Genomic DNA, 57671 nt, shown 5'->3' with positions numbered 1-57671 from the left:
CTGGCGGCATTCAAGGTGCCTGCGCTGGTTATCGCAGGTGGCGTGCCAACCGAGGATATGGACCCCAACCTGGAATCCGCCAACCTGGTCAAGCGCCTGCCAAAAGCCACGACGCAGTACGTGGAAATCAGCGACGCCACGCACTTCAGCTTTATGTCGATCTGCAAACCGGGCGCAATCGCGTTGATTGAGGAACGCTCGCCGGGCGATGGCATGATTTGCCGCGATGGCGAGGGTGGTCGGCCACGGGCGGTGATTCAGCAGCAGGTGGTGGGGTTGATTACGGGGTTTCTGGGCAGGCTGAGTACGCAGGATCAGAAAACCACCGACCGCTGACATATCGACATTGCCACGATCTTCCCGCGCTTGAGCACCCTCAACCGCGCGGGCAGATCAAGAATCACATCCATCAGCGGCTGTGCGTCGTCGATGCGTACATGACGAAAGATCAAATCCATAACTGCGACCTCAATATCGCTGCCGTGGCCCGAGCGCCTTGCAGCGCCGGGCCGTTACTCAGCTGATCAGAACGGTTTGGTCGGCAGGTACTTGCCATCCAGGGTGATCACGGCGCGGGAGCCACCGTCCGGGTCTTCAACCTTTTTGACGTCCAGCTTGAAGTTGATCGCGCTGATGATGCCGTCGCCAAACTTCTCGTGGACCAGCGCCTTGAGCGTGGTGCCATAGACCTGAATCATTTCGTAGAAACGGTAGATAGTCGGGTCGGTCGGGATGCCGTTGCCGATGCTGCCGCGCACCGGGATGGTTTGCAGCAGGAGCACGGCATCCGCATCCAGGCCCAGGGTGTCGGCAACGGCTTGAGCGGCACTGGCCGGCAGTGGGTGCTGGCCGAGCAAGGCGGCGGTAACAAAGGCCTCGTGCAGGCCGGTGCCTTCGGCGATCTGCGCGAACGACAGGTCTTTGCGGGCTTTAGCCAAGAGGATGACGTCGGTCAGGGCAAGGCGAGTGGTCTGGCTGATTTGCGACTGGATCATGGGGTTATCTCCGTGGGTAAAAAGGAAGGTGTTAGTAGGAAACGGCGCGCGCAGTCGGGTTGTCGGCAAGGGCGACGAACTGGCCGGTACGGCCATCGAAGGCCTGGATGCAGCCACTTTCGATGTCGTAGACCCAGCCGTGCAGCGTTACGCGTTTTTCTTCGAGGGCCAGGCGCACTGAAGGGTGCGTCTGGATATTGGCCAATTGCGCGATGACGTTTTCGCGCACCATGGAGGCGACTTTGGCGTGCTGGTCGACATGCTGGCGGGCCTCGTTGACCACCCGGCCGGAGTCGGCGTAGCGCAACCAGCCGGCCACGGCGGGCATGTGGTCCAGGCATTTGCAGGTGGCGATGGCGGTCATGGCGCCGCAATCGGAATGGCCGCAGATCACGATGTCGCTGACTTGCAAGGCGGCGACGGCGTACTCCACCGAGGCCGACACACCGCCCGGCTCGGGGCCGTAGGACGGCACGATATTGCCGGCATTGCGGATCACGAACAGGTCGCCCGGCTCGCGCTGCGTGACCAACTCTGGTACCAGGCGGCTGTCGGAGCAGGAGATGAACAGCGCCCGCGGGCTCTGCTGGTTGGCCAGGTCTTTGAACAGGCCGGCACGCTCGGGGAAGGCATTACGTTGAAACTTCAGGAAACCGTCGATGATGTCTTGCATGGGTGACTCCTTTGGTTCGCGATGCGATGAAGCAAAGGTTACGCAGCCACTTAAATAAGGTAAAAGTCTCATATACGATCAAGCACATCAGATAATCTTATGAGTACAAGCATGCTGGCGCGCCATATTCATTACTTCCTTGCTGTCGCAGAGCATCAGGGCTTTACCAAGGCGGCGACGGCCCTGCATGTCTCGCAGCCAGCGCTGTCGCAGCAAGTGCGGCAGTTGGAGGAAAGCCTCGGCGCGCAGTTGTTTGATCGCTCAGGGCGCAAGACGCGTCTGACCGACGCGGGTGAGGTTTACCTGCGCTATGCGTTACGGGCGGCGCAGGAACTGCAGGAAGGCCAGCGTGCGATCCATGACGTGGGCGATTTGAGCCGTGGGACGCTGAGGATTGCCGTCACGCCCACCTTCACCACCTACCTGGTGGGGCCACTGGTGGAAGCCTTCCACCGCCGCTACCCAAACATCACGTTGAACGTGCGCGAAGTCGCCCAGGAGCAGATGGAGAACCAGTTGCTGGCTGACGAGCTGGATGTGGGCATTGCCTTTGATCAAGCGCACGCACCCGACATCGACAGCTACCCGCTGCTGGTGGAAACCCTGGCGTTGGTGGTCGGCAGCCAACACCCGTTGGCGGGCGAGGCTGCCATTGGGCTGCAGGCGCTCAATAGCGAATCGCTGATCTTGCTCAGCAAGGAGTTCGCCACCCGCGAGCAGATCGACCGCTACTGCAACCAACACGGCATCCGCCCACGCGTGGTGATGGAGGCCAATGTGATTGGCGCATTGATCGAGGTGGTGCGCCAGACCACGCTGTCGACGCTACTGCCGGCCGCGATTGCACGGGCGCATCCCGAGTTGGTAGCCATTGAACTGGGGCCGCAACGGTTGCAGCGCACGGCGGTGTTGATGCAGCGCAAAGGTGTGTACCAGAGTGCGGCGGCGCGGGCGTTTATCGAGGTGGCCAAAGAGGTAGCGGTAGCACTGGGAGAAGGGAGCTGACGTGCCGAATCGTCGCACCGCTGCGATGCTACAGGCTGAACGGGCTGTTGTGGCGAGCGGGCTTGCCCCGCGTTGGGCTGCGCAGCGGCCCCAGTAATGCCGCCGCGTTCTTTCTGAAAAAAGCAGCGCCTGATTTCAGGGCTGCTTCGCAGCCCAACGCGGGGCAAGCCCGCTCGCCACAGGGGAATGTGGATACCTTCAATAGCTGTGTAGACACCGATGGCTATCGCAGGCAAGCCAGCTCCCACATTTAATCGGCGGCGCGTTCAGTGAATCCGATAAGCACACCGCCGCGCGCCCAACTGAATATGCTCCACGCGCTCGACCTTGGCCTGTAGCACCTGCTCGAACACCTGCAATTCTGCGCGGCAAAACCCTTGGCACGCAGTAGCCGCTGCGCAGATCGGGCAGTGGTTCTCTACCAGGATCAGGGCACCGTCCGGCTGCTCGCTGCACTGGGCCATATAACCTTCACGCGTGCGCAGTGCCGCCAGTTTCTCGACCCGCGCTTTGAGGCCGCTGACGCCCTGCATCTCACGTTCATAAAGGGCCTGGGTCTGGCGCTCGCGCACGTCAATCAAACGCTCAATAGCCTCTTCACCAAAGGTCTCGCGCACGGTCTGCAACAGTTGCACGGTGAGTTCGGAATGGGTATCGGGAAAGCGCGCGTGCCCCGTCGCCGTGAGCTGCCAAACCTGGGTCGGGCGCCCTACCCCACGCACCTCGGAGCGCGCCTCGACCAATCCACTGGCCGCCAGCTTCACCAACTGCTGGCGTGCCGCTTCACCGGTGGTGCCGAGGAACTCGCCAGCATCACTGGCCAACTGTGGCCCACGGGTTTTGAGCAGGTGCAGCAAACGCTCCGCCGGCGACACCGGAGAATATTCCAAGTCATTTCTTGACAAAATAAACAGCCTCGTCGCAATATTCAAAGCAATTGCTTGGCAAATTAACCCAAGCCGGACAGCGGCACAAGGAATCGTCGATGCACACCCAAGACAGCAGCTGGAGCGAGTTGCTCCGGGGCAAGAATGCCCCCCGTTCCATCGCCCTCTCCGGCGGCATTGCGCTGTATGCCACCAACACCTATATCGCCACGACCATTCTACCGTCGGTGGTCGCCGAAATCGGCGGTCTGGCCCTGTATGCGTGGAGCACCACCCTGTACGTGGTGGCCTCGATCATCGGCTCAGCCCTCACCTCCAAGCTGCTGCAACGTACAGGACCTCGACTGGCATACACCCTCGCCACGCTGATCTTTATGGTTGGCGTGCTGATCTGCGCCTTGGCGCCAAACATGCCGGTGATGCTGGTCGGGCGTTTGATTCAGGGGTTGGGCGGCGGCATGTTGCTGGCCTTGTGTTACTCGATGATCCAGCTGGTGTTCGAAGAGCGCTTATGGCCGCGGGCGATGGCACTGGTATCGGGCATGTGGGGCGTCGCTACGCTGGTCGGCCCGGCGGTCGGTGGCGTGTTCGCCGAGATGGATGCCTGGCGTTTCGCCTTTGGCGCCATGGTGCCGATAAGCCTTGCCTATATGGTGCTCACCCACCGGGCGCTACCGCCACGCGACGCCACGGCGAGCACGCCGACCCGCTTGCCGGTACCGCAACTGGTGTTGTTGGCCGCCGCCGTGCTGGCCGTGTGCGCAGGCAGCGTGTCGGCGCTGCCGAGCTGGAACCTGCTGGGCATCGCAGTGTGCGCCGTGCTGGTCTATGCACTGGTCCGCCACGAATCCACCGCGACCATACGGCTGCTGCCCAAGGACGCACTGAAGTTCGACGCCCCGCTGTGCGCGCTGTATGCAACCACTTGCCTGCTGGTGATCGGCATGAGCAGCGAGATTTTCATGCCGTATTTCCTGCAACACCTGCATGGCCAATCACCGTTGGTTGCCGGCTACATGGCGGCGCTGATGGCGGCCGGCTGGACCGTGTCGGAAATCCTCAGCTCCGGCTGGAGCGGCCGCAGCGCACAGCGCGCGATCCTCGCGGGGCCGCTGTTTATCGTGGCCGGGCTGGTGCTGTTGGCCATCACCACGCCGGTGGAAAGTCTGGGTGAATGGGCGAGGCTGGCGCCGATCTGCCTGGGGCTGTTCCTGGTCGGCTTCGGCATCGGCCTGGGCTGGCCGCACCTGCTCACGCGCATCCTGCAAGTGGCGTCGGAGCAGGACAAGGACACGGCCGCCGCGTCGATCACCACCTTGCAGCTGTTCGCCATGGCCCTTGGCGCGGCATTGGCCGGGGTAATTTCCAACGTGGCGGGTATCAACGACGCAACCGGCAATGCCGGCATCGCTAACGCGGCACTCTGGTTGTTTGCCCTGTTTACCCTGGCGCCGGTGCTGGCCTGGGTAATGGCGCGACGCGCGACGCGGGTGAAGGTTGCAGCGGCGCAATTGACCCCGTCCTGACCACCGCCTACGCGCTACGCTTGGCGATCCAGCGCCGATACTGCCGCGTGCGCAAAGCGTTGCCCAGTTGTTGCTCGATCAAGGCGCGTAACGGTGATACGCCCGTATCAGGCTGCTTGCGCTGGCTGAGTTTGCGCAGTTGGAACTTGACCAGCGCCATATTGGCCAAGGAGGCGAAGGCTTTGTTTTTCCAGGTGATCGGCGGCAGCTCTGGCGCGGTGTCTTTGCCTTCAAGCCACGCACGCGGCAGTTGCGGGTCAATCGCCAACGCGGTGCCGATGCCCACCATGTCCACGCCGCCGTGCACCACGCTTTCAGCCACCGGACGTCGACGGATCCCGCCGGTGACCATCACCGGCATCCTGGCGACTGTCTGGATGTCATGGGCAAACTCAACGAAATAAGCCTCACGCGCCAGGGTGCGGCCGTCCCGCGCGTCCCCCTGCATGGCGGGCGCTTCGTAACTGCCACCGGACAATTCCACCAGGTCCACACCCAGGTCGTTGAGCCATTCAACCACCTGCTTGGCGTCATCGGCGGTAAACCCGCCGCGCTGGAAATCGGCGGAGTTGAGCTTGACCGCCACCGCAAATTCCCTGCTAACCACCGCGCGTACTGCCCTGACGATATCGAGCAACAGCCGCGCGCGGTTTTCCAGGGCGCCGCCCCACGCGTCTGTGCGTTGATTGCTCAACGGCGAGAGGAACTGACTCAACAAATAACCATGGGCTGCGTGGATTTCCACACCGGTAAAGCCGGCTTGTTCGCCCAAGCTTGCGGTGCGCGCAAACCGCTGGATAACCTCGGCAATCATCTCGGCGGTCATCGCCTGGGGCCGGCTGAAGTGTTTGGATAACGTGCCCAGGTCCATGGCAACCGCAGACGGTGCCCAGGTCTGTTGCCCCAGGTTGGCCTGCATCTGTCGGCCAGGATGATTGATCTGCAACCAGAATTGCGCGCCACCTGCGCGCCCCACTTGCGCCCAGCGCTTAAACTTGGCCAGTTGCTGCTCATCCTGCAACACCACGCCGCCGGGGCCGGTCATGGCGCGGCCGTCAACCATCACGTTGCCGGTGATGATCAGGCCCGCACCGCCGTCGGCCCAGGCCTGGTAGAGACGCAGCAGCTCGGCGGAAGGCGCCTGGTCGGCGTCCGCCATGTTCTCTTCCATGGCGGCTTTGGCGATGCGGTTGTTGATGGTCGAACCGTTGGGTAACAACAGGGGGTCGAACAGATTCATGGAGCAGTCCTCAGTTGGCGTGGGACCACCATAAGATTAAAGCCAACTTTAAGGTCAATGGCTTTTTTCAGGTCAGTGCACGGCTTTCTCGCGCTCATCCTGCAGGCGGTTGAGCAACAACTGCGCATTGTCCGCACACGCCACGCCCTCAGGCTTGCCTTCGATGCCGTCAATCACCCGCAGCAACTGGGCCTTATTCTGCGCCAAGCGTTGCTGCAGCAGCTCGATTTCCTCGACCTTGCGCTTGAGCCCACCGAGCAACGCCTCGTGCTGCCAGCCGCCGGCATTCATCGGCAGCAATTGGCGGATTTCTTCCAGGGAAAACCCTGCCGCCTGTGCGCCCGTGATCAGTTGCAACATCCCCGCTGCCTCCGGCGCATAGTCCCGATAACCGTTGGCCTTGCGCGTGACCGATTTGATCAGCCCGCTCGCTTCGTAGAAACGGATGCGCGATGGCGCCAACCCGCTGAGTTTCGCCAGTTCGCCTATTCTCATGTTCCACTCCGCGCGCGCATTGACCTTGAGGCGGACTGTAAACCTCAAGTGATCCGGCAGCCAAGCGTGGCCTGACAAGGGAGTGCACTGTGGTACCCCCCTTCATGGTGGCTTAGTGCGCGTTAAGGAGCTCTCTTCGAACGATCTCTGCGCCTGCGCTCAATGCATTCAACTTGCCCCTTGCAACGTGGCGAGGCAGAGGTGCCATGCCGCAATTGGTGCATGGGTAAAGCTTGTCGGCATCGACAAACTGAAGGGCTTTGCGCAGGGTATCGGCCACTTCCTCGGGCGTTTCAATCGCGTGGTTTGCCACATCAATGGCCCCGACCATGACTTTTTTACCGCGAATCAACTCAATCAGTTCCATGGGGACATGGGAGTTGTGACATTCCAGCGAAATGATATCGATACTGGACTTCTGTAGCTTGGGGAAGGCTTCTTCATATTGCCGCCACTCCGACCCCAGGGTCTTTTTCCAATCGGTGTTGGCCTTGATGCCATAGCCATAACAGATATGCACCGCCGTTTCGCATTTGAGGCCTTCAATGGCCCGCTCCAGGGTGGCGACGCCCCAGTCATTTACCTCATCAAAGAACACGTTAAAGGCCGGTTCATCAAACTGGATAATGTCGACGCCCGCCGCTTCCAGTTCCCGGGCTTCTTCGTTGAGGATCCTGGCGAATTCCCACGCGAGTTTTTCGCGGCTTTTATAGTGGTTGTCATACAGCGTATCGATCATGGTCATGGGGCCTGGCAGCGCCCATTTGATCGGCTGGGTGGTTTGCTGGCGCAAGAACCTGGCGTCTTCGACAAACACCGGCTTTTGGCGCGCAACGGCACCTACAACCGTCGGCACGCTCGCGTCATAGCGATCACGAATCCTGACGGTTTCACGCTTCTCGAAATCAACGCCGCTCAGGTGTTCGATAAACGTGGTGACAAAGTGTTGGCGGGTTTGCTCGCCATCACTGACGATATCAATCCCGGCGTTTTGCTGTTCCTGTAATGCCAGGCGCAAGGCATCTTGCTTGCCCTCAATTAATTCGTCACCTTGCAACTTCCAGGGTGACCACAGCGTTTCGGGCTCAGCAAGCCAGGCCGGTTTTGGCAAGCTGCCAGCTGTAGAAGTGGGTAATAACTTTTTCATGACAGGCACAACCTTGTAAGTTTGATGAGTCAAGCGGCGTATTGCGCGGACCACTGTTCAAGCACAGCGTGATAGGGCTTGATGAAATTTTCCTCAACAAACCTGCCCTGCTCAATCGCCAGCCGACCACGTTCTTCTCGATCATAAACAATGCGTGTTAATGAATAATCCTGATGCTTCAAACTGGGTTGGTAGCGTTTTCCGGCGACAGAATTAGCATTGTAAATTTCAGGCCGGTAAATCTTTTGAAAGGTGTCCATCGTGCTAATGGTGCTGATAAGTTCAAGCGTCGTGTAATCACTCAGCACGTCGCCGAAAAAATAAAATGCCAAGGGCGCAACACTGTTGGGCGGCATAAAATAGCGCACCTTCAAGCCCATCTTCTTGAAGTACTCATCGGTCAGCGAATACTCATCCTGCTGGTATTCAACGCCCAATACCGGGTGCTGGTTTTCAGTTCGCTGATAGGTCTTGGTATTCGAAACGCTCAAGCAGATGACAGGCAACTTCTTAAAGTGCTGCCTGTACGCCGCTGAATTCACAAAGCACTTGAACAGCTTGCCATGCAAGTCGCCAAAATTATCGGGCGTGCTGAATTCAGCCTGGCCTCTGTTGTGGCCCAACAACACCACGCTAAAGTCATAGTCGCGTACATATGAAGAAAAATTATTGCCGACGATGCCCTCAAGGCGCTCATTGGTTTTACGGTCCACAATCGTGGTTTTCAACACTTCAATCAGCGGAATGGCCTGCCCATTGCCTTCAACACCGATCTGCATTTGAGCCGAAACAATCTCGAGTTCGAGCGCATACCGATCACCGCTGGCGTTATCCCAATGGGCCAAGGCATTGAAGCGGTTATTAATCATCGTCAAGGTATTGCGCAAGTTTTCCTGACGACGCTCGCCCCTGGCCAAATTAGCAAAGTTAGTGGTGGTGCGCGTGTTTTCGGAGGGGCGATAGTGCTCGTCAAAACAAACACTCTTAATCGTAAATTCAAACGCGTTATCCATGACCACCTGACACCTTAAAAGTTGAGACAGACTTGAGTTCACTGCTTGCCTTTTAGCAACACGCCGACGTTTGACTCAAGTCTTTACAGTTTCAATAATTAAGGTGGAGTTTATGCTGGCTATAGAGCAAGAGATAATGAAACGATTTCACTAAACCTTTAGCCCTGTTCATGATGGGTTGCCTCAAACCCAATGGGACGAGCCGTGGGCTGTTCAGCCCGAGACGCGCGCAAATAAGATCGCCTTGAGTGATACTGCCAGGCTCTCTTCCCACTCTGTTTTGCGCAGCTCAAAGGACCATGGATAAACCCAAAGACGCCGGCTTTGCCTATCAGACGGTCTACCGCTACCTCGTCGAGTTGATCGACGCCAGCCCGTCGTCAGGCGAACGCAAACTGCCGTCCCTGCGCCAATTGGCCGAGCGCCTTGGCGTATCGGTGTCGACCACCAAGTACGCCTACGCCTTGCTTGAGGATGAAGGGCGGATCTACGCGCGGCCCAAACAGGGTTATTTCACGAGGGCCATGCCTGCACGGGTAACAACTGAAACCAACCTGCTCGACCAGGTGTTTGCCAATGCCCGCCAGCCGGGAATGCTTGCCTTGAGCAGCGATGCACCGGCGATGCTGTTGTCGCTGGAAAACCCGCTGCTGATGCTCGAACGTGAACTGACTCGCCAGCACCCACGCTCGCTGGCGCCGCTTTACTTACCCTTCGGTGAGCCCGAGTTGCGCGCCGCGTTGGCCGAGCGTTACACCCAATCCGCCCACCGCTACTGGCAGGCCGACCAGGCGTATATCGGCGCGGACTTGCACAGCGTGCTGGATGCGGCACTTAATGCCCTGGACCTGTGCGGCACCGTGGCGCTGGTGGAGTCACCGTGTTCGTGGGCGATTTTGCGCCAGTTGCAAGCGGCTAAGATTCGCGTGATCGAAATGCCGCTCGACGCCCACGGGCGTTTCGACCTGGCGGTGCTGGAAGGCGTGCTGATGCGTGAGCCGATTCGCCTGGCGGTGCTGTCGTCGACGGTGAATATCCCCCAGGGCGGCGTGATGCCGGCACAGGACAAGCAGCAGATCTGCCGCTGGCTGGCGGCGCGGGATATCTGGCTGTTCGAAAACGACACTTACGGCGAGTTGTATTTCGAAGCGCCGCCGCCGCGTTATCGCGACTTCGCCGACCTGCAGAAGCTGCTGGTGTTTTCGACCTTCGATAAAGTCATCGGCTCGGAAGCGCCGTATGGTTATGTGGTGTGCCACGGGCACGCGCCGCAATTGCAGCGGGTGTTTCTGGAGCGTGGGTTTCGCCTGTCACCGATCCGGCAAAAGGCGATCGCCAAGCTGCTCACCTCCAAGCGTATCGACGCGCATTTAAAAGCGCTGCGGGCGCTGCTGCTGGAGCGCATGACCGGCATGAAAGCCTTGCTGGAGGAGCATTGGCAGGTGATCGCGCCCCAAGGCGGCGCCAGCTTCTGGCTGCAAGCACCGCATGCGGTGGATATGCGTCAGGTATTTGAGCGCCTGCTGGCCCAACGCATCGTCATCGCCCCTGGCGAGCTGTTCAGCCAGCATGGCGCCTGGCCGCAACACCTGCGCCTGAGCTACACCCTCGACTGGAGCAAGGATATCGCCCAGGCCGTGAAGCGATTGGCCGAGGCGATCGATCAAAGCCCGTAGCAATGCCGCGCTTCAGGGAAACGGCCATGGCGCACATCGTCGGCAAACCGCTCGCAGGCATCGCGAATCACCGCGCCTACATCTGCGTACTGTTTGACGAAGCGCGGCAGGTGTTCGCCGCCCAGGCCCAACAGGTCTTCGGTCACCAACACTTGGCCATCGCAGGCCGGTGAAGCGCCAATGCCGATGGTGGGCATCTTTGAATCCACGGTGATCTGCCGCGCGACGCCTTCGGCCACACCTTCGAGCAACAGGCTGAAGGCGCCCGCCTCCAGGTTGGCACGGGCATCTGCGGCAATCACTGCAGCAGTTTCGGCGGTAAGCCCTTGTGCCTTGAAGCCGCCCATCACGTTGACGAACTGCGGCATCAGCCCCACATGGGCCATCACCGGAATGCCGCGCGCCACCAGAAACTCGACGGTGCCCGCCAACGCCACGTTGGCCTCCAGCTTCAGCGCATCGCAACCAGTGCGCGCCAGCACTTGGGCGCAGTTGCGAAACGCTTGCTCGTTGGATTCCTGATAACTGCCAAAGGGCATGTCGGCAATCACGCAGGCCAGGCGCGTGCTGTCGACCACGGCGCGGGTGTGGCCGATGATTTCTTCCAGCTGCATGCTCAAGGTCGAGGCCCGGCCGTAGCCGACCATCGCCGTGGAATCACCCACCAGAATGAAGTCGACCAGCGGGTCGATCAGCTTGGCGATGGCGCTGGAGTACGCGGTGAGGGAGACGATTTTCTGCTGGCCCTTCATGGCGACCAGTTGCGGGACGGTGAGGCGTTTGGTGCGGGTGTGGAGGCTCATCGGTGTTTTCCGTTTGTGCTGAATTCACGGCCCGATTATTGGTAAAACCCCAGGGTGTTCAATGCACAGATTGACGCTAAAAAGCGACCCATGTTTTTAACCTGATATCATCCGGGCCTTCACCCATCAGGCACCGACACATGAACCGCCAGAAAAAACTCAAGCAGCTCTTCAAGGCTAAAGCCAAGAAGGCCAGCGCCAAACTGGCGCCGAAAAGCAAAGACAAGTACATCAGCAAGGCAGACCGCGCCAAACTCGAAGCCGAGGCCGATCAAGCCTCAACCAGCGGCGCCGACACGCCCGCTTGAAGGCGTCCCCACCTCATATTTGCTCCAGATACGCCGCAGGTGCCGGGCTGACCCAAAGCCTGCGCGCTCGGCGACGGTTTCCATGTCCAGGCTCGACGCCATGAGCAGTTCACGGGCCACGGTGATACGCAGCGTGTGCAGGTAATCCAGCGGGCTGATGCCAACGTGTTCGTGGAACAGCCGCGCCAGGTGTCGGCTGCTGGTGCACGCCAGTTCGGCCATGCGTGTGACGGTCCAGGCTTCACAGGGCGCCGCGGTGATGGCGTCCTGCACTCGGTGCACGGCCGGGTGCAGGTGGTTGCGACCGGTGATCCAGGCTGAGAGCTGCGGGTCGGCGCCGCTGCGACGCATGTACACCACCATGTCGCGCGCCACACTGCAGGCCAGGCGTGGCCCGGCCAGCTCGGCGAGCAGGTGCAGCATCAGGTCGATGCCCGCCGTGACACCGGCGCTGCAACTGACCGGGCCGTCCGTGACATACAGCCGGTTTTCCAGCACGCGGGCCTTGGGCGCCAGGGCCTGCAATGCCTCGCACAGCGCGTGGTGGGTGGTGCACTGGCGGCCATCGAGCAACCCCGCGCGGGCGGCACTTAATGCGCCGGCGCACACGCAAACCAGCCGCTGGCCCGACGCTGCAAACACGCTTTGCAGCCATTGGGTCAAAGTGTCGCTGGCCGACTCGAACGCCTGTTGCTGCGCCTTGCTAACCTTTGACGTGGAGCCGACCAACACCACCAGCGTGCCGGGCGCCAGGCTTGGCGGCAGGGGCGCCAAGCCGGCCAGCGGCAAGCCAATCGAGGTTTGCAGGGACGGCACCGGGCTGACGTACTGCAAGTCGAAGTCGAGAGCCGCAGGGTCCTCGCTCTGCGCGGCCAGGCGCAGCACCTCGGCGGGGCCGGCCAAGTCCAGCATCAGCACATTGGGCAGCAGCACGAACAGCACCGGCACGCTCACGGGTTCAACGCTCCAGCGCCTGGGCGACGGTGACGATGCGCGCAAAGCGCTCCTCCAGCACCAGTTCGGTACGCTCACGAATCTCGGCGGCGCTGTACTCGCGGCCACTGCGTGCGTGAGTCATCGGGAAGGTCAGGGTCGCCTCGCTGACAAAATCCACCGCAAAACCGCTGTCCGACGCCTGCCGGGTGGTGGTTTCGCAGCACTGTTCGGTGCGGATGCCACTGATGATCAGCGCGCTCACGCCCATCTCCGTAAGCCGTGCAGCCAACGGCGTGCCGGCGAAAGCACTGTGAAAGCGCTTGTGGATGATCAGGTCGGGGTTGATCGACAACTCGCTCAAGGTTTTGACATTGCCCGATGCCATCGAAAAGTGCCCTTGGTCTTCAACATGGAAGACTTGTATCACCGGGATGCCCTGTTGAACACACCCATCAATCAGCGCTTGCTGTTTTTCCAGGAACAACGGCAGGTCATTTTCGGACCAGTAAGCAGAATGACGGAACGAATGCTGCACATCGATAACGATAAGGGCTTTGCGGCTCATGACGGGTCCTTGTGGCTTGCATCACAGTGGTTGATGCAAGCCATGGTAAGCACACGCGCCGATGAGCGACAGGCAGGTGCCGGACCACTTGAGGACCGATTCGGACATACCGGCTCAGCGGCGCAAATCACCCTGGGACGTTTGCGCACGGTGAGCAATTACTTGGCGAACAGCTGGCTCATGTCCTTGAACGCCTTGAACTCCAGGGCGTTGCCGCACGGGTCGAACAGGAACATGGTGGCCTGCTCGCCTACCTCACCCTTGAAGCGGATGTAGGGTTCGATCACAAACTGGGTTTCCCGCGCGCGCAGCCGATCGGCCAAGGCTTCCCACTGGTCCCACTGCAGGATGATGCCGAAATGCGGCACCGGCACAGCGTGGCCGTCCACCGCGTTGGAGTGCACCGAATCCTGGGATTGCGTCTTGGGGTGCTCGTGAATCACCAGTTGGTGGCCGTAGAAATCGAAGTCGACCCATTGCGCACTGGAGCGACCTTCCGAAAGGCCAAACACATCGCCGTAGAAGTGACGCGCGGCGGCCAGGTCGTAGACGGGAATCGCTAGGTGAAAGGGAGAAAGGCTCACGGTGGCTACCTGCAGGTTCTGTTTGGTTAGAACCCGATTCTTCACCAGAAAGCCCCACGGATAAAGCGGATATCCTTCACCCTGAGCCTCAATAATTTCGATGCTCGCGCCCTACTTCGGCGCACCCAGCACTTCGATGACGCACGCCCTGAATAATTCGAAGAGCGGCAATTGGCGCTGGGTGTACTTGGTCAGCAGCACGATTTCACGGTAGAACGTGAGCTTGTCCAATCGCAAAACCCGCACGTCACTGCCGTGTTCCAGCCACAGGCCGGCCAGGGGCACCAGCGACACGCCGAGGCCGCTGCGTACCATCTTGACGATGGCGTCCAGCTCGTCGAGTTCCAGCGCTTGCCGGGTCTGGATCTTGTGTTCCTTGAGAAACTGCGTGACCTGGCGCCCGCCGAACGAGCCACGGTCATACCGCACGAAGGGTTGCTCGCGCAGGATCTGCAGCGGGTCGTCGCCCTGCACGTCCTTGGCGGTAATCAGCACAAAGGGTTCGCGGGCGATCACTTCGATATTCAGGTCCTTGGGCAGGTTGAACGGCGGGTGGATCATGATCGCCAGGTCCAGCTCACCGGCATCCACCTGGCTGAGCAGGTTGAGCGAAACGCCGGGCACCAGGCTGACCTCGATAAACGGCGCGCGGCGTTTAAGCGCGACCAGCGCCTGGGGCAGGAGGCCGGTTTGCACACTGCCGATGGCGCCGATGCGCAGCGAACCCTGAAAGTTGTTGGCGCTGTCGGGCGCGCCCATGCGCGAGAAAATATCGAGGATCTCCTCCGCCAGCGGCACCGCGCGCTGCCCGGCCGCATTGAGCGTGGCGGAGCGACCGGTGCGGTCGAACAGCTTGACGCCCAGGGCGTCCTCGAGGTGTTTGATCTGCGCACTCACCGCCGATTGCGTCAGCCCCACCTGCTGCCCGGCGGCGGCGAAAGTGCCACGGCGGGCGGCGCTTACGAAGGTTCTCAGTTCTCTGATCATGGGCCTGCCTTATAGGTCGTTGGGGTTCAGCAACCGCTCAAGGCCACCTGCGGTCGCTCGCCTGCGAAGAAGAACGGCCGCAGGCGCACACCGACGCTGTTACCGATAAACGCTGCCACCAACCACACCCAGCCATGCAGGCTGCCGGAGGCGATGCCGCTGAAGTACGCGCCGATGTTGCAGCCGTAAGCCAGGCGCGAGCCATAGCCCAGCAGCAAACCACCGATCACTGCGGCCACCAGCGAGCGTGCCGGGATTTTCAGGCTTGGGGCAAAACGCCCGGCCAGGCCCGCGGCCAACAGCGCGCCGAGGACGATGCCGATGTCCATCACGCTGGTGATGTCTTCCCACACGGGCGCTGCCAGGGCTTTGGCATTGCCCGGCATTTGCCAGAACGCCCAACTGGCCACGTCCACACCCAAACCGCTGGCCACTTTGGCGCCCCACAGCGCGAACGCCGAGGTAATGCCCCATGGCCGCCCGGCCAGCGCCAGCGTCGCATAGTTAAGCAGCGCCAAACCGATTGCACCCCACACCAACGGCCAAGGCCCGCGCAGGAAGCGGCGCAGGCCGATGTGCTCGCTGCTCACGCCGGGTTCAAGCTGGCCGTGACGGCCCTTCTCCAAACGCACGGTGACCAGCGCGATGACCGCGAACACGGCCAGGCTCAGAATCATGGCCGGCAACACGCCGAAGCTCTTGACGATGGACACCGCCGGGAACGCCGGCAACGCGAACCACCAATCCACATGGTGCGTGGCAATCAACGAACCGCAGATAAAAAACAGCAGCGTCACCAGCATGCGCGCATTGCCGCCGCCCACGGTGAACAGCGTGCCGGACGCGCACCCGCCGCCCAACTGCATGCCGATACCAAAGATAAACGCCCCGAACACCACCGATACGCCAGCCGGTGCTACCAGCCCGACCACCGGCTGCCCGAACAACGTGCCCGCGCCCAATGCCGGGAAGAACAGCAACACCGCCACCGCCAGCATGACCATCTGTGCGCGCAAACCGGCGCCGCGTCGATCATTGATAAATACGCGCCAGGCCGACGTGAATCCGAAAGCGGCGTGGTACAGGGTCAAGCCCAATGCGGCGCCGACCACCAGCAACAGCACCTGGCGCGAGCCGACGCTGTTTTGCAGGAATACGGCACCGGCCACCAGGATGATAAAAGCCGCCAACGGCGCGATGGGCTTGCGCGCGGGGGTCAGGGAAAGGGAGGTGCTCATGGGCTTTCTCGGATTTGATCGGGGGGGAAGATTGGCGGTGAGTATAAACCCTGACAGGGTCGGCCTTTGCAGGAATTCAGACGGCCAGGCAATGCCTGCGAAGGTGGCAACGTTTAGTTTCGCCGGGTGTATTGCTTGAACAAAAAACCTACAGTAACCTCCGCCAAGGCAGCCACCAATGGGTGGCAGGAATGGATTCTGGCCCGCTGTCCGGTGGGCTCTGACAAGGAAGTTAAAGCATGCACACGGCTATCAGTCCGACCATCTATACGCTCGGCCCCGAGGGTACCAATTGCGCCACCGCCGCGCAGTGGTGGCTTGATTCTCGTGAAGCGCGCAATGGCACGCAGCGAATTGTTCTGCATGAGACGCTTGAGCAAGCCTTTGATGAGTTGTCCGGAAAACAGGACGGCTATCTTTTAAGCTGCGCCGCGTACCCCGATTTGCATACGCTGATTTTTACCCGCCTGGGCGATATGGAGCTGTGCGACAGCTTCATCATGCCGACCCACTCCATGGTGCTTGCCAGCCGTACCAGCGCCGACCAGATAAAGAGTGTGGCAACCCATCCCGCGCCCCAATCCCTGGTGGCAAGCCACTACCGCAAAGTGTTTGCCAACAGCAATGCCGATGCCGCCGTGCTGTGCAGCACTGGCCAGGCAGATGCGTGCGTGACCACCGTGGTCGCGGCAGACCTGCATGAGCTGAACATCATTGAGGATTTCGGCCAGGTGCCGATGGCCTTTTTGGTCCATTCGCTGAAGCGAGCCGACCATGCAAAAGCCTGAGCCGCTGTCGACCCTGGTCAATATCGTCGACGAAGTGCGTGCCCGCCAGGAACTGGATGGCAGCATCAAGGCGCCGAACGTGGCCGACCATGCCCTCATCAACCGCTTGATCACCGAGCTCGACCGGCACGCCGCAATCATCGACGGGCTATCTGCGCCGCTGTTGACGGCGACCCTGGAAGACCTGGGCAACTGGCTGAAGAATGGCCTGGATCAACGGCCTCTATTCGATAAAACTCTCGCCAGTTTCAACACCCCTGCGCCCGGCGACGCCTTGTTTCTACTGGCCCCCATGCGCGCGACCAACGGCCCTGACCCCGAAGGCTTTCGGCTGGAGCTGGTCACCGGCTACCGCAGTGAAACCCCTTACCTGGCAAAGGCCGCGCAGTACACCGAGCAGTACGTGGCACCGTTTCAATGCATCAAGCTGGGAGCGGCCTCGAAGGGGTTCCTGCAAGGCAATTGCATAGTGCTGTTTCCAGAGTCCGTGGCGACGGCAGCCAAGGTCGATAAACAAACCTTCGCGCTGTTCTTCTTCAGCAAGTTTCTGCGTATCTACAACGAACAGACACTCGTCGAGGCAGACCGCTTGTTCGGGCGCCAAAGCCCGTTCCTGTTCGGCCAATTGAGCAGCCGCCAGATGTCTGAGCCAGACATGTACGACGCGCGTTGCCTGTGGGGTTATTACCACGACTATGCGCACCACACCGGGCCACGCCCATTGGACAAAAACCTGTACATAAAGCTGAACTGGTTTACCGGCCTGCTGGAAGAGACCAAGTGTGACCTGATTACGGTGCGCCTGGTGCTGGAACACCGTCCGGACTTTTGGCGTGAAATCGCCGAGTTCATTCTGCTCGAGCGCATGTTCCGCTACCCCAAGGGCTCGGACCAACACATGACGTTCGATGCCGGCACCGGGATTTTGCTCTTTGAGATGCTGATCAATGCCAAGGCATTGGTCGAAACCGAGCACGGCCACCTCAGCTTTGACAGCGAGCGTCTTGACCAAAAGCTTGTGTCGATGATTGCCGATATCGAGGCCCTCGAAGCACTCGACGACGAGGCCTACCTGGCGGGTGCCAAAGCCTATGTTCAGCAACATCTGGGCACACCGCAAACCCCACTGGCACGTTTCAATTTCCCGGCCACGCACTACGCACGCCGCGTGCTGGCCGAGTGCCCCCAATGAATGCATTGAAGGTCCGTCTGCTGCTGTTCACCGTGGCCATTCTCGCGTTGTTCTCGATCAGTTGGCTGCTCTCGAAAAACCTGCTCGGTAGCATTTCGGTGATGCATGCCGTTGGGCTCAGGCTGTGGGCCACAACCGCCGCCTTATGGTTGATCGTGGCGTTCGGCACGCGACCGCCGCTGGCATCCAAGCCCCTGCTCGCCAGGATGCCGGGGTTTTTCATCCTGTCGATCCTGGGGTTCTCGCTCTATTTTGTCTGCAGCTTCGGCGCCTTGAAAACGCTGAAAGCCAGCGACCTGACGATGGTCCTGGCGACGATTCCGGGCATTACCTACCTGCTGGGTCTGCTGACACGCAGCCTGGGGTTTTCCTGGCTCAAACTGGCGGGTGTGGTGATCGTCAGTGTCGCGGCGCTGGCGTTCAATACCCACACCGGCGACGTTGGCGCAGTCAGCCCGTCTGGCATTGCGCTGGCCCTGGTCGCGGCGCTTTCCTACGCCGTTTATGGCCTGCTGTCCAAGCGCTACCTCAAGGATTTGCCACTGATCAACTCGCTGGCCTGGGTCACGCTGATCGCCGCGGCGTGCTTTGTGCCGCTGTTCATTCTCGACCCCGCGCCCTTGTTGCGCCTGAACCTTGAGGATGCGCTCAAAGTGCTGATCCTGGGGGCTGCCTGCTCGGCGCCGGTGTATGTGTTGTACCAGAAGGTTTTGGCCGAGGGCGGCGTGCTGTATGCCAATGCGATTGGCTTGCTGGCACCGTTCGCCGTGGTCACCGGTGAGTGGTTGATCGGCTCCGGCACGACGTTGGGTGCAGTAAAAATCGTCGCGATGATTGCGGTCATGGTGGGGATCACCCTGTTATTCATGGATGCATCAGGCGTCTCGGGCTGGACGTTCAAGCGTCGCCCCCCAAACCAACCGGTTAGTGAGGAAATAAAATGAAAAAGCTGGCGTTGGTTTGCCACCGCAGTGCCAAGTTGTCCTTTGTATTTGAGGCCGCAGAAGCGGCAGGTATTGAACTGGTACTGATTTACGACACGACCGAGAGCGCCCCCGCGCACTTGCCGGCAGTCACGTCGACCTGGCAGCTGCCGGTTTTCGACGAGCCGCAGGTGGCGTTGGAAGCGTTCGCGGCCGGCGTGCAAGAGAGAGGGATTGGCGGGGTGATGACGGTTCGCGAAGAAGCGATCATCTGGACGTCACTGGCGGCGCAAAAAATCGGTACACCTGGCATCGATCCCCATGTGGCCGCGCTGGCCCGCAACAAGTACCTGATGCGCCAGGCCTTTGCCGAGGCAGGCTTGAGGTCGCCGGGCTTTTGCTACATCGATAACCCGCACGACCTGTCGCAAACCCGCGCCCTGGGGCTGCCACTGGTGATCAAGCCGCTCTCCGGCTGGTCGAGCACCGGTGTGATGCTGGCCAAAACGGCCGAAGAGCTTCCCGCCCTGGTCAACGCGGTCTGGGAGGTCCAGAGCAAGGACCTGGCTCGTTTCTATGACCAGGACAAAGCCGCAGGCCTGGTTGTTGAACAGTATTTGCCGGGTAAAGAATTCGTTGTGGAGTGCTTTGTCGATATCGAAGGGGTGCATGTCCTGGCAGTGGGCGACAAGGGCCAACCCGAAGGGCCCTGGTTTGAAGAAACGATCTACCGCCAACGTCGAGATATCGACGACCCCTTGATCATGGCCCTGTGTGAGACCGCGCGCGCCGGGGTCAAGGCACTGGGCATTACCATGGGAGCCGCCCATGTGGAGCTGCGCCTGGATGCCAACCAGCAAGCGTATGTGATTGAAATCGGCGCACGCATAGGGGGCTCGGGGGTCTCGCACTTTGTGGTGGAACAGAGCACCGGCGTGTCGTTCGCCGCACTGTGCATGAAGGCCGCCCTGGGTTTGCCCACCCCGGCACTGCCCGATGTGCTGCCGGCCGCCAGAGTGGCAGCAAACTACATCATTCCTCTGCGCGGCGATGGCCGTTTCAACTGTTTCAGCGGGCTGGAAAAGGTCGCGGAGCACCCTGAAACCGCCCGGATCGTGACTTTTTTCGAGGCAGGGCATCTTTCACCACCACCTCCCGCGTTTGGCGGCTACCCAGGGTTCATCTTCTCGGTACATGCCTCGGATGAGGCGGCGAGCGCTTACCACCAATGGCTTGATGCTTCCTTGAGCATCAACTGGAACCAATAAATACCACCCGTAGCCGGGTTCGGGAGTCGTGATATGGAACATCCGCAACTGGATTGGAATAACCTGGGTTTCAGCTACAGGAAAACCGACCTTCGTTACATCGCACATTGGCGTGACGGTCAGTGGCAGGAAGGTGCACTGACCGAAGATAACCAGCTGCATATCAGCGAAGGCTCAACCGCGTTGCATTATGGCCAGCAGTGTTTTGAGGGGATGAAGGCCTACCGTTGCAAGGATGGTTCGATCAACCTGTTTCGCCCCGATCAGAATGCTGCCCGTATGCAGCGCAGTTGCTCACGGCTGCTGATGCCGCCCGTCTCGACCGCGCAATTCATTGATGCCTGCAAGCAGGTGATCAAGGCCAACGAACGCTTCCTGCCGCCCTACGGAACAGGCAGCTCGCTGTATCTACGACCTTTCGTCATCGGTGTGGGCGATAACATCGGTGTGCGTACCGCGCCGGAGTTTATCTTCTGCGTGTTTTGCATCCCGGTCGGCGCGTTGTTCAAAGGCGTGTTGCAACCGAGCAACTTCATCATTTCGGACTACGACCGCGCCGCCCCCAATGGCACCGGCGCCGCCAAGGTCGGCGGAAACTACGCGGCCAGCCTGCTACCCGGTACCGAGGCACGGCAGGCGGGTTTTGCCGACTGCATTTACCTCGACCCGCTGACCCATAAAAAAATAGAAGAAGTCGGCTCGGCGAATTTCTTTGCCATCACCCATGACAACACCTTTGTGACGCCGCGTTCACCTTCAGTATTGCCTGGCATCACCCGCGCCTCGTTGATCGAGCTTGCGCAAAGCCGTCTGGGGCTCAAGGCGGTGGAAGAGGATGTGTATATCGACAACCTGGCGGCTTACAAGGAAGCCGGCGCATGCGGCACCGCAGCGGTTATCACACCGATTGGCGGTATCCGCTACAACGATCACCTGCATGTATTCCACAGTGAACATGAAGCCGGCCCGATGACCCAACGTTTGTTCAATGAGTTGACGGGCATCCAGAACGGCGACGTTGAAGCGCCGGCAGGCTGGATCGAAAAAGTCTAAAGCTCTGAGGCGCTCGCTGTGCCGACACCCCGTGGGTGTCAGTACAGCGGGCCGATCAAGCGTCAGTCAGACCGGCCGAAAGGGCTCATGTCCGCCCCACTGAACCGGTAACCGGCAAGTTGCCAAGCAACTTGAGCCCGGTGCTTTTCACAAAGGTGTCGTAGTCCATCGGCTTCTGGATACGGGTTTCGGCGTTGGGCAGCACATAGGCCCAGGCACGTTTGGACGAAGCGTCGTACACCAGCTTGAACAGGCGTGTCGGCACCCACACCTTGTTGTCGCCGATGGTGCTGTAGCCGGCATCAAACAACGGGCCGGTGAACACAAACACATTACCGCCTGCACGTACCGCGAACTTGCGCACGTCGGCCTCAACCTTGCTCCAGATCTTGCGGTTATTGGTGGGGTCTTGCGGCACCATGTTCGACAAGGCGAAGGACTGCGCCATGGCATTTGCACTTGGCGCATCGGCGGCTGGGGACTGGTGGCCGCGGTCCACCGCCGGGTGCTGGCTGCGGTAGTCGCTCAGCTCGGCGCGGGCGCCTTTGGGAATGCGCGGATCGGGATAAAACTGGTTGGTGCGCTCTTCACCCTTGGCGTCTTTCAACTGTGCGGCGTTCAAACGCTCGACCACCACCAAAGGCGTCTTGCTGGTTTGCGAGTAGAGCACCGCAAAGTGATCCGAACACAGCGCCATGGGTTTCATCGAGGCGGGTACGGTGGCCGTGTTGATCGGTGTGGCGCCAGGAAACAGGTCCGCGCAGCCGTCGAAGGAGAGCTGTTTTTCTTGACGGGAATAGAGACCAAGGGCCGCGCTTTGGCTGATGGAGCTTGAGCGCGAAGTGTGTTCATGGGCCGGTGGTTTGATCAGGTCCAGCAGGCTGCGGGCCTGCGCGCCGGGCGAGAGCAGAACACACGCCGACAGGCCGACTGCAATAATGCGTAAGTGCATGTTTTATATCTTAAAGTGAGGAGCCTAATGGACCCTCACTTTAAACTTTAGTGCGACGCCTGACGGATCGAATTCCAGGCCGCCTGAGCCAGGCTCCCCACCTCGTTAAAGCACGCCAGCGCTTCACGCAGGATGCTGCGCCTGCCGGGGAAGCCACTTGCCGAACGGGCAGGCGGCACCATGACCGTGAAGCTCGCTTAGCGCCTAGTGCCCCGCCACCGCTGGCCCATCGGCTGACCGCCGTCCCGGTTTGAAGCCATGGGCATGCGCCGCGCAGGCAATCACCAACGCCACCAGCAGCAACAGCGCCATTGCCCATGGAAATGAGGCGGCGCCCCACGTCTCCAGCAACACGCCACCGACCACGCCGCTGGCCGCAATGGCGCTGTTCCACGCCACCACGTTCAGCGACAGCGCCACGTCCGCGCCCTCTCCAGCGGCATCGGCCAATGCGGTTTGCAGCAGTGTCGCGGCGCCACCAAAACTCAGGCCCCACACGGCCACGCCGAGGTAGATCACCTGCGGCACGCTACCCAAAAAGCCGAACACCAGGGTTACCGCCGCAAACGTCACCAGGCTTGCCAGCACGGTCTTGCGCAACAGCGGTTCGACCAGTTTGGCCGTCAACCAGATCCCCAGCAGCGCGGCAATGCCGAACACCAGCAAGACTAAATCCACACGTTCAGCCAAGCCTGCACGCGCCACAAACGGGGCAATGTAGGTGTACAGAATGTTGTGTGCCAGCATCCAACTGATCACCACCGCCAGCACCGGCCGCACGCCGGGCGTGGTCAGCACTTGGCCCAGGGACAGCCGCTGGTGCGCAGGCTGCGGTGGATAGTCCGGGACTTTCACCAGCACCCACACGATCAGCAGCAGCGTCAGCGCCGACATCAGGCCGAACGTCGTACGCCAGCCCACCAGGCCGCCCAGCCAAGTGCCCAGCGGCACACCCAGCGACAACGCAATCGGCGTACCCACCATGGCCAGTGCCAGCGCCCGGCCCTGTTGATGCGGCGCAACCATGCGCCGGGCATAACCGGCCAGCAGGCTCCACGCCAGCCCCGCCGCCACGCCGGCAAAGAACCGCGCCACCAGGGTTACGCCGTACTGGGACGACAGCGCGGTGATGGAGTTAAACAGCAGAAAGCCGACGATGGTCAGCAGCAACACGTTGCGCCGCCGCCAGCCACGGGTGGCAATGGTCAGGGGAATCACCGCCAGCACCGAACCCAGCGCGTAGGCCGTGACCATCTGCCCGGCCATCGACGGCGAAATCGCCAGGCTGTCGCTGATCAGCGGCAACAGCCCGGCGGGCAGGGTTTCGGTGACGATGCAGATAAAGCCGGTCATGGCCAGGGCGAGCAAGGCGCCAATGGGCAGCCGGTCGGATGCCGCGGATAGGCTGAGTGAGGGTGTCACGGGAGACTCCTTGAGATGACTTAGATACTGATCGATATAAATGTTGCGTGCACACACAGCTCGTTGTCAACGACTTATGTATCGACTAGTATTTATCTCGCTTACCCAGAGGATTCCCCACATGGCACAAATGGGCCGCCCGCGTAATTTCGACCGAGACCAGGCCGTGGAACAGGCCATGCACCTGTTTTGGCAGCACGGTTACGACGCCACCTCCCTCGCCCAGCTCAAGGCCGGGTTGGGTGGCGGTATCTCCGCGCCGAGTTTTTACGCCGCATTCGGCTCCAAAGAAGCGCTGTTCGATGAATGCGTGCAGCGTTATCTGGCCACCTACGCCCAGATCACCGAGTGCTTGTGGGACGAGGCTTTGCCACCCCGCACGGCCATCGAAACCGCGCTGCGCCAGTCGGCGCGCATGCAGTGTGAAGACGGGCACCCCAAAGGCTGCATGGTGGCGCTGGGCGTGATGAGCGCACCCAGCCCGGAGAACGCGCGGGTCGCGGACGCGCTGACGCAATCGCGCGTGCGCACCCGGGCCGGGATTGTAGCCTGCATTGAGCGCGGGATACGTCTTGGGCAATTGCCGGGCACCACGCAGGCAGCGTCGATGGCGACGGTATTTGACAGTTTCTTGCAGGGCGTTTCGATTCTGGCGCGCGATAACGTGCCGCATGTGGCTATCGACGCGGCGATCACTCAACTCCTGCTGACATGGGATGTTGCAGCCTCAACCGTCGCACCGCGCACCCACTTCAATCACGCCTGAACCGGCCCGTTATCGGCCCAGCCGATGCACACCCGCGAATTATCGATTTGAGCCTTTGTTGAAGCGCCCCGACTATGGGGCCACTTCCAACAACAAAAACAAAGGACTCGCCATGACTGCCCGATTTCACAACCCAGTAGACACGCGTTTCGGCTGCGGCAGCCTGCTCGAGCTTGCCGACATCACCCAGGGCCAGACCGTGGCGCTGGTGACCTTTCCCGAAGCGCGTGGGCTGGGCCTGGTGGAACGCATCCAGGACCTGCTCGGCGACCGCCTGGTGTACCTCATCGAAGACGTGCAGCCCAACCCCGACGTGGCGCAACTGCGCGATACCTATGAACGTTTCTGGCAGGTAGCCGGCGACTGTGATGCGGTGATTGCCGTGGGCGGCGGCAGCGCCATCGACACGGCCAAAGCGCTGATTGTGGGCACCGAGTCCGGCCGTTTCGATGAGTTGCTGGCGTTGCTGGCCACGGGCAAACCCTTTGTGCCTGCGCGCAGCAAAATCCTGATTGCCGCGCCCACCACGGCGGGAACCGGCAGTGAAGTCACGCCTTGGGCCACCATTTGGGACTCGGCGAGCCTGAAAAAGTACTCGCTGCACCTGGCGTGTACCTGGCCGAAGGTGGCGATCATCGACCCACAATTGATGCTCACCGTGCCCGCCGGCGTCACCGTCTCCACCGGGCTGGACGCCTTGTCCCATGCGTTGGAAGCGGTATGGAACATCAATGCCAACCCCATCTCGGACACGTTCGCCATTTCGGCCATCGAAGACATCCTCGAATGCCTGCCGTTGCTGCGGCGTGACCTGGCCAATCAGGAACTGCGCTCGCGCATGGCGTTGGCGGCCCTTAAAGCCGGGTTGGCGTTCTCCAACACCAAGACCGCCCTCGCCCATTCCATCTCCTACGAAATGACCCTGCACCACGGCCTGCCGCATGGCATTGCCTGCTCGTTCACGCTGCCGCTGGTGCTGGGCCTGGCCTGGGGTCGCAACGCAGCGCGTGACCGAACCCTTCAGCGGATTTTCGGCAGCGACTTGCAGCACGCCCAACACAGGCTGCGCGACTTTCTGCACAGCCTTGAGGTGAAGACGGAGTTTGCCGACTACGGTGTAACAGCCTCCCAGGCCGAAGCCATGATCAACTTCGCCCTGCAGGGCGCACGCGGCAAAAACTTCATCGGTGCCCACGCCGCCTGAAGCCAGCCGTTTACCCCTGTAGCGACGATTTCCTGCCGCACCCTCGCAAGAGTGCGCCCACCGACACCACTCGGTGGGAACCAACAATAAAAAGGAAAAGATCATGAACCGTGCCCAAGCCTTGCCTGGCCTTACCGTGAAAACCGCCTCGTTTCGAGTCGCCCAATGGCGAATGCTGCTGGCAGCGATGTTCTGCTACCTGTTTTTCTACACTGGCCGGCAAACCTTCGGTTTTGCCATCCCCGGCATCCAGGCCGAGTTCGGCTTGACCAAGGAAACCCTCGGCTGGGCCTCTGCGGCCATGCTGTGGGCCTACGCTATCGGCCAGGCCATCAACGGCAACCTTGCCGATAAGTTTGGCGGGCGGCGCATCATGACACTCGGCGCGGTGCTGTCGTGCGCCGCCAACTGGGTGACCAGCTTTGCCGGCGGTTTTGCCAGCCTGATCCTGCCCTGGGGTCTCAATGGCTATTTTCAGGCCTTGGGCTGGGCGCCCGGCAGCCGGCTGATCTCCAACTGGTGGAGCGCGGGCGAGCGCGGCAAGGTCTACGGCTTTTATGTCTTCGCCGCCGGTTGCGCCTCGATCCTGTCCTACGTCACATCGATTATCGTGCTTGAAGTGCTGCAACTGGAATGGCGCTGGATCTTCCGCTTGCCGGTGCTGCTGATGCTCGCTGGCGGCATCATCTTTTACCTGGTGGCCCGCGAACGCCCACAGGACATGGGTTTCGAAGCCCTTGCCGATACCGGCGTGGCCAATGCCGAAGACAAGAACCATGAGGTGGCGCACGGCGCCGTCGAAAGCTCGTTACAGCGCTACAAGGCGGTGCTGAAAAATGCCCGCCTGATCATCGCAGCCGTGTCCCTGGGGTTTCAGAACGCTGCGCGCTACGGCTTGATCGTGTGGGTGCCGGTGCACTTCCTGGGCGCCAACTGGAAAAGCGGCGACAGCCTGGTCGACCCCAAGTGGATCACCGTTGCCTTGCCCGTTGGCATGGCCATCGGCGCCTTGAGCAATGGCTGGGTGTCGGACAAGCTGTTCGGCTCAAAACGCTACCTGGCGATCATGCTGTACATGGTCCTCGGTGCCGCCACCAGCCTGTGGATGTGGAGCCTGCCGCCGCATAGCGCCATCGGCCTGGTCGCGTTGTTTCTGTGTGGCTTTTTCGTCTATGGCCCGGCGTCGAGTTTCTGGGCTCTGTGCCCGGACCTGGTCGGCGCCAAGCGCGCCGGGACCGCGACCGGTGTGATGAATTTCTCGTCCTACCTGTTTGCCGGGCTGGCGGAACCGCTGATCGGCAGTATGCTCGACAGTACCGGCAATACGTCGCTGATCTTTCTGGTGGTGACGACTGCCTGCCTGAGCAGCGCGGTGGTCGCACTGTTCATCAGACGCTGAGCCAGCCACAGGACCTTTGCATGTACCAGTACCACAAGTGGCTGCGCTCCTTTCATGCGGTGGCGAAGACCGGCAGTTTCACCCTTGCCGCCGAGTTCCTGAGTGTTGGGCAGCCGACCGTCAGCGAACAGGTGAATGCCCTGGAAAGGAAGTTCTCCGTTGAGTTGTTCCACCGGCGCGGGCGTTTTGTCGAAATGAGCGCCGCGGGCCACCAGCTGTATGCGATCACCCAGGGCCTGTTCGGGCAAGAGGATGAAGCCGTGCAATTGCTGCAGAGTTTCAAGCAACGCAAGCTCGGCATGTTACGCCTGGGGGCGGTGTCGCCGCCGATTGCGATGAACCTGACGTACGAGCTGATGCAACGTCACCCGGATATCGAGCTGGAAACCTCCTTCTCACCCGAAAAGGAAACCCTGGACCGGCTGTTCAATTTTGATATCGATGTGGCGATCCTGGCGCTGTCCGAATTCGACCAGCGCTTCGACACGCAGCTTTACCACCGTTACCCGATCATTGCCGTGGTGCGCAACGACCATCCCTGGGCCAGCCAGAAGGAGGTGCATGTGGAGCAGATCAGTCAGGAGAAATGGGTGATGCGTGAAAAAAGCTCGCGCACCCGCCAACTGGTGGAGGAAAGCTGCACACGCCTGGGTGTCTCGCTTAATTGTGTGATGCAACTCAACAGCCGCGAAGCCATCGTGCATGCGATCGCCAAGGGTATCGGTATCGGTTTTGTATCGGCGGTCGAATACGCCGAAACGCCCGGTACGACCCCGATTACCTTTGTAAATCACCCGTTTTCCATCGACTACCACCTGTGTTGCCTGGGCATCCGACGCAATCGACCCATGATCGCCGAACTGTTCGACTCAAGCCCCACACCGACCACCTGAATACCCCACACGCTTGACCCTTGAACTGGCCGCCTACCTCTCGCACGCGAAAGGGACGGCCTCCCTGTACCCGCAACTGGAGATTGACCATGCATTACCAACAACCCAAGCAACTGCAAGCTGTCGTCCTCGACTGGGCAGGCACCGTGGTGGATTTCGGCTCGTTTGCCCCCACCCAGATTTTCGTCGAAGCCTTTGCCGAGTTTGGCGTGGCGGTGTCACTGGAGGAGGCGCGCGGCCCCATGGGCATGGGCAAGTGGGACCACATCCGTACGCTGTGCAACCAGCCGCAAATTGCCGAACGCTACCGCGCCGTGTTTGATCGCCTGCCGACCGATGAGGACGTCACCGCGCTGTATGAACGCTTCATGCCCCTGCAAATCGAAAAGATTGCACTGCATTCGGCGGTGATCCCCGGCGCCCTGGAAGCCATTGCAGCCCTGCGCAGCAAAGGCCTCAAAATCGGCTCGTGCTCGGGCTACCCGGCAGTGGTCATGGCCAAAGTCGTGGAGCTGGCCCGCCAGAACGGCTACGTCGCCGACCACGTGGTGGCCACCGATGAAGTGCCCAACGGCCGCCCGTACCCGGCGCAGGCGTTGGCCAATGTGATCGCGCTGGGCATCAGCGACGTCGCGGCGTGCGTCAAGGTCGATGACACCTGGCCGGGTATTCTCGAAGGGCGCAGCGCCGGCATGTGGACGGTGGCACTCACATGCTCCGGCAATGCCCTGGGCCTGACCTACGAGCAGTTCAAGGCGCTGCCGGCGCAGAAACTTGCCGAAGAACGTACACGCATCGGCCAGCTGTTCGAAGGCGCCCGCCCGCATTACCTGATCGACACCATCGTCGATCTGGCGGCGGTGGTTGAAGACATCAACGCCCGCCTGGCACGCGGGGAAACACCCCAAGGCGTCTGACCGGTTCGGGGCACGCCTGCTGTTAAAGCGTGCCCCATTCGTCCCGACATGCCAGCAAAAAGTCCACAAACGCCCGCACCCGATGCGGTACATAGCGCCCATGGGGATACAGCAAGGTGAAGGGCCGTGAACGCCCGCCAAACGGCTTCAGCACTTCAACCAGGCTGCCGTCGGCCAATTCACGCTCAACGATAAACTTGTAGGTCTGAAACAACCCCGCGCCGTGTTTGGCCAGGGTTACGCCGCCCAGCACATCATGGGCAATGCTGTAACCGGCCTCTCCGGCAAACTCCTGCTCCTGGCCTTGCAGCTGGAACAGCCAGGGGATGCGCCGGCCGTTGCTGGGTAATTCAAATTGAATGCACTCATGCAATGGCAGATCGTCCAGCGTCTGCGGCGTACCGGCGCGCTGCAAGTATGCTGGTGCGGCGACAACCACCAGCTCGGCATCTTCCAGCAGCCGCGCGATCAGCGACGAATCCGGCTGGGCGCGCACGCGAATGGCCAGGTCATAACCTTCGGCAACGAAGTCGATATTGCGGTTGCTGATGTGGATATCCACAGTGACTTGCGGGTACTGCGCACGGAACCTGGGCAGCAGCGGCAGCAAGCGGTGATGCGCGTAGGTGGTCGGCACACTGATGCGCAAGCGCCCGGACGGCACCGCCTGCGCGCCCATCACCTGTTGCTGGGCCTCCACCAGTTGCGTCAGCGCCTGGCGGCACTGCTCGTAAAATGTGCGGCCGCTGTCGGTGAGGCGAATGCTGCGCGTGGTGCGCACAAACAAGCGCGAGCCCAGGCGTTCTTCCAGGCGCGAAATACTGCGGCTGACGGCGGCCGGGGTAACGCCCGCAGCCTGCGCAGCAGCGGTAAAACTGCCGGCTTCGGCAGCGAGGCAGAACAGTTCGATGCTGCCCAGCTGCAAATCTTCGAAATGGCGTTTCATGATTGATTACATCGGCTCACTATCCGACGTCATTCTTACCAGCCTCTTGGCCTTTAATACAGCGCGCCGGGCGAGAATGAGTCATCGGCCTTCCTTGTGTCCGGCAGGTTAACGCACGATGGCGGCGGCACTGAATGCGTGGATCTTGTCGACGATCTGGCGTGATGCCGTCCGGATTGCCGTGGTGGTATTGCCGGCAATGTGCGGCGTCAATTGCGCATTGGCAATAGCGGTCAATGGCGAGTCGAAGCGGTCTTTCTCCAGGGCAAAGGTATCGATGGCCACCGCTTTGATATGCCTGGGAAACTCGCCCATGAAGGCGGCCAACTGGTGTTCGTCGACGATCCCGCCGCGCGCGGTATTGATGAGGATTGAGCCCTGGCGCATCTGCCGGAACTCGGCGGTGCCGAACAAGCCTCGGGTCTGCGGGGTGAGCGGTACGTGGATCGAGACGATGTCCGCCTCGGCCAATAACGGTTCAAGACCCGCCCGTCGTTCAAGCCCAAGGCTGCGCGCCACCGCTTCGGTAAAGCGTTCGGACCCGGTGGCGATCACCTTGATGCCCAGCGCCGCAGCCTTGCGCGCCACCTGCCGGGCAATGCTGCCGGTGCCCACCAGCCCAAGCGTCAGTTCGGCGTATTCGCAGGCAGGTGCCAAGGTGCCTTTTGCCCAATGGCCGTTGTGCGTTTCGGCGTTGTAGTCATCCAGGTCGCGCGACAGATACAGCGCCTGGGCCACGACGTATTCGGCAACAGCGGCCGCGTTGGAACCCGGCGTATTGAGGATCGCCACGCCACACTGCTCGCACGCCAGCCGGTCAATATGATTGACCCCTGCGCCAGCCTGGGCAACGGCGCGCAGTGGCGTGGCCAACGCCGGCGAGGTGGCAGCGTGGATCAGGCCGGCGCCCAAGGGGATGTTCAGGCGCGTCTTGAACACGCTGTAGCCGCCGGCCTGACTCACGGCGGCAATAAAGCCAGGCTCGTCATGGCAGTTGATCTCGGCATAGTGAATGCGCGTGCCGTAGTGCTGCCGAATGCGCTCTTTGTCCGCGAAATAATACAGGTTGAGGGTGACACCCAGACCCAGCTCAAGAAAGCGATCGACTTCCTCAAACAGTAACGGCGGCCCGGGGGCATCCAGTATCAGGGTGGTAAATGCCATACAGTTGATTCTCCTGGAGGGTAGCGCCTGCCGATACCCAGGTTGCCCTGGGGATAGGGGTTAATTGATCGTTCCCACGCTCCGCGTGGGAATGCCGCCCCGGACGCTCTGCGTCCAGCGCTTGAAGGCGTGACGCGGAGCGTCACCGGATGCATTCCCACGCAGAGCGTGGGAACGATCACTGTGAAAAAAGCCAACACGGTGCTGATCACGCGCCACTATACCTTCACCAAGCCGGACGCCCTGTGCACCCCGCAAGATTTCGCGGCGATGAAGCCGGCGATTGAAGGCATGGTCAATGATTTGAAAAGCCAGATCATTGTGCAGGCGATGTAACCTCCTGAGAGCTAGGAACGGGCGCTGCCTGCCAGTGGGCGAGCGTGAACGACGAACACCGTCACTTGTGGCGAGCAGGCTTGCCACGGTGAAGGTTTTCAGCCTTGACTGATGGGCGTTGCCTGGCCCTTAGAACTTCGCCTGCACGCCCACCCGCAACGTACGCCCTGGCGCCGGCATGAAGCTTTGCGCCAACGGGTCCAGGTAGTAGCGGTCGGTGACGTTCTGCAGCGATACGTTCAGGCTCGCGTCCTCCTGCAACTTGTAGTTGAGGAACAGATCCACCAGGGCTACTTCGCGGTAGTTCAGTTGCGGCGTGGTGGCGCCGGTCTGCCAAGGCTTGTCGGCGGTGACGGTGGGACCACTGGTGTAGGTAATACGTGTGCCGAGTGTGAGGCTTTGGTCAAAGAAGCGCAGGCCGGTGGTCAGGTTGCCGGCAAGCCGGGGTGGGTTCTGGGTGTTGGTGTAGGAACCCATGAAGCTGCCCGGCGTGCAGTCCGGGGTGTCGGCGGTTTTCTGGTAGCTGTTGCTGGTAGCACGCAGTGTGGCGGCGAAGGCCGCGTCGCAGGTTTCGGTTTTCAAGTAGTAGGTGGACGACAGGTCGGCGAACACGCGCCCGGCATCGTAGCGGGCTTGCAGTTCCAGCCCGCTGGTCTTGTAGCTGTCGGTGTTGCTGAAACGCATCTGGCCCCAGGTGCCTGGGCTTGGGTCGTAGTAGCGGGTGATGTAGTTCTTGATGGTGTTGTTGAAGTAAGCGAGCTTGATCGCCGCCGCGTCATCCTCGACCAACAGCCCTTTGCGCAAGGTGCTGGCGCCGACCTCCCAGTTGCTTGAGCGCTCGGGTTTCAAGCCCTTGCCGGGCAGGGTTTGCAGCACGCCCTGGCTGGTTTCAAACAACGAGGGCATGCGAAACCCCTGGGTGTAGGAGGCATACACAAAGGTGTCCGGCAGCACTTCGATATTGATGCCCAGCGCCGGCGAAAATGCCCCGCCGCTGTTGCTGGCCTTGCCGGAATAGTCATAGCCGCTCACCACGTCACCGACCTGGGACGGATAAACCGTCGAATCGATCACGCCAAAGTCGTTGTAGCGCACGCCTTCGAAGGGGAAGTTGGTGTTCTGGAACACGATGCCGTTGTTCAGCCGCGGATCGGTGGCATTCGTGTACTCGCCGTTCAGGTCCGGGAACCACATCATGTTGCCGGAATTGTTGCCGTTGTAGACGCGCAGGTAGCGCAGGTCACGCTCCTCGCGTCGCGCGGTGGCATTGGCAATATGGTCTTTGCTGCGGTAGTGGGTATAACGGCCGCCGCCCCATAAGGTCAGGCGGTCCACCGGTTTGTATTCGAGTTTGCCATTGAAGCTGTATTCCTGCCGCGAGCCTTCGCGCAGCATGCGGTTGGCGTTGATATCGTGCTGGGTGGTGGCGACGCCTTTTTGCGGGCGCAGTTCTTCGAGCTGGAACGAGCTGCCGAGGTCGAGCTTCAGATCGCCGTAGTCGGTCGCCCAGCGTGAGGTGTTGGCCAGCCCGCCGCCGATGCGCTGGTTTGCCTGGCGGCTCCAGGCGCGGTCGGAGCGATAAGCCTGGGACGCAGGTGCGGCCACCGAGGTGAGCTGGCTGGTTTGGGCGTCGGTGATCCACAGGTCGGCGGTCAGGTCCACCAGCGGGTTGCCCGAGGGCAGGTAGTTGTAGCGAGCGGTGTAGGTGTCGATCCTGGTATGGCCCAGCGGGTACTGATAGATGCCGCCGGTGCCGAAACGGAAGATATCCGACGGCATGATCTCGCCAATGCGCCCGTCATAACGACGATAGCCGAGGTCGAAGGTATGGCCGTCCGCCGGGCGCAGGGTGGTCTTGAGCAGGAACGATTCGGTCTTCGCCGAGGAGTTGAGCACTTCTTCGCCGGCGTTGTAGGTAGTGGCGACGCTGGTGTCTTCATCGCCCCAACGGTTGTAGGTGCGGTAGCGGTCCTGGCCTTTTTTACCGGCAAAATAATTGCCCTGATTGCGCTTGGCGTAGGCCGCCACCACGTCGAAAAACTCATGGGTGTAGGCAAACGCGGCGCTGCCGGCTTCGGCCTGCGAGCCGAACAGCCCGCCGCGGCTCTGGTGCGGCTCAGCATACAGGTCCTGGGTTTTGGAGTGCGGGTCGCGGGAAGCCGGGGCGACGCCGTTGTTCCAAACATCGCCCTTGAGGCGCAGGCCGATGTTCTGGCCGTCCTTGAGGATGTCGCCAACGCCCAGCGTGCGCATTTTTACCGTGCCGCCAATGGCGCTGGAGGTCAGGCTGGGGCCTTTGTCGATGGTGATGTCGCTGATCAAGTCCGGGTCGATATAACTGCGCTGCTGAGTACCGGCATAGCCGCGATACACATCCAGCGCCTGCTGCGAGCCGTCCACCGTGACAGCCACTCGGCTCTGGCCCTGGATGCCACGAATGTTCACATCCAGCCCGCCGCCATTGCGGCTGTCGCCCACCTGCACACCGGGCTGGCCCTTTAGCACATCACCCACCGACACCGCGCCAAAACGTTGCATGTCTTCGCCGGAGATATACACCGACGAACGCGGCGCGCGGTAGACCTCCTCTTCGTCGAGATTTTCGCCCGTCACTTTTTGCGTCGGCAGCTGCACGGCCTCCTGGCGCAGGCGCAACACATAGCCGCCATCGGCCTGGCGCTGATAGTCCAGGCCGGTGCCCGAGAGCACCTGGGCCAGGCCGTTCTCGGTGTTGAATTCGCCCTGCAGCCCCTGGCTTTTCCTGCCCGCCGTGAGCAGCGAACTGCCCGCCATGCTGATCCCGGCTTCGGCACCAAAGCGCGACAGCACCTGGTCCAGCGGCCCGGCGCTGATGCTGTACGGGCGTTCACCGACGGCCAATACCAGCTCACCGCACAACGGTTGCAGGCCGAGAAACAACAAGCTGAACGTATGACGACGCAAGACACTAACGGGGGAAATCATGCAAGGCTCCTAGGGATCGAAACCCACCTGTGCCGGCGGGTAATACCTAAAGGCCAAGCCAGATCGAAAAAACTATCGCGTCGACGAAAAAAAACTTCACGCCGGCACCACCGTCACCCAATAACGGCTTCTTCGCTCGATGCGCACCGGCAAGGTCTTGGCCACCAGGGCCAGTGCCGCATCGGTGTCGTCCAGCTGGAAACTGCCGGTGATGCGCAGCGCCGCCACCGCTTCACTGCAACGCAGCAAGCCTGGGCGATAGCGCGAGAGTTCGGCGAGCAATTGATCCAGGCGCATGCGTTCGGCGGGCAGGATGCCGTGCATCCAGGCCTGGGCCAGCAACAAGTCAACCGGGCTTGGGCGCCCTATCGCGTAGTCTTCAACGCTTATCTGCCAGCCAGCCTGCAACGGCACGGGCGTCGGTTGATGCCGCGCACTCACTTGCACCCGCCCGCGCAAAACCGTCACCTGCGTGCCCTGATGATCGTGGCGCACCAACAGGTTGGCGCCCTGGCTATAAAGCCGCGCGTTCGGGGTTTGCAGTTGCAACGAAGCAGACCCCGCTGGCGTATCAAGTGCCAGCTCGCCCTCGACCAACTGCACGCTGCGTTGGCCTGCGCTCACGTCCAGGTTGACCGCACTGGCGGTGTTCAGCCACAGCGAACTGCCGTCCGCCAGGGTCCAGTGTCGGCGTTCGCCAGTGCGGGTGCGATAACTCGCCAGCGCCGCGCGTACACGCGTGGAGTCCGCACCTTGCCAGGCAATGCCGCCGAGCAGCCCCAGCGCCAACAGGCACTTGAGCACCTGACGACGGCGCTGAGGATCGGCACCGGCCGCCTGCAATGCCCGGCGTGCGGTGGCGTCGGCCAACACATTGGCGCCTGGTTGCAACAACAGCGGCAAGCTGCTGACCCGCTGCCAGGCGTACTCATGCGCGGGGTCGGCCTGGCGCCATTGCTGCAAAGCCTGATGGTCGGCGGCATTCATCAAGCCGGACTGTAAGCGCACCAGCCAATCGATGGCACTGTCGCGCACCTGCGGGTCAACCGCCACACTGCTCATTCAAACCGGCTCGCATAGCAGACACTGAATGCCTTACCCATGGCGCGCTGCACCTGGGCCACCGTCAGGCTTAATTGTTTGGCGATCTGCGGATAGGTCAGGCCATCGAGCTGCGACAAGAAGAAAATCTGCCGCACCCGCCCCGACAAACCGACCAGCAGCGAATCCAGCTGCAACAGCGTTTCGATCATCAGATGCCGCTCTTCCGGCGAAGGCTCCTCGGCCACCGACCGCGCCGCCAGCGCTTCCAGATAAGCCCGCTCGATGGCTTGGCGACGCCAACGGTTGATCAGCAAGCCGTTGGCGATGGTGGCCAGAAATGCCATGGGCTGGCGTAATTCACGCACGTCCTCTTGGGAGCGCAGCACGCGGATAAAGGTGTCATGTGCGAGGTCTTCGGCATCGGCCGTATGCCCCAGCCGCCGATGCAACCAGCCTCGGAGCCAGCTGTGGTGATTGGCGTACAGCTGGGCGACGGGCGAGGGGGTGCTGTCGTGCTGCATTTCAGATCCGCATTAATGATAATGCTTCTCATCTTAGGGGTGAGGGGATGGCTTGTATAGAGGGATAAGTTGCGACGATCAGCCAAATTTCAGACAAAAAAAACCTGCATCTCTGCAGGCTTTTCTCTATCTGGTTCCACGACCTGGGCTCGAACCAGGGAACCTCGGCTTGGCTTGTTTTGGATTTACTTACCATGCGGCATGACGATTCGACGGTGTCGACTTTCCGGAACGCCTCATCTTTTCAACTGTCGCTTTGGACGCTGCGTACTTATCAGCATATTTTTCCGGAGTGCGCCTGTGAAGCTCAGCCAAAATCGACACCAGACTTTCATGACTCGCCAAGTCTGCAGGTTCTATTTCAATAGCATCTTCATAGCACTGCAAGGCGCCTTCAAGATCCCCCACCTTCACCAACATTGCACCGAGCTCAAGATACGTATCGACAAATGACGGTTCAGCTTCAATGGCGGCCTGATAATACTTAAATGCGTCGACATAATTAGACGCCCGCTCATTGGATACACCTGCCAGAAAAAGATAACGAGCAATGACTTGGCCAGGGGCCAATTGGGTAGCCACTTCATAATGTTTTATGGCGTGGGCGAAGTCACGCTGGTAGAAACATATATCGCCCAAACATTCAGCACGTGCCGACTCTGACAGTGAGTGCGAGCGCTCCTTGTAATAGTCAACAGCCTTTTCGCCAAGTCCGCTTGAAAGGTATCGAATCAGCTGTCTCTTTATATTTCTAAAATCAGATTCGCTCACACCTACTCTCCAACCACTTCTGCGGGCCGTCTTGTTATCCAAACCGTGCTCACAGGCGCGCCTGACTAGCGCCTAAAGATGATTGATTTGGCGAAGCCCGCATACTTATAAAACCAACTCAACGCAAACAAAATCGAGAATGGCATTCCCAACCATACAAATACCACATCAAATTCCACCTCAAACCCTGCGGAAATAAACAGGACTGGCAACAATGCCAGCAGGCAGCCTATGGAAAGCATTACGACTAAAATACCCGCCGCCATTATCGCCGAAGACATCAACTTACTTACCGTCACCCTTAGCCTCCTCGTAAAAGCCGTAGCCCTTATAACCCACTCCGCCGACATACACACCCAGCGCAGTACCAAATGGCGTTTTCGTACCTAACAGCGGAATGATAAAATTATTATCCATCTTCGGAACCAAAACCCCGAAGATCGAACCCTTCCTCAACCCATCCGAAGCCCCCATCACGAGAGGGACTTTCCCAAAGCCAGCACCGGCGGAAAGTAACGTATCCGCCCCTTGGTAGACCAATGGACCATAGCCACCTGGAATCAAGTCAAACGCCGACTTAACAGGGTTGCCCGCGAAAGATGAATGTAGTGGTCTAATGAAACCGGACACCCATTTAGGCGAGAATGCTCGCTAGATCGAGGTGTCAGATGACCAAACAACGCCGCTCCTTTACTCCTGAATTCAAGCGCGAGGCTGCCGACCTTGTGCTCAAACAAAACTACAGCTACATCGAAGCCAGCCGTTCACTCGGCATTGGTGAATCGGCATTGCGCCGCTGGGTTGACCAGATTCAGAAAGAACATAAAGGCGTTACCCCGCAGAGCAAGGCACTGACTCCGGAACAGCAAAAAATTCAGGAGCTGGAAGCCCGGATTGCTCGGCTTGAGCGAGAGAAATCAATACTAAAAAAGGCTACTGCGCTCTTGATGTCGGAAGATCACGAGCGTTCGCGCTGATTGACCAGTTGAGCGCCCATGAGCCGGTTGATTGGCTGTGCAAGGTGTTTGACGTCACTCGCTCGTGTTACTACGCCCAGCGCCTGCGGCGCCGCACGCCGGATGTTGAACGGCTTCGATTGCGTAGTCGCGTCAGTGAGCTGTTCTCGCAAAGTCGCAGCTCTGCGGGCAGTCGCAGCATCCTGTCGCTGATGCGTGAAGACGGTGAGCAACTCGGTCGATTCAAAGTGCGTAGCTTGATGCGCGAGCTTGATTTAGTCAGCAAACAACCCGGCTTCCATGCCTACAAACGAGCAACAGTAGAAAGACTGGATATCCCGAACACATTGAACCGCGAGTTCGACGTGCCAGCGCCCAATCAAGTCTGGTGCGGCGATATCACCTACATTTGGGCGCAAGGAAAGTGGCATTACCTGGCTGTCGTCCTGGATCTTTGTACGCGTCGGATCGTGGGCTGGGCGCTGTCGGAAAAGCCAGACGCTGAGCTGGTGATCAAAGCGCTGGATATGGCTTACGAGCAGCGTGGCAGGCCTTCGGATCTGCTATTCCACTCGGACCAGGGATCGCAATATGCAAGCCGACTCTTTCGCCAGCGGTTGTGGCGATACCGCATGCGCCAGAGCATGAGTCGACGAGGAAACTGCTGGGATAACGCACCGATGGAGCGCGTATTTCGCAGCTTGAAAACAGAATGGATACCGACCGTGGGCTATCGAACTGCGCAGGAAGCACAGCGCGATATCAGCCATTTTTTGATGCATCGCTACAACTGGATTCGGCCTCACCAATTCAACGATGGGTTGGCGCCAGCGCGGGCCGAGGAAAAACTTAACGTCGTGTCCGGGATTAGTTGACCACTACAGAAGGCCGCTCTGCGCGCTCTCAGATCAACGAGGGAGAAACTTTTAGAAAGGTCAGGGTCTTTTGCCACTTACCGCTTTGAACCGTCGCCGTCCAAATAGCCTTGCCTTCTGCGTTCACCTGAATGATCGCGTTGTCCTGCAGAACGTTGAACAACGTTGAGTTCGAAGTGGGGATCGATTCTGTCAGCTACCGAGCAACCTTCATGCCTCACTCAACTTCCTGACCAACGTAGCCGCCATTAGCTTCAACGTTCTACTATCTGCCTCAAACCCCTCATCTAGAGCGCGTATGACCTGTGCCCTGTCAAGAATGTAGCCAGCCAAAAAAACTGACTCAATTGATTCAATTGCATGAATGACAACCGACTCCTCTCCAGCTTTTAGAAGCGTTAGCAAAACACGCAACGCCCGCTCATCATTCGAGTCACCGAGAGACTCCGCGCACCGACCTCGCCAGACTTCAGACTTCGCCAGAAGAGCAGATTCAAGGTCGCTCCAGCTTGAGTTATCAAACTGAGAGATCTTGGAGGCCGCGATATCAATTCCTACATCCGACCAATAATCTTCTGACCCTATCGAATCCAGCAAAAACTCATATTCTTTAAACATATTTCACCTATCAGAATTTCGTCGGATCCGTACAACCTCTGCCACAAGGATAGCCAGCAGTAACGCGCTCCCCAACCTTGATGACCTCAACTTTAACCCCGTTAACTGTCGTTTGATGCAACGAGGCCCCATCGGCCCTCGTCGCAAGCGCCGGGCCATTTCCAGTAGCTCGAACGGCACTCATCGTTTGCGCATCCGACCAGGACGCGGGGAACAAGGTGCTCGTTTTAATCTTCGAAATATTCCCATCAGTAAATTGCGCCACCAATTTTGCATTTCGTGTCCCGTCAGCGTTGCTCGACAACACCTCCACAGCATAATCGGGATGCGTATTGCTTATTTCACCCGAATGAGCACCGATGATTTCGTTCTTCGGATTTCCTAAAGGAGTGGTTTTACGCTCTCCGTAAAGTATCTTCTGCTCCATTTCCTCAGGTATGAGGGTTTTGCTGATAGGTGAGTAAGGGCCTACGATCTCATGCGGTGGGGGAACATCACCACCATTTGGAGGCGGCACAGGTTTCTTGCCTGGCAACAGAACCGACACCCCCTCACCACTTGCGAGTTTCGCGGCACCTTTGAACAGCGCAATTTCCATCGCTGAACGTGCGGCCGCGGTCCCATAGTCACGCATCGGGTTAACATCACCCGGGTAGGTATCAGAACTGAACGAATCAAGTACCTTTTGCCCCTGAGTGTGTTGATAAGGCGTTAGCAGTTCCCCTGTCGCCTGCATCCCATCGTGAAAGGAAAGCGCACCTCCCAATCCAGAAAGCGCTGGTGCCGCACAGCCCACAACTGTCACGCAGGCTGGTGCAGACAGTATTGCACCGCCGAACCCTCCAGCAGCCCCAATCGCCCCCAGGACAGCACGCCCCGCGTTTCCAGAACGCTTCAGCGCCTCGTCATTCTTCAGCAAATTGTCGTTAGCTTTATCCCAGCGCCCGTATTCATCAAAAGCGCCCGTCGCCATCAGTTGCTTCTGAGCATCTTTAAAGTTGCCGCCATCCAATTCGAGTTCGCGGATCACTTTGTAGTTAGGGTCCTCAACCGGAACGGAGGCACTGCAATGCACCAAGGCACAGGCGGCAGCTTTCAATTTATAGGCGTTGTTCGGATCGTCTTTCTGCAACGCCTCAAGGGCGATCGTCTCTTTTTGATGCAGTTGGCGGTTGTATTGATCCGCCATTTGCGACACCCAAGACGCCTTATTGACATCACCTCCTGCCAGGCCTGCCGCAGTCAAACCAACAATCTGCGCGACCCCTTGCCTCAACTCCGGTTGCTTGTCGAATGTGTCGTTCAGAACCTGTGCCATTGCCTGGCTTGCACCAGCAGCAATGGCCCCCGTTTTGAAGTCCCCGCCCGTGGCACTCGATACCGCACCACCAAACAACGCATGCATGGATACACGGGCCGCACCTCCCTCAGCCCACATCGCCATGCCAGTGGTGTCCCCCGCATTCTTTGCGGCCTGCCAATGCTCTTGGGCATAACTTCCCACAAAGTTAAACGCTGTCGCAGCCGCCACGTTCCCAGCCTGGGAAACCAGACCACCCGTAACGTTCTTGCCCAGGCTTCCGCCACCAATCGCGGTTTGGATCGTGCCGGTTGCCACACCCTGAGCTCCCGCGTGAACCGCAAACCCTCCAATCCCCTCCAAGGTATTGAGATCAAAGCCTTTGGTCAGGTTATTGAACGGCTTGGTAGTTCCCCCCAGATTAGGGTCGATGACGCCCGTGGTGAAACCTGCAGCCAATCCGGAAATCAGTGCATTCTTTAAGTTGTCACTGCTGAACGTATCCTTAAAAGCCGCCCCGAGATTGCCTTTGTTATTGATGACGCTGACCGCTCCCGTACCGGCTAACGACGTCAAGGCCCCCGTTGCGATAACGTTCCCGAGCCCTGCTGATGTCGCGGCAACTGCTGCGCTTGTTGACGTTGCTGCTGTCGCCGTAGTGGCAGCGGCCATAGTTGAACCCGCACCTACCGCATTGCCCGCCGATGCAGCCAGCGCACTGGCACCGCCCGCCGTCAGAACAGTAACGATGATAATGATCGCCAGCATCGCCCCTTGCCCGAGGCTGGAGTTACTGTACTTATAGGAGTCGTGCGTTTCCTTGATCAGTTTCCAATCAACATCTCCACGGTTCTCCGCGTCCTTCAACCACGCCATCTGCGGATCAGCCTTAACCATCGCATCAATTGCCTGGCTAACCGTCTGCTGATTGACCTGTTTGACGTCGATGTGCAAACCATCAACGGCCTTGATAACGATATCGCCCTTGGCCGCCATCAGGGTTTGTCTAAGGGTTTCATCGGTATTGCCCTTGCCGCTCATGCTGTTCCAGGCAAGGCTGCTTTTGCTCTTGTCATGGCTTTCCTGATGAAGGTCTTTCACGCCCTCAAAAGTCACACTACCACCGCTAGCAATGGTCAGATCATCGCCACTCCCCAACTTGGCAGCCTGGTACTTCTGGTCACCCTGGCTCTGAATCGTAAGGTCACCACCGGTTTTTATTTCACTACCGATGTTGGTGACTTTAGTCACTTCGTCACGCTGGGTTTTCTTAGTGCCCCAACTCCCCTTCTTCTTCATGTCATACAGCGAATAATCACTGTCTTCCGCTGACAGCAGCGCCAAGTTACCGCCAGCAACCAGATACGCCTCGTCCCCAGCACTGATACGGCTGGCAATCATCGCCAGATCTTTACCCGCACCCAGCGATACATCCCCACCTGCATTCAGCGTGGTGGAAACCTGGCTGACATGATCTTCCTGACGTTTCTCCTTTTTGTTTTTGCGGGAGGAATGTTCCTCATCTGCAGCCGAAGCCAGAATCAAATCACCGCTGGCACTCATATTGATGTCGCGCTTAGCATCGATCTGACTGGCGATCGCTGTAATGTCTCGCCCAGCCTTTATGTTGACATCGCGCCCAGCATCCACATCGGAGCCATGTTGTGTGGCGTTGCTGGTTTGCAGACGCTTGCCCATGTCCATCGCATTGCGTTCTTCGGCGGAGACTAAGTTGGCATCACGCCCCGCGACAATTGTCGTGTCGCGACCACTTTGCACGCCGCCACCGACGCTGACAAAGTCTCGCCCGGCGCTGATGTCCAGATCATTCGCGGCCTCAAACCGCGCAGCGCTATCGATATAATCTCGATACTGTGAATACCCTGCCCCTTTGTCATCCCAACCGGTCACGCTGCGTTCGTTGATCACATCGCCATTAATGGCGGTCAGCGTCACATCGCGCCCTTTGATGATGCCTCCGGCTTTGTTGACGATATTGTTGCCCGCCAGCAGGTCCAGGCGGTTGCCCGCTTCGATCAACCCGCTGTTGGTCAAGTCGTTGGCGGCCTTGGCCGACAGGTTGTTGGTGGCCCGCAGGGTGCCGGCGTTAACCAGGTTTTCGCCGGCAATCAGGTTCAGGTCGTTACCCGCGATCAAGGCTCCGGTGGGTGCAAGACGGTTGTTGGCCTGGGCCAGATACAGCACCGGCACCAGGACTTTTTCACCGTTCACTTCGTGCTCTTCCAGCCACACGATGTCATGCGTCAACGCCGCGACCTGTTGCGAGGTGAGGCTGACGCCCATCGACAGGTTCAGTTGCTGCTTGCTGCTGATGGCGTTGTCCATCAGGTACTTGAACAGTTTTTCGTCGGTGGTCTGGCCGTCGATAAAGCGTTGGCCGGTGCGTGCTTGCACGGCCTGCTGAATCAAGCGCTGTTCGTAGAGGCCATCGCCCAGGCGCTTCCAGCTTTCGTCCGGGTTGTAGCCCACGCCTTGCAGCAGGTAGTCCGAGCTCATGAATTGCTTGAGGTCGGTGAGTACCGGGTTGGTTTCGATCAGGTATTTGTGCGGTTGCGATACGGCACGACTTTCCGGCAGGCCCTGGACGCGGCTGATGGTCTGGCTGGCCAATGCCGTGGGTTGGCTGACCTGCGGTGGCTGTACGTTACCGACAACGGGTACGTCGTGGGCCGCCGGGGTAAGGCCCGGGAGTTGGGTATCCGGCGGTGCGATCGCAGCAACGTCGTTACTGCGCGCAACGGTCGACAAGCCCGGCACACGCAGATCAGGGAGAGCCCCGTCAGATGACGTATGCACAACCCTATCGCCTGGCGTTACGGCAGGCAGGTCGATGCCCGGCCGCGAACCATCGACCGCAGGCTGGGGGACACCCGTAGGATTGCGGGCGTCAATGCCATCGACGCGGGTGATGTCTATGCCACTGGTGCGACCCGGTGGCAGGGGCTGCACATCGGCGCTGCCCACGGCGCCAGTATCAATGGCACTGGCAACCGCGTTGACGACACCGGCTTCACGAGCGGCCACGGCAACTTGGCGCGTGCTGGTGGTCACTTGCGCCGCGCCACCCACCTGAATCACACGTTCGTGGGCGCCAGGCAGGGCTTGTTGGCGTTGGCTTGGGTCCAGGCTGGCGCTGCCCAGCGTCCAATCCTGATTACCAGCACCTGCCTGCCCCGTAGTGCCGCTTTGGCCACTTAAACGAAACAACCCGTTCTGCCCGCTGGGCAAACCGAAGCCCGGCAGGGTCAAGGGGTTGACCTGCTGTTGGGCAAGGTCGGGCGGCAATTGTGCATTGAGCACTACCACCCGGGTTTTGTTGGCGCCTACGCCGGTGTCCAGCGAACGGCCATCAACCGCCAGCGCGGTCTTGATCACATTGATGTTGTTAATGCTTTTACTGGCGGTGAGCGCAGCGTTGCCACCGGCCTGAATAATCGCCGGGGCCACCACCTGGGTGCCGCCTTGTACCGCGATGGGCTGGTTGATGCCGGGAAACAGCGACGGGCTGAACCGCGTCATCAAGGCCGCAAACGCCGCCTCATCCACCGGCGAACCCTGCGGGTGCGCACGGTTATAGGCCTGCACCGCGGCGACCATCTGGTTGTATTGGCCTTTGGAGATTTTGGTAATGCCGCCGTACTCCTGGCTCTGGGAGCCGGAACCACCGGTGGCCGCCAGGTTCAGAATGTTCTCGCCGCTGATCGACAGATCGTTAGCAGCCGACACCACGCTATAGCGGTTGGTGAAGTTCTGACCGGTAATCACCATGTTGCGCCCCGAACTGATCGTGGCGGAAGGCGAGTTCGCTTCGATCACACTCTCAACCGTGCGGCTCAGGGACACCGCCGGGCGCCGGTCGCTCCAACCGCCGCTGCAATGCTGGGTGCAACGGATGCTCACGCCCACCGAGGTCAGCTGCTGGTTGAGGGTGAATTTCTCGCGCTCGTTGACCACGTCATTGGCCGACAGTCTGAGGTCGCCCACACTCTCGATGCTGGCAGAAACGTTACGCACACTCTGCGCCAGAGTGCCAGCGGCTACACCGGCCACCGTAAGGTTGCCCAGGCTGTAGATATCCGAATAGTTGTTGGTCAGGCTGCCGAGGTTGAAGGTCGAATCCTGGCCGCTGAACAGGAAGCCACGTGCGCCGATGCCGCTGGCGGCGTGGTCGTTGAGCAGGCTTTGTGCGGTCAGTACCAGGTTCTGTGAAGCCCCCAACGTGCCGGTGTTAACGATGCTGCCGGCGTTGATGCGCAGCTCGCTGCTGGAGGTCAAACGCCCCCGGTTGAGCAGTTGGCCCCCGGTGGTCAGTTGGGAAGCGCCGCCGCCTGCCACACTGGCGGCTTCATTCACGGTTATCTGCGCGGCACTCAAGCCCAGGTTGCCCAGGCTGCTGTAGCGCCCATTGCCGCCATAACTGCCGGCCAGGGTCAGATTGGCCGTGCCGTCGCTGGCGATCAGGCCATCGTTATTCCAGTTGCCGCCGTTGCCCGTCAGGCTGTCGGAGGCGAGTAACTGGCCACTGGCGGTCTGGTTCAAGGTATTGACGTTGACCGTCAGGCGCCCGGCCTGGATCACGCTGCTGTTGGTCCAGCTGTCTGCGGCCAGGGTCAGGCCACCACGGGTCACCAGGTTGCCGCCGGCATTGATCAGGTTGGCGGTGGCGATATCAAAAGTGCCGGTGCCGCCGTGCAGCAGACTGCCGCCCTGGTTCAGGAAGCTGCCGGCATTCAGGGTCAGGTCAGCGTTGGAGGTTTCCAGTCGTCCATTGCGGTTATCGAACGCACCGCCGAGCTGGAAATTGGTTTTGCCGCTACGGCCCAGCGCGCGCAGTTGCCCGCCTTGGTTGTCGACACTGGCGCCTGTCACGCTCAGGGAGCTATCGCTTTCAATCACACCGCTGCGGTTGATCAACGCGCCACCAGCGCTCAGCTCAACCGCGCGACCTGCAATTTGCCCGGCGCTGTTGTCCAGCTGTGCACCACTGACTCGCATCAAGCCGGTGGCATACACCCCGCCGTTGGCATTGGCGAAGTAGTTGGCATTGACCACTGCATCGCCGGTCTGCGCAGCGATGAAGCCGTTCTGGTTGTCGAGGCGGTTGGCAGTCAGGTTCAGGCTATGGGCCTGGAGTGTGCCACCCTGGTTATTGAGGTCACCGCTGACGCCCAGGCTCAGGCCGGTCTGGCCCTGCACCTTGCCCTTGGCGTTATTCAATCCCACTGCGTTCAATTGCACGTCGGCGTCCTGGCTATAGATCAGGCCGTCGTTAGTGTTTTGCACGATGCCGGTGCTGGTGATCGACACACGATCCTTACTGGCAAGGGTGCCGCCGCCACTGTTGTTCAGGCTACCGGCGAACAGCGTCAGCAGGCTTTGGCTGATGATTCTGCCCTTGGCGTCGTTGTTGACCTGCATCGCCCGTTGCAGCAGCAGTGGGCCGGAACTGGCAATGCTGCCGCCGCTGTTGTTGAGGGTGCCGAGCAGGTTGAGGGTCAGGCGACCGTTGGTGGCCAACGTGCCGGCGTTGTTGTTCAGGTCGGTGCCGGTGACGGTCATCGCTTGTTGGGCGTTGATCGTGCTTTGGTTGGTCAGTGTTACCGCTTGCAGATCCAGCGTGGTGCCGCTTTCGATCAAACCGCCATCGGCGTTGGTCAGCGCACCGGTCACGATAAGCGTTTGCCCATCGCCACTGGAAAGTACGCCTTTGCCACTGTTATCCAGGCTGGCGGCACTGACGCCCAAGCGTCCCTGGCTAACCAGCGCGCCTTCGTTGTTGTTTTGCAACGCGCCGCTCAGGCGCACATCGATTGCACCGCTGCGGCTGGAGAGCGTGCCGTTGTTACGGTTGTCGAGGTTACCACCACTGACGTTCAGACCTTGCCAGCCGGACAACAGGCCTCTTGCGGTGTTGTTCATGGTGTCCGCGTTGACAGTCAGCACTTGGCTGCTGATCAGCTTGCCGGCGCGGTTGTCCAGGTTGCGCGCCGTCAAAGCGAAGCTTTGCAGGCTGGAGATTTCACCGCCCTGGTTATTAAGGTCACCCAGGTTTTTCAGGGTCAGCGGGCCGTTAGTCAGCAGCAGACCGTTGCGGTTGTCCAAATCACTGTTGTTGAGGTCCAGGGTCATTCCCTGCTCACCCACAACGCGACCGCCCGCCAGAGCCAGAGCGTTGAGGTTCGCGGTCAACACACCTTTGGCCGAGACCTCACCGCCGTTGCCGGTGTCGAGGCCGGCGGCGTTGAGATTCAGGGTTTGCTTGGCACTGATCAAGCCTTGGTCCTGGTTGTTCAGCAGGCCATCACTGGTCAGTTGCAAGTCGCTGCGGCTATTCAAAGTGCCGCCTCGGTTGTCGACGGAGCCTGCGTGAGCGTCGAGGCTGGCGGCGCCGATCAGGCCTTTGAGGTTGGCCAGGGCTTGATTGACGTGCAGGGTCAGGCCCTGATTACTCAGCAGCTTGCCGTTGCTGTTATCCAGACTTTGCGCGGCCAAGGTAAAGGCTTGGGCGCTGGAGATTTCACCGTTCTGATTATTGATGCTGTTGAGGTTGTTAAGCGTCAGCGGGCCAATAGCGTTGATCAATCCGCCTTGGTTCTTCAGTTGGCCGTTGTTCAGGTCGAGACTCAAGCCAGCGTTGCTGAACAGCTTACCGCCCTGCTGATCCAGCCCGGTGACGCTGGCGGTCAGCGTCTTGGCGCTGCCGATGCTGCCGCCGTTGGTCAACTGTGCGGTGGTCAGGGCCAGGGTGTCGCCGCTGTTGAGGCGGCCGGTTTGGTTGTTCAGCTCGCCCGTGCTGACCGTGACCGGGCCTTTGCCGCTGATGATGCCTTGCTGGTTGCCAAGATTGGCGCTTTGCAGTGTCAGGCCGCCGTCGGTGACCAGTTTGCCTTCGCTGTTGTTGAGGCTGTCGGTGACGGCGACGCTCAAACCATTGGCGCTGGACAGGCTGCCTTTGCTGTTATTCAGGCTGCGGGCTTTGACGGCCAATGCGTCTTCGCTGCTAAGCACACCCTGGCTGTTATCGAAATCACCGGCGAGATCCAGCTTCAGCGATTGCTGGCTGAGCAGCTTGCCGCCGTTGTTGTCCAGCATGGAGCCGGTCAGCGTCAGGCGCTCGCCGTTGAGTTCGCCAAGGGTGCGGTTGATGACCTGATCGACTGCAAGGCTTAACGTACCGCCTGCGAACACCACACCTTTGTCGCTGTTGTTGAGCTGCTGACCGGTGACGCTGACGTCGGCGTTGCCGGTCAATTCGCCGGTGCGGTTGTCGAGCGTCTGCACGTCGAGTTTCAGCGCTTTTGTGGCGCCTACCAGACCGTTGCGGTTATCAAGGTTTGCGCCGCGCAGGTTGAGCTCGTCGGTGCTGATCAGTTTGCCGTTTTGGTTATCGAGGTTGCTGGCGCTGATCGTCGCAAGCGCCTTGCCCGCAATCTCGCCATTGCGGTTGTCCAGCGCTGCGCTGGTCAGCAACAAGGCACCGTCGGCGATCACGCTGCCGCGTTGGTTATCGAACAATTGGCTGGCGCTGAGGGTGACATCGCCACGCCCGCTGAGCACGCCTTCGGTATTGTCCAGGCGAGTGCTGCGCACATCCAGGCTGGCGGCGTTGAGATGGCCTTTGAGGTTGGCCAGCAGTTGGTCGACACGCAGGGTCAGTGCCTGGTTGCTGATCAGTTTACCGTTGCTGTTATCCAGGTTTTTTGCGACCAGGGTAAAAGCGTTCTGGCTGGAGATTTCGCCGTCGCGGTTGTTGATATTGGCGAGGTTGTTCAGTGTCAGCAGCGGTGCGTTGATCACACCCGCGTTAACCAGTGCGCCGTGGTGCAGGTCAAGGTTGAGTTGCGTGGTGCTGACCAGTTCGGCGCCGTCCAATTGCGTCAGGCCGGTGACGCTGGCATTCATTGCGCCGACGCTGGCGATATGCCCGCTGTTGGTGAGCTGGGTGGCGCTGAGGTCGAGCTTGTCGGCGCTGATCACACGGCCGTCGATGCCGTTGGTGAACTGTCCGGTGTTAACGGTTGCCAGGCCTTGGCTTTTGAGCAGGCCGTTGGTGTTATCCAGGCTGGCACTGGTCAGTGTGAGGTTTTGGGCGCTTTCGACGGTGCCGCCTTGGTTGATTAGCGCCGCTGCACTCACAAGGGTCAACGGTCCTGCGCTGGAAATTTTGCCGCTGGTGTTGTCAATACGCTGGCCTGCCAGCGCCATCGAGCCTTCGCTGGTGAGCTTGCCGCCTGTGTTGTCCAGGCCTGCCTTCAGTTGAAGCGCCAAAGCACGCTGAGCGCCAACAGTGCCATCGGTGTTATCTACTGCAGTGCCGGTAAGCCGAGCGTCCTGGGCAAAGATCAAACCTTTGGCCTGATTGATCACCTCGGCCATCGCCAATTCAAGCGCAGTGCCGGCCAACAACTTGCCTGCACTGTTATCCAGGCGTTGTCCGCTGAAATCGACGCTCTGCTGGCTGGAGATTTCCCCGCTGCGATTGTCGGTGCTGCCTGCCTTGAGTTTCAGCACTTTTGTCGCGGCGAGCAAACCGCCGTTCTGGTTATCCACGGTGGCAGCGTTGAGACTCAGATTACCCTTCGCGGCCAACTGACCGCCCTGCTGATTCAGCACGCCAATCGTGGCGTCCAGATCATCCTGGCTGGCGATGCGCCCTTTGGCGTTTTCAACGGTATCGAGGGCCAGGCGTACCGGGCCAATCGCGCTGGTCAGGCCGTGCTGGTTGTTCAAGGACTGGCCGTCGAGTGCCAGCGCCTGCTTGCTGTTAAGCACGCCTTCACGGTTGTCGAGCTGGCCGACGTGCAGGTTCAGCCCCTGATTGGCGCGCACCGCGCCGCCACGGTTATCCAGGCTATTGCTGCGCAGGGTCAGCAGGTTCTGTCCGGACAGGCGACCGGTGCGGTTGTCCACACTCCCAGCCTGGATGTCCATCACGCCTTTGGCGAGCACGGCACCTTTGGCTTGGTTATCGAGCAGGCCGTCGACTTTCACCGTCAGGCTGCCATCGGTCGCCAGACTGCCGGACTGGCTGTTATCCAGGCTGGCCGCGGTCACGTTCAAACGCTGGCCGGCGCCCAAGGTGCCGGCCTGGTTGAACAGTGCACCGCGGGCGGTCAAGTCAAGGCTGATGTCGCCCATCACATGACCGTCGTTGCGGTTATTCAGGGTCATCGCGTTGACCACTGTGGCGCCGCCGCTGGAGACTTCGCCGTCGTCGTTATGCAGGTCAGCCGCCAACGTTAACGCGAGGTCTTTGGAACTGCTGAATACGCCGTGGGTGTTATCCAGTCGCCCAGCTTGAGCAGCCAGGCCTGCCGCAGAAATGACGCCCTTGAGGTTGATCAGCGCTTGGTCGACTTTGAGGGTCAGCGCCTGATCACTGAGCACATGGCCGTTGCTGTTATCCAGACTTTGTGCGGCCAGGGTGAAGGCACGCTCGCTGGAAATTTCGCCGTACTGGTTGGCGACCGTGGAGAGGTTTTTCAACAGCAACTGACCCGGCGCATGGATCAAGCCACCGGTGTTATCAAGAGCGCCGTGATTCATGTCCAGGCTGACGTCGCTGGTGCTGTAGAGCTGCCCACCGTTGCGTTGGTCCAGGCCCGCGAGGCTGGCGGTAAGTGCCTTGTTACTGGCGATATGGCCGTCAAAACGGTTGTCCACGTTCCCTGCCGTCAGCGCCAGGCGATCAGCACTGGTCAGGCGCCCGCCACTCTGGTTATTCAACGCGCCGGTCGTGATGCGCACAGCGCCGTCACCGATCATTTTGCCGCCGCTGTTGTCGATGCTGGCGCTGCTCACGGTCAACGCCATCGCGCTGAGCAGCTCGCCGCTGCGGTTGCTCAGTACGCCGTTGGCGGTCAGATCCAAAGCCGCACCGCCGCTGAGGCGGCCGCTGTCGTTGTTCAGTGTGGCGGTTTGCAGGGTCAGGCTCTTGTCACTGCGTACGGTGCCTTGCTGATTGTTCAGTTGGTCCAGGTTCAGGCTCAGTGCGCCGTTCGCTAAAAGTCGACCTTTGTTGCTGTTGTCGAACTGCCTGCCGTTGAACGACAGGTCGGTGAGGCTGGAGACTTCGCCGCCCTGGTTATTCAGGCTATCAACTTTCACCACCAGCGACTGGCGAGCGTTGAGCAAGCCACCCTCGCGGTTATCCAGTTGCGTGGCGCTTACCTGCATCGGCCCGGCTGCCGTTACGCTACCGCCACGGTTATCGAATTGCTCAATCGCCAAGGCCGCCTGCTGACCGCTGACAAACCGACCGCCACGGTTGATCGCGATGCCGCGGGTAGTGACGTTAAGCAAGCGGTCACCCTGCAACAGTCCCTGGCTGTTATCCAGGCTCATGCTGCTCAAGGTGGTGGTAGCACCGATGACTTCACCGTGGTGATTGTCCAGGGCAGTGTCGACGGACAGTGCCAGATCATCGCGGACGTTCAGCTTGCCTTCGGCATTAACCAGGCTGTTTGCGTGCAGGTCCAACCCCGTGGCAGCGACCAAGCCTTTGGTATTGTCCAGCGCGCCGGCAACGCGCACCAAAAGCCCTTGCTCGCTGAGCAACTTGCCGCCTCGGTTGTCGAGGCTGCCTGCGGTAAACGCCAGGGCCTGGGCGCTGGAAATTTCCCCGGCCTGGTTATCGACACTGCTTAAGTTGCTCAGTAGCAGCGTGCCCGGCGCGTGAATCAAGCCGCCTTGGTTATTCAGGTGGCCGTGGTTCAGGTCAAGGTTTACACCCGCCTGGCTGTGGATATTGCCTTTGGCACTATTGTCCAGGCTTGCCGCACTCACCAGCAACGGGCCGGTTGCGCTGAACAGCCCGGCCTGGTTCAGCAGGTGCGCGCTGATCAACGCGCCAAGGCGACCGTCGCTGGTCAGCTTACCGCCACTGTTGTCCAAGCGCGTAGCGGTGATGTCCAGCGCCTGCCCGGCGAACAGCGTGCCCTGGCGATTGTCGATCAAGCCTGAGCTGTTGAGCGAGAGCATCGCGTCGCCTTGCAGCAGGCCCTCGCGGTTATCCAGCGACGCACTGTTGACCGACGCCGTGCGCGCCAATAGCTTGCCACTGCGGTTATCCAATGCTCCGTCGATCTGTGCGATCAGGCCATCACCCGCGCTGAGCGTGCCGCCTTGGTTAGTCAGGCTGGCGGCGCGTACATCCAGCGTTTTAGCCGAGATCAAGCCTTGCGTGTTATCCAGTGCGTGGGCGATACGCAGGGCCAAACCCTGCTCGCTGAGGAGCTTGGCGTGCTGGTTATTCAGGGTATCGGCGGCCAGGGTAAACGCCTGGGCGCTGGAAATTTCGCCGCCTTGGTTATCGACGCTGGCGAGGTTGCTCAGCAGTAATTGGCCAGGGGCGTTGATCGTGCCGCCCTGGTTATTCAAATGCCCATTATTGAGGTTGAGGCTTACGTCACCCTGGCCGAAGAATCGACCATCGTTGTGCTGATCAAGACCACTGATACCAGCATTCAGCATTTGGCCCGCGCTGATGCGGCCGCCCTCACTGTTATCCACTTGGCCGGCGTTCAAATTAAATGCGACGTCACCGCGCAAGGTGCCACGCTGGTTGTTCAGCGGGCCGCTTGATTGCACGCTGAGGTTACGGGCGACGAGACTGCCCTGCTGGTTATCAAGGCTACCCAGGCTGAGGCGTACATCACCTTTGGCGGCAAACAGACCGGTCTGGTTGAGCAATTGTCCGGCAATCACCGCGACCAACACGCCGTCGCTGGTGAGCGTGCCTGCGCTGTTGTCCAGGCGGGATGCATTGAGGGTAAACGTTGCACCTGCCGCCAATGTACCGCGCTGATTGGACACCACGCCGCTGCTGAGCACCAGGGAACGATCACCTTGCAGGCGGCCACTGTTGTTGTTTAATTCACCCGTGGTGGACGCCAGGTCGGTGGCCAGCAACTCGCCGCCGCGGTTGTCCAGCAGGCCTGCGGTGTTCGCCGTCAGTTGATTAAATGCGCGGAGCTTGCCGCCCTGGTTGTTCAGGCTGGCGGCGTTGACGTCGAGGTTCGACGCCGAAACCAGGCCCAACGCATTGCTCATTGCACCGGCGATACGCAGGGTCAGGCCTTGGTCACTGAGCACTTTACCGGCGCCGCTGTCGAGGCTGTTGGCGGCCAGGAGGAATGACTGCGCGCTGGAGATTTCCCCTTGGCGGTTATCGACCGTGTTGAGGTTGTTAAGGGTCAATTGACCGCCGGCGTTGATCAGGCCGTTGCGGTTATCCCAGTGACCTTGGTTGAGGCTCAACGTCAGTGAGCCTTGGCTGGTGAGCGAGCCCTTTTGGCTGTTGTCGAGGGCGCCAGTATTGACCTGTGCCGTCTGACGCGATGCAATTCGCCCGCCCTGGTTATTGATCAGCCCCGTCGCATTCAGGCTCAGCGATTGCCCGGCCGAGACCAGGCCGGCGACGTTATCCAGTTCATTCAGTTGCAGCGTGACCTGCGCCTGGCTCGACAGCTCGCCGTTGCGGTTGATCAGTTGCCCGATACCCGCCGTGAGGTTGCCGGTGCTGGTGACCAAACCACCTTGGCTGTTGAGCAGTTGCCCGGCGGTGATCCCAAGGCTGCCTGCGCTGAGGAGGCGGCCCTGGTTCTGGTTGTCGATCTGCGTGGCCGTCAACTGTGCGTCGCGCCGGGCGCTCAAGGTGCCGCCCTGGTTGGCCAGTTCGCCGGTATTGACGCTGAGGTCGCGGCTGGCGATCACGGTTTTGCCGGTATTGTCGATGGCCTGCGCGGTCAAGCGCACATCGCCCTGGGCATTGCGGCTGTTATCGGCGTTGACGCCAGCTTCGATGATCCCGTTGTTGGTCAAGCGGCCGCCGGCGTCCAGCGCGATGCTGTCCTTGGCCGCCAGGGTTTGTTGCGTGGTGAGCGCACCTTGGGTTTTTACCGACAGATCAGTACCGGCGTAGACCGCCGCCCTGGCTTGCAAGCTGGCCGCTTTGACGGCGACAGAGGTGCCTGCCGTGGTTGTGCCCATGACCACATTGCCCGCAGCATCAATCTGGATATCACCGCCGGCGACCATATCGCCCGACAGCTTCACGCCCACACCGGCCTCGGTGCCGATCAGCTTGACCGCGCCCACATACATGCCGCCCAACGCCGACGAGTCAATCGCCAGGTCTGGCGTCTGGCTGCCATCTGCCGCCCGTGCGGTGGCATTCAAGGTGCGTGCGTCCACATCATTGCGCCCGGCGACGATGGTGAGTTTTTTCGCCTGGATCTGCGCATTGATGGTGGTAGCGCGGGTGATGATTTCGAACTGGTCGACATTGGTCGCGTTGAGGCCCGCGCCTTCGATGGCGACGTTGCCTTGATCGACTTGATAGCGGCTGATCTGGCCGTTTTCGATCACCGCTTTACCGGTGGTCAGCGTGACTTGCGGCGTGTTGATAAAGCCGCAACCGTTGCAACTGATGCCATACGGGTTGGCGACAATCACATGGGCCGACTGCCCCGCCACTTCGGTGTAGCCGCGCAGTTGGCTGGGGCTGCCACCGTTGACTTCGTTGAGGATGATATTGGCAGCGGTGCCGCGCAGGTTCGGGTTGCCGACAATGATGCCGCCCAGTTGTGTGGCCTGGGTGCGGTCGGTGGCGTTGTTGAGGATGACGCCGTTGGCACCGACGTTATAGTCATGAAATTGGTTGTGCGAGAGGCCATTGGCATTCGGTGCGGCGATATTGACGATGGGCACGCCATTGCCCGCCTGCGCGAGGCCTGTGCCCGGTGCACTGACCACAATGCCGTCGGCCTGGGCCAGCAACGGGTGCCAGAACATCGCGTTGGCCAGGATCAACGCCAACCCGCGTTTAGGCAGCCCCAAAAAGTGGGAACGGCTTTTTACGGCAGCAGAAGGCTGGCGCACGAGGAAGGCGAACTGGCGAACGTCCATGTTGTGTCTCGATACCCGAAGGCGGTAAAAAAATTAAAGGAAAAAATCCATACGGAAATAGATCGGCGCTTCACGCTCTGTGATAGCGGCCGGTCGTTCCAAAGAGTGGGCAAAGGTCACGCTGGCGGCGACGTTTTTGCCACGGGCAAACAGCTCCACCGAGTTGCTGCTCATGCGCCCATGCTGCTCCGCGTTGTAACGGTCGCGGCTGATCACGCCCTGGTCATAACCGAGGCTGGTGCCGTATTCGCTGAGCATCGGTTGCAGCCAGGCCCAGGTCACCGGGCGGCTCCAGCGCAGGTCGTTGCGCCAGTAGCCGCCGCTGTCGCCGGACAGCATCTGGTCCTTGTAGCCACGGATCGACGACTGCCCACCCAGGCTCATGCGCTGCGGGCTGAACAGCACATCTTCGCTGTGCTGGCCGGTCATCAAACTGCTGAAGCTCAAGGACTCGCCCCACAGCTTGAACGGGTACAGGTAGCTGACGGTGGCCGTGTATTTGCGGTAGCGCGCATCGGCCTGGCCGTGGCGCGGGTTGTGATTGGCCTGGGCGTCAAAGGCACCGATGCCGTCTTGCATGCCGAGGTCGATGTTGAGAAATGAACTGCCGATACGTCGGCCGTGGTTGATGCCGAACTGGGCTTCGCTGAGGCGGTTGCTGCTCAGCGCCAGCTTGCTGTCTTCAATGAAGTTATTGGTGCGCAGGTAGGCGACGCCGGTGCTCAGGGAGGTTTTGCTCAAGGCGTCGCGGTGAACGACACGCTCCAGGCGCAACTGGTGGCTCTGGCTGTCGCCGGTCTGCTTGAACTGGAAGTTGTTGGCCTCGGCCCGAGAGCGGTATTCGCTTTCGGTGTAGCTGTAGGTGAGGTTCCACCAGCCGAAGGGCAAGCTGTAGTTGAGCATCGAATTGCGCGAGGTTTTCTGGTGATCGCTAACCGCATCGTGGCCGCCACGCAACGAAAGCTGGTCGGCCAGGCCCAGCGGGTTGTCCCAGTCGAGGCTGGCGCCCCACTGTTGTTCGCCGGTGCTGCGCTGGCCGCCGTTGTGCCGCGACAGGCCGACACGCCAGGGCTTTTGCGGGGTGTTTTTGACCAGTACATCACTGCCGCCCACGGCCTTGCCCGGCGCCAGTTCCATCTGCGCCTGGTTCGAGGGCAAACGGTTTAGCTGATCGACCATCTGCTCGATTTCACGCAGGTTGAGCAAATCGCCTTGTTTGCCGGGAAAGCTCATCGCCAGTTGGCGGTCGGTGATGCCGCTGCTTTGGGCACCTTTGAGGCTTTCGAGTTTGCCCTCGACTACCTGAATTTTGAGGTTGCCGCTGGAAAGGTCTTGCTGTGGCAGATACGCGCGACTGGTGACCAGGCCCTTGGCCAGGTAGCGGTCGGTGATGACCTTGAGCACTTCGTTGAGCTGCGGCACGCCGAGGCATTGGCCGATGTAAGGCTTGATCAGCGCGCTGCGCTCGTCTACGGACAGGGCGTCGGCGCCTGCGAGCTCGATGGTTTTGATCGGGAAGCAACGGGTGTCGGCAGGCGTCGCCGGAGCTGCAGGGGCGGCGGATTTACCGGGCAGATCCTTGAGTTCTTCGAGGCGCCGCTGCTGCTCTTCGAGCAGGCGGTCCTGACGGTCGCGGATCAGGTCGGTGATGCCGGGGGTGCTCTGCGGGGGCGCGGCGTGCGCTAATCCGGCGGTGCCCAGGCAGAAAAAAACGGACAGCAGGCAAAACCTGGTCCGGCGTTCCAAACGCCACATCTCTAGATCCCTCTACATAGCGTTGTGCTATCAATGGGCGGCGATTCTAGGATGGCACTTTGATGGCGTCAATAAAATGTACAAATTTGTTTCAAAAGTGAAACAAATCAGGTTCAGCTTGAAAGTTATGTTTTTTTAAAATCATGCACTTAACAAATATTTCAAAAAATCCAAGGCAAAAAAAAGCCTGCATCTCTGCAGGCTTTTCTCTATCTGGCTCCACGACCTGGACTCGAACCAGGGACCCAATGATTAACAGTCATTTGCTCTACCAACTGAGCTATCGCGGAATGCGCCGTATGTTACTGATTAAAAAGAAGAAGTCAAGCATTGAGGAGCATTTTGACGAATTCCTGCAAATTACGGCCGCAGCCCGCTACACCGGGCTGGCCATTTCCTTGGCCATTTCCTTGGCCAGATCCAGCCACGCACGCGCCGCCGGTGGCAGGTGTGCGCTGGCCCGCCAGGCCAGGGCGATATGCCAGTCGGTGTGGGGTTCGTCCAACGCAATCAAGGCGATACCCGCGTGTTGATGTTTGAGCGCGAGCATGCGCGGCAGAAACGCAACGCCCAGCCCGGCTGAGACCAGGTCAACGATAAAGTCGATTTGCCCGCTGCGCGCGGTCACTCGGGGCGTGACGCCTTTGCGCTCACACGCGGCGAGGATCTTGGCGTTCAGGGCGAAGCCGGCTTCGAACAAGATGAACGGTGAGTCGGCCAGGTCGGTGAAGTCGATGTGTTTGCGCTGGGCCAGTGGGTGGCTGATGGGCAATACCGCCATCAGCGGTTCATTGCGCACTGGCTGGTAGTCGAAGGCTTCGTCCACCGGCAACAGCAGTGCGGCAAGGTCGACCTCCCCGGCTTCCAGACATTCGCGCAGTTTTTTGCTGCCGTATTCGGTGAGTTCGATCTCGATCTCCGGGTAGCGGCTGCGGTATGCCGCGAACATAGCGGCAAACAGCACGCCGCAGCCCACCGGCGGCAGGCCGATGCGCAGCACGCCGCGCTTGAGGCCGCGCAGGTCGTTGATCTCGGCCACCAGGTCGTTGTGCTCGGCGAGCAACACTAAGGCGCGGCGGTAGGCTATTTCGCCGGCGGCCGTCAGCTCGTTACGGTGGCCCAGGCGATTGATCAGCGGCGTGCCGAGCTCGTCTTCGAGGGTCTTGACCGCCTTGCTCACGGTGGATTGAGTCAGGGCCACCACCTCCGCTGCCTGGGAGAAACCGCCCTGGCGCACCACTTCGACAAAGGCCCGCACGGTTCTCAGGTTCATCGGTATTCCTATAGCGACTGGGTATTAGTAATAAAAGTTGTTTTTATCATGCCAGCTTTTTGCTTATGGTGGTGCGACCCAGCTCTGTGGAGAACCCGTTCATGATCATCTCGTCCGCCGCCGACTACCGTGCAGCCGCCAAACGCAAGCTGCCGCGCTTTCTGTTCGATTACATCGACGGCGGCGCCTACGCCGAGCACACCCTGCGCGCCAACAGTTCGGACCTGGCCGAGATCAGCCTGCGCCAGCGCATCCTGCGCAATGTCGACAACCTGAGCCTCAAGACCACGCTGTTCGGCCAGGAGCTGGCCATGCCAGTGATTCTCAGCCCCGTGGGCCTGACCGGCATGTACGCGCGACGTGG

General features: G+C 60.2%; 44 protein-coding genes, 1 tRNA gene and 1 pseudogene (2 of these 46 cut by a window edge). 18 read left to right on the top strand and 28 right to left on the bottom strand.

The genetic code is table 11. From position 1 onward, the window contains the following. Positions 1-336 carry the 3' end of an alpha/beta hydrolase family protein gene (locus tag ACQY47_RS24515; RefSeq protein ID WP_428552629.1) on the top strand. It extends 726 nt beyond the left edge of the window, so only the last 336 of its 1062 coding nucleotides appear in the window; the start codon falls outside the window, past its left edge; the stop codon is at positions 334-336. 188 nt (positions 337-524) lie between these two features. On the opposite strand, the gene cynS is transcribed toward ACQY47_RS24515, so the two are convergent. Next, positions 525-995 carry a cyanase gene (gene cynS / locus ACQY47_RS24510; protein ID WP_138451189.1) on the bottom strand — a complete coding sequence of 157 codons (471 nt, stop codon included), beginning with the start codon at positions 993-995 and terminating at the stop codon, positions 525-527. A 31-nt stretch (positions 996-1026) separates the two neighbouring features. Continuing rightward, complete coding sequence (locus ACQY47_RS24505) at positions 1027-1668, bottom strand: carbonic anhydrase (RefSeq protein ID WP_017136973.1); 642 nt, start codon at positions 1666-1668, stop codon at positions 1027-1029. 111 nt (positions 1669-1779) lie between these two features. Here ACQY47_RS24505 and cynR point away from each other — a divergent pair, with 111 nt between their 5' ends. Next, positions 1780-2673: a transcriptional regulator CynR gene (gene cynR / locus ACQY47_RS24500; RefSeq protein WP_428557386.1), complete on the top strand. Its 894-nt coding sequence runs from the start codon at positions 1780-1782 to the stop codon at positions 2671-2673. A 266-nt stretch (positions 2674-2939) separates the two neighbouring features. Here cynR and ACQY47_RS24495 read toward each other — a convergent pair whose 3' ends face one another. After that, entirely contained in the window at positions 2940-3563 is a 624-nt protein-coding gene (locus ACQY47_RS24495; RefSeq protein WP_017136975.1) for a helix-turn-helix transcriptional regulator, read from the bottom strand. 95 nt (positions 3564-3658) lie between these two features. On the opposite strand from ACQY47_RS24495, the gene ACQY47_RS24490 reads away from it, so the two are divergent. Next, on the top strand, positions 3659-5086 hold the full coding sequence (locus ACQY47_RS24490) for an MFS transporter (protein WP_428552624.1): 1428 nt from the start codon (positions 3659-3661) through the stop codon (positions 5084-5086). A gap of 7 nt (positions 5087-5093) precedes the next feature. Here ACQY47_RS24490 and ACQY47_RS24485 read toward each other — a convergent pair whose 3' ends face one another. The 4 genes from ACQY47_RS24485 to ACQY47_RS24470 all read right to left on the bottom strand — a co-directional run bounded on the left by ACQY47_RS24485 (position 5094) and on the right by ACQY47_RS24470 (position 8981). Next, positions 5094-6326, bottom strand: a complete 1233-nt coding sequence (locus tag ACQY47_RS24485) for an NADH:flavin oxidoreductase/NADH oxidase family protein (RefSeq protein WP_428552621.1) — start codon at positions 6324-6326, stop codon at positions 5094-5096. Between the two features lie 72 nt (positions 6327-6398). Then, positions 6399-6821, bottom strand: a complete 423-nt coding sequence (locus tag ACQY47_RS24480) for a MerR family transcriptional regulator (protein ID WP_395600786.1) — start codon at positions 6819-6821, stop codon at positions 6399-6401. 112 nt (positions 6822-6933) lie between these two features. Beyond that, positions 6934-7968 carry a methionine synthase gene (locus tag ACQY47_RS24475; RefSeq protein ID WP_428557385.1) on the bottom strand — a complete coding sequence of 345 codons (1035 nt, stop codon included), beginning with the start codon at positions 7966-7968 and terminating at the stop codon, positions 6934-6936. 29 nt (positions 7969-7997) lie between these two features. After that, positions 7998-8981 (bottom strand): DUF1852 domain-containing protein, encoded by a 984-nt coding sequence (locus ACQY47_RS24470; RefSeq protein WP_236446960.1) that lies wholly within the window; start codon positions 8979-8981, stop codon positions 7998-8000. A gap of 299 nt (positions 8982-9280) precedes the next feature. On the opposite strand from ACQY47_RS24470, the gene ACQY47_RS24465 reads away from it, so the two are divergent. Beyond that, positions 9281-10657 carry a PLP-dependent aminotransferase family protein gene (locus tag ACQY47_RS24465; RefSeq protein WP_428552616.1) on the top strand — a complete coding sequence of 459 codons (1377 nt, stop codon included), beginning with the start codon at positions 9281-9283 and terminating at the stop codon, positions 10655-10657. Here the strand turns inward: ACQY47_RS24465 and panB are convergent. Further along, positions 10645-11460, bottom strand: a complete 816-nt coding sequence (gene panB, locus ACQY47_RS24460; RefSeq protein ID WP_428552613.1) for a 3-methyl-2-oxobutanoate hydroxymethyltransferase — start codon at positions 11458-11460, stop codon at positions 10645-10647. The two genes, ACQY47_RS24465 and panB, sit on opposite strands and share 13 nt — an antisense overlap. Before the next feature lie 140 nt (positions 11461-11600). On the opposite strand from panB, the gene ACQY47_RS24455 reads away from it, so the two are divergent. Next, the gene (locus tag ACQY47_RS24455; RefSeq protein WP_017136986.1) at positions 11601-11768 is read left to right on the top strand and encodes a DUF2986 domain-containing protein; all 168 of its coding nucleotides are present in this window, start codon (positions 11601-11603) and stop codon (positions 11766-11768) included. Here ACQY47_RS24455 and ACQY47_RS24450 read toward each other — a convergent pair. The 5 genes from ACQY47_RS24450 to ACQY47_RS24430 all read right to left on the bottom strand — a co-directional run bounded on the left by ACQY47_RS24450 (position 11739) and on the right by ACQY47_RS24430 (position 16078). Further along, on the bottom strand, positions 11739-12722 hold the full coding sequence (locus ACQY47_RS24450) for a GlxA family transcriptional regulator (RefSeq protein WP_017136987.1): 984 nt from the start codon (positions 12720-12722) through the stop codon (positions 11739-11741). The genes ACQY47_RS24455 and ACQY47_RS24450 overlap by 30 nt on opposite strands. A gap of 4 nt (positions 12723-12726) precedes the next feature. Beyond that, positions 12727-13269, bottom strand: a complete 543-nt coding sequence (locus ACQY47_RS24445) for a cysteine hydrolase family protein (RefSeq protein WP_428552609.1) — start codon at positions 13267-13269, stop codon at positions 12727-12729. Between the two features lie 158 nt (positions 13270-13427). Then, positions 13428-13853: a VOC family protein gene (locus tag ACQY47_RS24440; protein WP_428552606.1), complete on the bottom strand. Its 426-nt coding sequence runs from the start codon at positions 13851-13853 to the stop codon at positions 13428-13430. Between the two features lie 111 nt (positions 13854-13964). Next, positions 13965-14840, bottom strand: a complete 876-nt coding sequence (locus ACQY47_RS24435) for a LysR family transcriptional regulator (RefSeq protein WP_176992038.1) — start codon at positions 14838-14840, stop codon at positions 13965-13967. Between the two features lie 26 nt (positions 14841-14866). Further along, positions 14867-16078, bottom strand: a complete 1212-nt coding sequence (locus tag ACQY47_RS24430; RefSeq protein ID WP_017136992.1) for a YeeE/YedE family protein — start codon at positions 16076-16078, stop codon at positions 14867-14869. A 239-nt stretch (positions 16079-16317) separates the two neighbouring features. Here ACQY47_RS24430 and ACQY47_RS24425 point away from each other — a divergent pair, with 239 nt between their 5' ends. Genes ACQY47_RS24425 through ACQY47_RS24405 form a run of 5 tightly spaced genes read left to right on the top strand, consistent with a single transcriptional unit; the run spans position 16318 to position 21302 of the window. Further along, positions 16318-16866, top strand: a complete 549-nt coding sequence (locus tag ACQY47_RS24425; RefSeq protein WP_017136993.1) for a hypothetical protein — start codon at positions 16318-16320, stop codon at positions 16864-16866. After that, positions 16853-18058: a DUF6421 family protein gene (locus ACQY47_RS24420; protein ID WP_428552601.1), complete on the top strand. Its 1206-nt coding sequence runs from the start codon at positions 16853-16855 to the stop codon at positions 18056-18058. The genes ACQY47_RS24425 and ACQY47_RS24420 overlap by 14 nt, the downstream gene beginning before the upstream one ends. Further along, positions 18055-19002 carry a DMT family transporter gene (locus tag ACQY47_RS24415; RefSeq protein WP_428552598.1) on the top strand — a complete coding sequence of 316 codons (948 nt, stop codon included), beginning with the start codon at positions 18055-18057 and terminating at the stop codon, positions 19000-19002. Before ACQY47_RS24420 ends, ACQY47_RS24415 begins: the two co-directional genes overlap by 4 nt. Further along, positions 18999-20249, top strand: a complete 1251-nt coding sequence (locus ACQY47_RS24410; RefSeq protein ID WP_428552595.1) for an ATP-grasp domain-containing protein — start codon at positions 18999-19001, stop codon at positions 20247-20249. The genes ACQY47_RS24415 and ACQY47_RS24410 overlap by 4 nt, the downstream gene beginning before the upstream one ends. A gap of 33 nt (positions 20250-20282) precedes the next feature. Further along, positions 20283-21302: a branched-chain amino acid aminotransferase gene (locus ACQY47_RS24405; RefSeq protein ID WP_017136997.1), complete on the top strand. Its 1020-nt coding sequence runs from the start codon at positions 20283-20285 to the stop codon at positions 21300-21302. A gap of 85 nt (positions 21303-21387) precedes the next feature. On the opposite strand, the gene ACQY47_RS24400 is transcribed toward ACQY47_RS24405, so the two are convergent. Both ACQY47_RS24400 and ACQY47_RS24395 read right to left on the bottom strand, forming a co-directional pair. Next, positions 21388-22254 (bottom strand): DNA/RNA non-specific endonuclease, encoded by an 867-nt coding sequence (locus ACQY47_RS24400; protein WP_017136998.1) that lies wholly within the window; start codon positions 22252-22254, stop codon positions 21388-21390. 204 nt (positions 22255-22458) lie between these two features. After that, on the bottom strand, positions 22459-23676 hold the full coding sequence (locus ACQY47_RS24395) for an MFS transporter (protein WP_428552591.1): 1218 nt from the start codon (positions 23674-23676) through the stop codon (positions 22459-22461). Between the two features lie 121 nt (positions 23677-23797). Here ACQY47_RS24395 and ACQY47_RS24390 point away from each other — a divergent pair, with 121 nt between their 5' ends. From ACQY47_RS24390 to phnX, 5 genes are all read left to right on the top strand, one after another. After that, on the top strand, positions 23798-24442 hold the full coding sequence (locus ACQY47_RS24390) for a TetR/AcrR family transcriptional regulator (RefSeq protein WP_428552588.1): 645 nt from the start codon (positions 23798-23800) through the stop codon (positions 24440-24442). A gap of 112 nt (positions 24443-24554) precedes the next feature. Further along, positions 24555-25646, top strand: a complete 1092-nt coding sequence (psrA, locus tag ACQY47_RS24385; RefSeq protein WP_026013707.1) for an iron-containing alcohol dehydrogenase PsrA — start codon at positions 24555-24557, stop codon at positions 25644-25646. A gap of 103 nt (positions 25647-25749) precedes the next feature. Continuing rightward, complete coding sequence (locus tag ACQY47_RS24380; RefSeq protein ID WP_017137002.1) at positions 25750-27045, top strand: MFS transporter; 1296 nt, start codon at positions 25750-25752, stop codon at positions 27043-27045. Between the two features lie 20 nt (positions 27046-27065). Further along, positions 27066-27938 carry a LysR substrate-binding domain-containing protein gene (locus ACQY47_RS24375; protein ID WP_017137003.1) on the top strand — a complete coding sequence of 291 codons (873 nt, stop codon included), beginning with the start codon at positions 27066-27068 and terminating at the stop codon, positions 27936-27938. Positions 27939-28027: 89 nt separating this feature from the next. After that, the gene (phnX, locus tag ACQY47_RS24370; RefSeq protein ID WP_017137004.1) at positions 28028-28855 is read left to right on the top strand and encodes a phosphonoacetaldehyde hydrolase; all 828 of its coding nucleotides are present in this window, start codon (positions 28028-28030) and stop codon (positions 28853-28855) included. A 22-nt stretch (positions 28856-28877) separates the two neighbouring features. On the opposite strand, the gene ACQY47_RS24365 is transcribed toward phnX, so the two are convergent. Both ACQY47_RS24365 and ACQY47_RS24360 read right to left on the bottom strand, forming a co-directional pair. Beyond that, the gene (locus ACQY47_RS24365; protein ID WP_017137005.1) at positions 28878-29801 is read right to left on the bottom strand and encodes a LysR family transcriptional regulator; all 924 of its coding nucleotides are present in this window, start codon (positions 29799-29801) and stop codon (positions 28878-28880) included. Between the two features lie 108 nt (positions 29802-29909). After that, the gene (locus ACQY47_RS24360) at positions 29910-30965 is read right to left on the bottom strand and encodes an NAD(P)-dependent oxidoreductase (protein ID WP_169984766.1); all 1056 of its coding nucleotides are present in this window, start codon (positions 30963-30965) and stop codon (positions 29910-29912) included. Positions 30966-31148: 183 nt separating this feature from the next. On the opposite strand from ACQY47_RS24360, the pseudogene ACQY47_RS24355 reads away from it, so the two are divergent. Next, positions 31149-31301 (top strand): annotated as a pseudogene (locus ACQY47_RS24355) (hypothetical protein); the annotation flags it as partial. Between the two features lie 129 nt (positions 31302-31430). Here ACQY47_RS24355 and ACQY47_RS24350 read toward each other — a convergent pair. From ACQY47_RS24350 to ACQY47_RS24330, 5 genes are all read right to left on the bottom strand, one after another. Beyond that, positions 31431-34265 (bottom strand): TonB-dependent receptor domain-containing protein, encoded by a 2835-nt coding sequence (locus tag ACQY47_RS24350; RefSeq protein ID WP_428552581.1) that lies wholly within the window; start codon positions 34263-34265, stop codon positions 31431-31433. Between the two features lie 96 nt (positions 34266-34361). After that, positions 34362-35327, bottom strand: coding sequence for a FecR domain-containing protein (locus tag ACQY47_RS24345; RefSeq protein ID WP_428552578.1), 966 nt, complete (start codon positions 35325-35327; stop codon positions 34362-34364). Beyond that, positions 35324-35830, bottom strand: a complete 507-nt coding sequence (locus ACQY47_RS24340; protein ID WP_017137010.1) for a sigma-70 family RNA polymerase sigma factor — start codon at positions 35828-35830, stop codon at positions 35324-35326. The genes ACQY47_RS24345 and ACQY47_RS24340 overlap by 4 nt, the downstream gene beginning before the upstream one ends. A gap of 189 nt (positions 35831-36019) precedes the next feature. Beyond that, positions 36020-36601, bottom strand: a complete 582-nt coding sequence (locus ACQY47_RS24335) for a tetratricopeptide repeat protein (RefSeq protein WP_428552575.1) — start codon at positions 36599-36601, stop codon at positions 36020-36022. A gap of 65 nt (positions 36602-36666) precedes the next feature. Further along, positions 36667-36900, bottom strand: coding sequence for a hypothetical protein (locus tag ACQY47_RS24330; protein ID WP_428552572.1), 234 nt, complete (start codon positions 36898-36900; stop codon positions 36667-36669). A gap of 369 nt (positions 36901-37269) precedes the next feature. Here ACQY47_RS24330 and ACQY47_RS24325 point away from each other — a divergent pair. Then, positions 37270-38432, top strand: a protein-coding gene (locus ACQY47_RS24325) for an IS3 family transposase (RefSeq protein ID WP_085985966.1) whose coding sequence is annotated in 2 segments (ribosomal slippage) — positions 37270-37525 and positions 37525-38432 — 1164 coding nt in all. Because the reading frame shifts where the segments join, the coding sequence is not laid out codon by codon here. 28 nt (positions 38433-38460) lie between these two features. Here ACQY47_RS24325 and ACQY47_RS24320 read toward each other — a convergent pair. The 6 genes from ACQY47_RS24320 to ACQY47_RS24295 all read right to left on the bottom strand — a co-directional run bounded on the left by ACQY47_RS24320 (position 38461) and on the right by ACQY47_RS24295 (position 57307). After that, positions 38461-38616 carry a hypothetical protein gene (locus ACQY47_RS24320; protein WP_428557384.1) on the bottom strand — a complete coding sequence of 52 codons (156 nt, stop codon included), beginning with the start codon at positions 38614-38616 and terminating at the stop codon, positions 38461-38463. A 26-nt stretch (positions 38617-38642) separates the two neighbouring features. After that, on the bottom strand, positions 38643-39050 hold the full coding sequence (locus ACQY47_RS24315; protein ID WP_428552569.1) for a HEAT repeat domain-containing protein: 408 nt from the start codon (positions 39048-39050) through the stop codon (positions 38643-38645). A 10-nt stretch (positions 39051-39060) separates the two neighbouring features. Further along, the gene (locus ACQY47_RS24310; protein ID WP_428552566.1) at positions 39061-54279 is read right to left on the bottom strand and encodes a filamentous hemagglutinin N-terminal domain-containing protein; all 15219 of its coding nucleotides are present in this window, start codon (positions 54277-54279) and stop codon (positions 39061-39063) included. 33 nt (positions 54280-54312) lie between these two features. After that, entirely contained in the window at positions 54313-56034 is a 1722-nt protein-coding gene (locus ACQY47_RS24305) for a ShlB/FhaC/HecB family hemolysin secretion/activation protein (protein ID WP_428552563.1), read from the bottom strand. Positions 56035-56248: 214 nt separating this feature from the next. Continuing rightward, positions 56249-56324 (bottom strand) — tRNA-Asn (locus ACQY47_RS24300). A gap of 86 nt (positions 56325-56410) precedes the next feature. Further along, positions 56411-57307: a LysR family transcriptional regulator gene (locus ACQY47_RS24295; protein WP_428552560.1), complete on the bottom strand. Its 897-nt coding sequence runs from the start codon at positions 57305-57307 to the stop codon at positions 56411-56413. Between the two features lie 101 nt (positions 57308-57408). On the opposite strand from ACQY47_RS24295, the gene lldD reads away from it, so the two are divergent. After that, positions 57409-57671, top strand: partial view of an FMN-dependent L-lactate dehydrogenase LldD gene (lldD, locus tag ACQY47_RS24290; protein WP_428552557.1) — the 5' portion only. 880 nt of this gene lie beyond the right edge of the window; the window shows 263 of its 1143 coding nt (coding positions 1-263); its start codon is at positions 57409-57411; its stop codon lies off the right edge, out of view.

This window comes from Pseudomonas edaphica (assembly GCF_965277385.1).
GTDB lineage: Bacteria > Pseudomonadota > Gammaproteobacteria > Pseudomonadales > Pseudomonadaceae > Aquipseudomonas > Aquipseudomonas edaphica.
The sequence above is the reverse complement of the archived record's forward strand: the minus strand, read 5'-3'. Positions and strand labels throughout refer to the sequence as shown.

Excerpts from the sequence above, each read along its gene's own strand:
- ACQY47_RS24420 (WP_428552601.1), top strand. The coding sequence starts at position 16,853 with ATGCAAAAGCCTGAGCCGCTGTCGACCCTGGTCAATATCGTCGACGAA.
- ACQY47_RS24435 (WP_176992038.1), bottom strand. The coding sequence starts at position 14,840 with ATGATCAGAGAACTGAGAACCTTCGTAAGCGCCGCCCGCCGTGGCACT.
- ACQY47_RS24490 (WP_428552624.1), top strand. The coding sequence starts at position 3,659 with ATGCACACCCAAGACAGCAGCTGGAGCGAGTTGCTCCGGGGCAAGAAT.
- phnX (WP_017137004.1), top strand. The coding sequence starts at position 28,028 with ATGCATTACCAACAACCCAAGCAACTGCAAGCTGTCGTCCTCGACTGG.
- ACQY47_RS24340 (WP_017137010.1), bottom strand. The coding sequence starts at position 35,830 with ATGCAGCACGACAGCACCCCCTCGCCCGTCGCCCAGCTGTACGCCAAT.
- panB (WP_428552613.1), bottom strand. The coding sequence starts at position 11,460 with ATGAGCCTCCACACCCGCACCAAACGCCTCACCGTCCCGCAACTGGTC.
- cynR (WP_428557386.1), top strand. The coding sequence starts at position 1,780 with ATGCTGGCGCGCCATATTCATTACTTCCTTGCTGTCGCAGAGCATCAG.
- ACQY47_RS24365 (WP_017137005.1), bottom strand. The coding sequence starts at position 29,801 with ATGAAACGCCATTTCGAAGATTTGCAGCTGGGCAGCATCGAACTGTTC.
- ACQY47_RS24390 (WP_428552588.1), top strand. The coding sequence starts at position 23,798 with ATGGCACAAATGGGCCGCCCGCGTAATTTCGACCGAGACCAGGCCGTG.
- ACQY47_RS24505 (WP_017136973.1), bottom strand. The coding sequence starts at position 1,668 with ATGCAAGACATCATCGACGGTTTCCTGAAGTTTCAACGTAATGCCTTC.
- ACQY47_RS24360 (WP_169984766.1), bottom strand. The coding sequence starts at position 30,965 with ATGGCATTTACCACCCTGATACTGGATGCCCCCGGGCCGCCGTTACTG.
- ACQY47_RS24375 (WP_017137003.1), top strand. The coding sequence starts at position 27,066 with ATGTACCAGTACCACAAGTGGCTGCGCTCCTTTCATGCGGTGGCGAAG.
- ACQY47_RS24475 (WP_428557385.1), bottom strand. The coding sequence starts at position 7,968 with ATGAAAAAGTTATTACCCACTTCTACAGCTGGCAGCTTGCCAAAACCG.
- ACQY47_RS24315 (WP_428552569.1), bottom strand. The coding sequence starts at position 39,050 with ATGTTTAAAGAATATGAGTTTTTGCTGGATTCGATAGGGTCAGAAGAT.
- cynS (WP_138451189.1), bottom strand. The coding sequence starts at position 995 with ATGATCCAGTCGCAAATCAGCCAGACCACTCGCCTTGCCCTGACCGAC.
- ACQY47_RS24400 (WP_017136998.1), bottom strand. The coding sequence starts at position 22,254 with ATGCACTTACGCATTATTGCAGTCGGCCTGTCGGCGTGTGTTCTGCTC.
- ACQY47_RS24485 (WP_428552621.1), bottom strand. The coding sequence starts at position 6,326 with ATGAATCTGTTCGACCCCCTGTTGTTACCCAACGGTTCGACCATCAAC.
- ACQY47_RS24470 (WP_236446960.1), bottom strand. The coding sequence starts at position 8,981 with ATGGATAACGCGTTTGAATTTACGATTAAGAGTGTTTGTTTTGACGAG.
- ACQY47_RS24430 (WP_017136992.1), bottom strand. The coding sequence starts at position 16,078 with ATGAGCACCTCCCTTTCCCTGACCCCCGCGCGCAAGCCCATCGCGCCG.
- ACQY47_RS24345 (WP_428552578.1), bottom strand. The coding sequence starts at position 35,327 with ATGAGCAGTGTGGCGGTTGACCCGCAGGTGCGCGACAGTGCCATCGAT.
- ACQY47_RS24350 (WP_428552581.1), bottom strand. The coding sequence starts at position 34,265 with ATGATTTCCCCCGTTAGTGTCTTGCGTCGTCATACGTTCAGCTTGTTG.
- ACQY47_RS24425 (WP_017136993.1), top strand. The coding sequence starts at position 16,318 with ATGCACACGGCTATCAGTCCGACCATCTATACGCTCGGCCCCGAGGGT.
- ACQY47_RS24410 (WP_428552595.1), top strand. The coding sequence starts at position 18,999 with ATGAAAAAGCTGGCGTTGGTTTGCCACCGCAGTGCCAAGTTGTCCTTT.
- ACQY47_RS24405 (WP_017136997.1), top strand. The coding sequence starts at position 20,283 with ATGGAACATCCGCAACTGGATTGGAATAACCTGGGTTTCAGCTACAGG.
- ACQY47_RS24455 (WP_017136986.1), top strand. The coding sequence starts at position 11,601 with ATGAACCGCCAGAAAAAACTCAAGCAGCTCTTCAAGGCTAAAGCCAAG.
- ACQY47_RS24480 (WP_395600786.1), bottom strand. The coding sequence starts at position 6,821 with ATGAGAATAGGCGAACTGGCGAAACTCAGCGGGTTGGCGCCATCGCGC.
- ACQY47_RS24465 (WP_428552616.1), top strand. The coding sequence starts at position 9,281 with ATGGATAAACCCAAAGACGCCGGCTTTGCCTATCAGACGGTCTACCGC.
- ACQY47_RS24415 (WP_428552598.1), top strand. The coding sequence starts at position 18,055 with ATGAATGCATTGAAGGTCCGTCTGCTGCTGTTCACCGTGGCCATTCTC.
- ACQY47_RS24305 (WP_428552563.1), bottom strand. The coding sequence starts at position 56,034 with ATGTGGCGTTTGGAACGCCGGACCAGGTTTTGCCTGCTGTCCGTTTTT.
- ACQY47_RS24380 (WP_017137002.1), top strand. The coding sequence starts at position 25,750 with ATGAACCGTGCCCAAGCCTTGCCTGGCCTTACCGTGAAAACCGCCTCG.
- ACQY47_RS24310 (WP_428552566.1), bottom strand. The coding sequence starts at position 54,279 with ATGGACGTTCGCCAGTTCGCCTTCCTCGTGCGCCAGCCTTCTGCTGCC.
- ACQY47_RS24445 (WP_428552609.1), bottom strand. The coding sequence starts at position 13,269 with ATGAGCCGCAAAGCCCTTATCGTTATCGATGTGCAGCATTCGTTCCGT.
- ACQY47_RS24295 (WP_428552560.1), bottom strand. The coding sequence starts at position 57,307 with ATGAACCTGAGAACCGTGCGGGCCTTTGTCGAAGTGGTGCGCCAGGGC.
- psrA (WP_026013707.1), top strand. The coding sequence starts at position 24,555 with ATGACTGCCCGATTTCACAACCCAGTAGACACGCGTTTCGGCTGCGGC.